Annotated in this window: 65 protein-coding genes (1 of these 65 only partly in view); 43 read left to right on the plus strand and 22 right to left on the minus strand. The window is 70.7% G+C overall.

Annotation, left to right across the window (positions count from 1 at the left end; translation table 11 throughout):
- The first annotated feature begins 57 nt into the window (after positions 1-57).
- From rpsJ to E0493_RS05655, 34 genes are all read left to right on the plus strand, one after another.
- On the plus strand, positions 58-366 hold the full coding sequence (gene rpsJ, locus E0493_RS05490) for a 30S ribosomal protein S10 (RefSeq protein WP_007004401.1): 309 nt from the start codon (positions 58-60) through the stop codon (positions 364-366).
- Positions 367-387: 21 nt separating this feature from the next.
- Positions 388-1,074: a 50S ribosomal protein L3 gene (gene rplC, locus E0493_RS05495; RefSeq protein ID WP_160935932.1), complete on the plus strand. Its 687-nt coding sequence runs from the start codon at positions 388-390 to the stop codon at positions 1,072-1,074.
- Between the two features lie 10 nt (positions 1,075-1,084).
- Positions 1,085-1,705, plus strand: coding sequence for a 50S ribosomal protein L4 (gene rplD / locus E0493_RS05500; RefSeq protein ID WP_160935933.1), 621 nt, complete (start codon positions 1,085-1,087; stop codon positions 1,703-1,705).
- Positions 1,706-1,737: 32 nt separating this feature from the next.
- Positions 1,738-2,034, plus strand: coding sequence for a 50S ribosomal protein L23 (locus tag E0493_RS05505; protein ID WP_456316344.1), 297 nt, complete (start codon positions 1,738-1,740; stop codon positions 2,032-2,034).
- 3 nt (positions 2,035-2,037) lie between these two features.
- Complete coding sequence (gene rplB, locus E0493_RS05510; RefSeq protein WP_160935935.1) at positions 2,038-2,871, plus strand: 50S ribosomal protein L2; 834 nt, start codon at positions 2,038-2,040, stop codon at positions 2,869-2,871.
- Positions 2,872-2,876: 5 nt separating this feature from the next.
- The gene (gene rpsS / locus E0493_RS05515) at positions 2,877-3,155 is read left to right on the plus strand and encodes a 30S ribosomal protein S19 (protein WP_160935936.1); all 279 of its coding nucleotides are present in this window, start codon (positions 2,877-2,879) and stop codon (positions 3,153-3,155) included.
- Between the two features lie 4 nt (positions 3,156-3,159).
- Positions 3,160-3,564, plus strand: a complete 405-nt coding sequence (rplV, locus tag E0493_RS05520) for a 50S ribosomal protein L22 (protein WP_160935937.1) — start codon at positions 3,160-3,162, stop codon at positions 3,562-3,564.
- 1 nt (position 3,565) lies between these two features.
- On the plus strand, positions 3,566-4,243 hold the full coding sequence (gene rpsC / locus E0493_RS05525; RefSeq protein WP_160935938.1) for a 30S ribosomal protein S3: 678 nt from the start codon (positions 3,566-3,568) through the stop codon (positions 4,241-4,243).
- A gap of 12 nt (positions 4,244-4,255) precedes the next feature.
- On the plus strand, positions 4,256-4,678 hold the full coding sequence (gene rplP / locus E0493_RS05530; RefSeq protein WP_160935939.1) for a 50S ribosomal protein L16: 423 nt from the start codon (positions 4,256-4,258) through the stop codon (positions 4,676-4,678).
- A gap of 4 nt (positions 4,679-4,682) precedes the next feature.
- On the plus strand, positions 4,683-4,889 hold the full coding sequence (gene rpmC / locus E0493_RS05535) for a 50S ribosomal protein L29 (protein WP_149813756.1): 207 nt from the start codon (positions 4,683-4,685) through the stop codon (positions 4,887-4,889).
- Positions 4,890-4,906: 17 nt separating this feature from the next.
- Positions 4,907-5,200 carry a 30S ribosomal protein S17 gene (gene rpsQ, locus E0493_RS05540; protein ID WP_160935940.1) on the plus strand — a complete coding sequence of 98 codons (294 nt, stop codon included), beginning with the start codon at positions 4,907-4,909 and terminating at the stop codon, positions 5,198-5,200.
- 13 nt (positions 5,201-5,213) lie between these two features.
- A complete protein-coding gene (rplN, locus tag E0493_RS05545) occupies positions 5,214-5,582 on the plus strand; it encodes a 50S ribosomal protein L14 (RefSeq protein ID WP_160935941.1) in 369 nt (122 codons plus the stop codon).
- Positions 5,583-5,584: 2 nt separating this feature from the next.
- A complete protein-coding gene (gene rplX, locus E0493_RS05550) occupies positions 5,585-5,905 on the plus strand; it encodes a 50S ribosomal protein L24 (protein ID WP_160935942.1) in 321 nt (106 codons plus the stop codon).
- On the plus strand, positions 5,902-6,462 hold the full coding sequence (gene rplE, locus E0493_RS05555) for a 50S ribosomal protein L5 (RefSeq protein WP_160935943.1): 561 nt from the start codon (positions 5,902-5,904) through the stop codon (positions 6,460-6,462). The genes rplX and rplE overlap by 4 nt, the downstream gene beginning before the upstream one ends.
- A 52-nt stretch (positions 6,463-6,514) precedes the next feature.
- On the plus strand, positions 6,515-6,820 hold the full coding sequence (rpsN, locus tag E0493_RS05560; protein ID WP_160935944.1) for a 30S ribosomal protein S14: 306 nt from the start codon (positions 6,515-6,517) through the stop codon (positions 6,818-6,820).
- A 9-nt stretch (positions 6,821-6,829) separates the two neighbouring features.
- The gene (gene rpsH / locus E0493_RS05565) at positions 6,830-7,228 is read left to right on the plus strand and encodes a 30S ribosomal protein S8 (protein ID WP_160935945.1); all 399 of its coding nucleotides are present in this window, start codon (positions 6,830-6,832) and stop codon (positions 7,226-7,228) included.
- A 13-nt stretch (positions 7,229-7,241) separates the two neighbouring features.
- Entirely contained in the window at positions 7,242-7,778 is a 537-nt protein-coding gene (gene rplF / locus E0493_RS05570; protein WP_160935946.1) for a 50S ribosomal protein L6, read from the plus strand.
- Position 7,779: 1 nt separating this feature from the next.
- Positions 7,780-8,142 (plus strand): 50S ribosomal protein L18, encoded by a 363-nt coding sequence (rplR, locus tag E0493_RS05575; RefSeq protein WP_160935947.1) that lies wholly within the window; start codon positions 7,780-7,782, stop codon positions 8,140-8,142.
- Between the two features lie 12 nt (positions 8,143-8,154).
- Positions 8,155-8,766 carry a 30S ribosomal protein S5 gene (rpsE, locus tag E0493_RS05580; RefSeq protein WP_160935948.1) on the plus strand — a complete coding sequence of 204 codons (612 nt, stop codon included), beginning with the start codon at positions 8,155-8,157 and terminating at the stop codon, positions 8,764-8,766.
- Positions 8,729-8,959, plus strand: coding sequence for a 50S ribosomal protein L30 (gene rpmD, locus E0493_RS05585; protein ID WP_160935949.1), 231 nt, complete (start codon positions 8,729-8,731; stop codon positions 8,957-8,959). The genes rpsE and rpmD overlap by 38 nt, the downstream gene beginning before the upstream one ends.
- Before the next feature lies 1 nt (position 8,960).
- Positions 8,961-9,452 carry a 50S ribosomal protein L15 gene (gene rplO, locus E0493_RS05590; protein ID WP_160935950.1) on the plus strand — a complete coding sequence of 164 codons (492 nt, stop codon included), beginning with the start codon at positions 8,961-8,963 and terminating at the stop codon, positions 9,450-9,452.
- Positions 9,453-9,572: 120 nt separating this feature from the next.
- Positions 9,573-10,931, plus strand: coding sequence for a preprotein translocase subunit SecY (gene secY, locus E0493_RS05595; protein ID WP_160935951.1), 1,359 nt, complete (start codon positions 9,573-9,575; stop codon positions 10,929-10,931).
- 40 nt (positions 10,932-10,971) lie between these two features.
- Complete coding sequence (locus E0493_RS05600; protein WP_160935952.1) at positions 10,972-11,619, plus strand: adenylate kinase; 648 nt, start codon at positions 10,972-10,974, stop codon at positions 11,617-11,619.
- A 236-nt stretch (positions 11,620-11,855) separates the two neighbouring features.
- On the plus strand, positions 11,856-12,233 hold the full coding sequence (gene rpsM, locus E0493_RS05605; RefSeq protein WP_160935953.1) for a 30S ribosomal protein S13: 378 nt from the start codon (positions 11,856-11,858) through the stop codon (positions 12,231-12,233).
- A gap of 1 nt (position 12,234) precedes the next feature.
- Positions 12,235-12,630 (plus strand): 30S ribosomal protein S11, encoded by a 396-nt coding sequence (gene rpsK, locus E0493_RS05610; protein ID WP_160935954.1) that lies wholly within the window; start codon positions 12,235-12,237, stop codon positions 12,628-12,630.
- Between the two features lie 22 nt (positions 12,631-12,652).
- Positions 12,653-13,672 carry a DNA-directed RNA polymerase subunit alpha gene (locus tag E0493_RS05615; protein ID WP_160936219.1) on the plus strand — a complete coding sequence of 340 codons (1,020 nt, stop codon included), beginning with the start codon at positions 12,653-12,655 and terminating at the stop codon, positions 13,670-13,672.
- Between the two features lie 27 nt (positions 13,673-13,699).
- Positions 13,700-14,128 (plus strand): 50S ribosomal protein L17, encoded by a 429-nt coding sequence (rplQ, locus tag E0493_RS05620; RefSeq protein ID WP_160935955.1) that lies wholly within the window; start codon positions 13,700-13,702, stop codon positions 14,126-14,128.
- Between the two features lie 197 nt (positions 14,129-14,325).
- On the plus strand, positions 14,326-15,150 hold the full coding sequence (locus tag E0493_RS05625) for an NAD kinase (protein WP_160935956.1): 825 nt from the start codon (positions 14,326-14,328) through the stop codon (positions 15,148-15,150).
- Between the two features lie 183 nt (positions 15,151-15,333).
- Positions 15,334-16,896, plus strand: coding sequence for an ABC transporter substrate-binding protein (locus tag E0493_RS05630; protein WP_235913615.1), 1,563 nt, complete (start codon positions 15,334-15,336; stop codon positions 16,894-16,896).
- 3 nt (positions 16,897-16,899) lie between these two features.
- On the plus strand, positions 16,900-17,871 hold the full coding sequence (locus E0493_RS05635; protein ID WP_160935958.1) for an ABC transporter permease: 972 nt from the start codon (positions 16,900-16,902) through the stop codon (positions 17,869-17,871).
- 1 nt (position 17,872) lies between these two features.
- Positions 17,873-18,805 (plus strand): ABC transporter permease, encoded by a 933-nt coding sequence (locus tag E0493_RS05640; RefSeq protein ID WP_160935959.1) that lies wholly within the window; start codon positions 17,873-17,875, stop codon positions 18,803-18,805.
- Positions 18,806-18,815: 10 nt separating this feature from the next.
- Complete coding sequence (locus tag E0493_RS05645) at positions 18,816-19,829, plus strand: ABC transporter ATP-binding protein (protein WP_160935960.1); 1,014 nt, start codon at positions 18,816-18,818, stop codon at positions 19,827-19,829.
- On the plus strand, positions 19,826-20,824 hold the full coding sequence (locus tag E0493_RS05650; RefSeq protein ID WP_160935961.1) for an ABC transporter ATP-binding protein: 999 nt from the start codon (positions 19,826-19,828) through the stop codon (positions 20,822-20,824). Before E0493_RS05645 ends, E0493_RS05650 begins: the two co-directional genes overlap by 4 nt.
- 216 nt (positions 20,825-21,040) lie before the next feature.
- Positions 21,041-22,048, plus strand: a complete 1,008-nt coding sequence (locus E0493_RS05655) for an asparaginase (RefSeq protein WP_160935962.1) — start codon at positions 21,041-21,043, stop codon at positions 22,046-22,048.
- A 201-nt stretch (positions 22,049-22,249) separates the two neighbouring features.
- Here the strand turns inward: E0493_RS05655 and E0493_RS05660 are convergent, their stop codons facing one another.
- Entirely contained in the window at positions 22,250-22,501 is a 252-nt protein-coding gene (locus E0493_RS05660; RefSeq protein WP_160935963.1) for a hypothetical protein, read from the minus strand.
- Between E0493_RS05660 and E0493_RS05665 the strand changes: the two genes are divergently transcribed.
- Entirely contained in the window at positions 22,493-23,002 is a 510-nt protein-coding gene (locus E0493_RS05665) for a YcbK family protein (protein ID WP_160935964.1), read from the plus strand. The two genes, E0493_RS05660 and E0493_RS05665, sit on opposite strands and share 9 nt — an antisense overlap.
- Before the next feature lie 7 nt (positions 23,003-23,009).
- Here E0493_RS05665 and E0493_RS05670 read toward each other — a convergent pair whose 3' ends face one another.
- From E0493_RS05670 to E0493_RS05710, 9 genes are all read right to left on the minus strand, one after another.
- A complete protein-coding gene (locus E0493_RS05670; protein WP_160935965.1) occupies positions 23,010-23,903 on the minus strand; it encodes a delta(1)-pyrroline-2-carboxylate reductase family protein in 894 nt (297 codons plus the stop codon).
- 72 nt (positions 23,904-23,975) lie between these two features.
- Positions 23,976-24,236, minus strand: a complete 261-nt coding sequence (locus E0493_RS23060; RefSeq protein WP_202396936.1) for a hypothetical protein — start codon at positions 24,234-24,236, stop codon at positions 23,976-23,978.
- 11 nt (positions 24,237-24,247) lie between these two features.
- Positions 24,248-25,363 (minus strand): NAD(P)/FAD-dependent oxidoreductase, encoded by a 1,116-nt coding sequence (locus E0493_RS05680; protein WP_160935966.1) that lies wholly within the window; start codon positions 25,361-25,363, stop codon positions 24,248-24,250.
- Positions 25,360-26,754 carry an FAD-dependent oxidoreductase gene (locus tag E0493_RS05685; protein ID WP_160935967.1) on the minus strand — a complete coding sequence of 465 codons (1,395 nt, stop codon included), beginning with the start codon at positions 26,752-26,754 and terminating at the stop codon, positions 25,360-25,362. Before E0493_RS05685 ends, E0493_RS05680 begins: the two co-directional genes overlap by 4 nt.
- Positions 26,751-27,026 (minus strand): (2Fe-2S)-binding protein, encoded by a 276-nt coding sequence (locus E0493_RS05690; RefSeq protein WP_160935968.1) that lies wholly within the window; start codon positions 27,024-27,026, stop codon positions 26,751-26,753. Before E0493_RS05690 ends, E0493_RS05685 begins: the two co-directional genes overlap by 4 nt.
- Positions 27,023-27,718 carry an SDR family NAD(P)-dependent oxidoreductase gene (locus E0493_RS05695; protein ID WP_160935969.1) on the minus strand — a complete coding sequence of 232 codons (696 nt, stop codon included), beginning with the start codon at positions 27,716-27,718 and terminating at the stop codon, positions 27,023-27,025. Before E0493_RS05695 ends, E0493_RS05690 begins: the two co-directional genes overlap by 4 nt.
- Before the next feature lie 64 nt (positions 27,719-27,782).
- Complete coding sequence (locus E0493_RS05700; protein ID WP_160935970.1) at positions 27,783-29,309, minus strand: ABC transporter substrate-binding protein; 1,527 nt, start codon at positions 29,307-29,309, stop codon at positions 27,783-27,785.
- Between the two features lie 34 nt (positions 29,310-29,343).
- Positions 29,344-30,996, minus strand: a complete 1,653-nt coding sequence (locus tag E0493_RS05705; protein WP_160935971.1) for a hydantoinase B/oxoprolinase family protein — start codon at positions 30,994-30,996, stop codon at positions 29,344-29,346.
- A complete protein-coding gene (locus E0493_RS05710; protein WP_160935972.1) occupies positions 30,993-33,065 on the minus strand; it encodes a hydantoinase/oxoprolinase family protein in 2,073 nt (690 codons plus the stop codon). The genes E0493_RS05705 and E0493_RS05710 overlap by 4 nt, the downstream gene beginning before the upstream one ends.
- Before the next feature lie 157 nt (positions 33,066-33,222).
- On the opposite strand from E0493_RS05710, the gene E0493_RS05715 reads away from it, so the two are divergent.
- Entirely contained in the window at positions 33,223-34,074 is an 852-nt protein-coding gene (locus E0493_RS05715) for an IclR family transcriptional regulator (protein ID WP_235913616.1), read from the plus strand.
- A gap of 145 nt (positions 34,075-34,219) precedes the next feature.
- Entirely contained in the window at positions 34,220-34,732 is a 513-nt protein-coding gene (locus E0493_RS05720) for a MucR family transcriptional regulator (RefSeq protein WP_160935973.1), read from the plus strand.
- A gap of 7 nt (positions 34,733-34,739) precedes the next feature.
- Here E0493_RS05720 and E0493_RS05725 read toward each other — a convergent pair whose 3' ends face one another.
- From E0493_RS05725 to E0493_RS05735, 3 genes are read right to left on the minus strand one after another with little or no spacing between them, the layout of a single operon-like run.
- Positions 34,740-35,768, minus strand: a complete 1,029-nt coding sequence (locus E0493_RS05725) for an Ldh family oxidoreductase (protein WP_160935974.1) — start codon at positions 35,766-35,768, stop codon at positions 34,740-34,742.
- A gap of 6 nt (positions 35,769-35,774) precedes the next feature.
- Positions 35,775-36,524, minus strand: a complete 750-nt coding sequence (locus tag E0493_RS05730; RefSeq protein WP_160935975.1) for an MBL fold metallo-hydrolase — start codon at positions 36,522-36,524, stop codon at positions 35,775-35,777.
- Positions 36,525-36,529: 5 nt separating this feature from the next.
- Positions 36,530-37,519, minus strand: coding sequence for a Bug family tripartite tricarboxylate transporter substrate binding protein (locus E0493_RS05735; protein WP_160935976.1), 990 nt, complete (start codon positions 37,517-37,519; stop codon positions 36,530-36,532).
- A gap of 162 nt (positions 37,520-37,681) precedes the next feature.
- Here E0493_RS05735 and E0493_RS05740 point away from each other — a divergent pair, with 162 nt between their 5' ends.
- Positions 37,682-38,608: a GntR family transcriptional regulator gene (locus tag E0493_RS05740; RefSeq protein WP_160935977.1), complete on the plus strand. Its 927-nt coding sequence runs from the start codon at positions 37,682-37,684 to the stop codon at positions 38,606-38,608.
- A 129-nt stretch (positions 38,609-38,737) separates the two neighbouring features.
- Here E0493_RS05740 and E0493_RS05745 read toward each other — a convergent pair whose 3' ends face one another.
- A complete protein-coding gene (locus E0493_RS05745; protein WP_160935978.1) occupies positions 38,738-39,514 on the minus strand; it encodes an SH3 domain-containing protein in 777 nt (258 codons plus the stop codon).
- Complete coding sequence (locus tag E0493_RS05750; protein ID WP_160935979.1) at positions 39,511-39,804, minus strand: SWIB/MDM2 domain-containing protein; 294 nt, start codon at positions 39,802-39,804, stop codon at positions 39,511-39,513. Before E0493_RS05750 ends, E0493_RS05745 begins: the two co-directional genes overlap by 4 nt.
- Before the next feature lie 142 nt (positions 39,805-39,946).
- Between E0493_RS05750 and E0493_RS05755 the strand changes: the two genes are divergently transcribed.
- Positions 39,947-40,372 (plus strand): hypothetical protein, encoded by a 426-nt coding sequence (locus tag E0493_RS05755; RefSeq protein WP_160935980.1) that lies wholly within the window; start codon positions 39,947-39,949, stop codon positions 40,370-40,372.
- A 134-nt stretch (positions 40,373-40,506) separates the two neighbouring features.
- On the opposite strand, the gene E0493_RS05760 is transcribed toward E0493_RS05755, so the two are convergent.
- Positions 40,507-41,310: an OBAP family protein gene (locus E0493_RS05760; RefSeq protein ID WP_160935981.1), complete on the minus strand. Its 804-nt coding sequence runs from the start codon at positions 41,308-41,310 to the stop codon at positions 40,507-40,509.
- Between the two features lie 142 nt (positions 41,311-41,452).
- Between E0493_RS05760 and fhuF the strand changes: the two genes are divergently transcribed.
- The 3 genes from fhuF (at position 41,453) to E0493_RS05775 (ending at position 46,030) form a co-directional block, all read left to right on the plus strand.
- Entirely contained in the window at positions 41,453-42,190 is a 738-nt protein-coding gene (fhuF, locus tag E0493_RS05765) for a siderophore-iron reductase FhuF (protein ID WP_160935982.1), read from the plus strand.
- Positions 42,191-42,279: 89 nt separating this feature from the next.
- The gene (locus E0493_RS05770; protein WP_160935983.1) at positions 42,280-44,103 is read left to right on the plus strand and encodes a CocE/NonD family hydrolase; all 1,824 of its coding nucleotides are present in this window, start codon (positions 42,280-42,282) and stop codon (positions 44,101-44,103) included.
- A 202-nt stretch (positions 44,104-44,305) separates the two neighbouring features.
- Complete coding sequence (locus tag E0493_RS05775) at positions 44,306-46,030, plus strand: hypothetical protein (RefSeq protein ID WP_160935984.1); 1,725 nt, start codon at positions 44,306-44,308, stop codon at positions 46,028-46,030.
- 25 nt (positions 46,031-46,055) lie between these two features.
- On the opposite strand, the gene E0493_RS05780 is transcribed toward E0493_RS05775, so the two are convergent.
- The 4 genes from E0493_RS05780 to E0493_RS05795 form a co-directional block, all read right to left on the minus strand.
- Entirely contained in the window at positions 46,056-46,568 is a 513-nt protein-coding gene (locus E0493_RS05780) for a flavin reductase (protein WP_202396937.1), read from the minus strand.
- A 90-nt stretch (positions 46,569-46,658) separates the two neighbouring features.
- A complete protein-coding gene (locus E0493_RS05785) occupies positions 46,659-47,603 on the minus strand; it encodes an MYG1 family protein (RefSeq protein WP_160935986.1) in 945 nt (314 codons plus the stop codon).
- 22 nt (positions 47,604-47,625) lie between these two features.
- Positions 47,626-48,276: a flavin reductase family protein gene (locus tag E0493_RS05790; protein ID WP_160935987.1), complete on the minus strand. Its 651-nt coding sequence runs from the start codon at positions 48,274-48,276 to the stop codon at positions 47,626-47,628.
- Between the two features lie 165 nt (positions 48,277-48,441).
- Positions 48,442-49,551 (minus strand): NAD(P)/FAD-dependent oxidoreductase, encoded by a 1,110-nt coding sequence (locus E0493_RS05795; protein WP_160935988.1) that lies wholly within the window; start codon positions 49,549-49,551, stop codon positions 48,442-48,444.
- Between the two features lie 155 nt (positions 49,552-49,706).
- Between E0493_RS05795 and E0493_RS05800 the strand changes: the two genes are divergently transcribed.
- On the plus strand, positions 49,707-50,705 hold the full coding sequence (locus tag E0493_RS05800) for an SDR family oxidoreductase (protein ID WP_202396938.1): 999 nt from the start codon (positions 49,707-49,709) through the stop codon (positions 50,703-50,705).
- A gap of 159 nt (positions 50,706-50,864) precedes the next feature.
- On the opposite strand, the gene E0493_RS05805 is transcribed toward E0493_RS05800, so the two are convergent.
- Together E0493_RS05805 and E0493_RS05810 are read right to left on the minus strand one after the other, a co-directional pair.
- Entirely contained in the window at positions 50,865-52,235 is a 1,371-nt protein-coding gene (locus E0493_RS05805; RefSeq protein ID WP_160935989.1) for a hypothetical protein, read from the minus strand.
- Positions 52,236-52,335: 100 nt separating this feature from the next.
- Positions 52,336-53,013 carry the 3' portion of a GntR family transcriptional regulator gene (locus E0493_RS05810; RefSeq protein WP_160935990.1) on the minus strand. The gene runs 18 nt beyond the window's last position, so 678 of the gene's 696 nt are visible here — the last part of the coding sequence; its start codon lies off the right edge, out of view; its stop codon occupies positions 52,336-52,338.

A 53,013-nucleotide genomic window follows, 5' to 3' on the forward strand; every position in this document is an offset into this window, starting at 1 on the left:
GCGTCGTCGCCTCCATCAGCGCGTAATCGGACGCGGAAAGAGAACAGGCGCCAGACCATGGACAGCCAGAACATCCGCATCCGCCTCAAGGCGTTCGATCACCGCGTGCTGGATGGCAGCACGCGGGAGATCGTGAACACCGCGAAGCGGACCGGCGCGCGCGTGCGGGGCCCGATCCCGCTGCCGACCGAGATCGAGCGGTTCACCGTGAACCGCTCCCCGCATGTTGACAAGAAGAGCCGTGAGCAGTTCGAGATCCGGACGCACCGGCGCTTGCTTGATATCGTCGATCCCACCCCGCAGACCGTGGACGCGCTGATGAAGCTCGACCTGGCCGCCGGTGTGGACGTCGAGATCAAGCTCTAAGGCCCGGGGGAGCAATCTGCCATGGCCGCGAAGAATGGTCGCACCGGCCTGATCGCGAAGAAGCTGGGCATGACCCGGCTGTTCAACGACGACGGCTCGACCGTGCCCGTCACCGTGCTGCACCTCGACCAGGTGCGCGTGGTGGCTGCCCGCACGGACGAGAAGGACGGTTATAATGCGGTGCAGCTGGGCATTGGCCTGGCCAAGCCGAAGAACGTCTCGAAGCCCAACAAGGGTCATTTCGCCAAGGCGGGCGTCGAGGCTCCGAAGAAGGTCGTGGAGTTCCGGGTGGCGGCTGATGCCGCGCTGGAGCCGGGCGCCAAGCTGACCGCGAATCACTTCGTGAAGGGTCAGCTGGTCGACGTGACCGGGCAGTCGAAGGGCAAGGGCTTCGCGGGTGCGATGAAGCGCTGGAACTTCAGCGGCCTGGAGGCGACGCACGGCGTTTCCATCAGCCACCGTAGCCACGGCTCGACGGGCAACCGTCAGGATCCGGGCAAGACCTTCAAGAACAAGAAGATGGCTGGCCATCTGGGTGTTGAGCGCGTGACCACGCAGAACCTGGAGGTCGCCGGTTTCGACCTCGAAAAGGGGCTGCTGATGGTCAAGGGCGCGGTGCCTGGTGCGAAGGGCGGGTATGTGCTGGTGCGCGACGCGGTGAAGTCCGCGCGCCATGCCGATGCGCCGTTCCCCGCGGCCGTGGCCTGAGGGTATCGACATGCAGGTTCCTGTCATCACCCTGGACAACGGCCAGGCCGGCGAGATCGATCTCCCGGACGCGCTGTTCGCCGCTTCTCCTCGCGCCGACATCATGGCGCGCGTGGTGCACTGGCAGCTCGCCAAGCGCCGCGCCGGCACCCACAAGGTGAAGGGGATGGCCGAGGTTTCCGGGACGACCAAGAAGCCGTATCGGCAGAAGGGCACCGGCAACGCGCGCCAGGGCTCGCTCCGCGCGCCGCAGTACCGCACCGGTGGCATCGTCCACGGGCCGGTCGTGCGCGACCATGGCTACTCGCTGAACAAGAAGGTCCGCCGCCTGGGCCTGATCAGCGCGCTGAGCCAGAAGGCCGCCGAGGGCAAGCTGATCGTCCTCGACACCACGGCCCTCGGCGACGCCGCCAAGACCTCCGCCGTGGCTTCCAAGGTCAAGGCGCTGGGCTGGAAGAGCGCGCTGGTGGTGGACGCCACGGTGGAGGACGGCTTCGGCCGCGCCGTGCGCAACCTCCCGCACGTGAACGTTCTGCCGACGCTCGGCGCGAACGTCTACGACATCCTGAACCATGACGTGCTGGCGGTGACCCGCCAGGCCGTCGAGGCTCTGAAGGAGCGGCTGGCATGAGCGAGACCGCGACCAAGAAGCCCGCGATCGTGATCTCGCGCGAGAAGATGTACCAGACCATCCTCGCGCCGGTCATCACCGAGAAGGCCACCGGCCTCGCCGAGCAGAACCAGGTCACCTTCAAGGTGCCGCTGACTGCCACGAAGCCGGAGATCAAGGCCTCGGTGGAGGGTCTGTTCGGCGTGCAGGTGCTCGCCGTCAACACGATCCTGACCAAGGGCAAGACCAAGCGGGTGCGCGGCCGCGAGGGCCGCCGCTCCGACTTCAAGAAGGCGATCGTGCGCCTGGCCGAAGGCCAGAGCATCGATCTGACGACGGGGCTCGCCTAAGCCATGGCGCTGAAGCACTTTAACCCGGTCACCCCGAGCCTGCGCGGGACGATCCTCATTGATCGTTCTGAGCTGTACAAGGGCAAGCCGGTCAAGCAGCTGACGGAGGGCAAGAGCCACTCCGGCGGCCGCAACAATCATGGCCGCATCACCGTCCGGTTCCGGGGCGGCGGGCACAAGCAGAGCTACCGCGTCGTTGACTTCAAGCGGCGGAAGTTCGATGTGCCGGCCACCGTGGAGCGGCTGGAATACGACCCGAACCGCACCGCCTTCATCGCGCTGCTGAAGTATGAGGACGGCGAGCTCGCCTACATCCTCGCGCCGCAGCGCCTGAAGGTGGGTGACACGGTCGTGGCCGGCGAGCGCGTGGACATCAAGCCCGGCAACGCGATGCCGCTCGGCTCCATCCCGGTGGGCACGATCGTCCACAACATCGAGATGAAGCCCGGCGCCGGCGGCAAGATCGCCCGCTCGGCCGGCACCTACGCGCAGCTCGTCGGCAAGGACGCCGGCTACGCGCAGGTGAAGCTGATGTCCGGCGAGCTGCGCCTGGTGCGTGGCGAGTGCATGGCCTCCATCGGTGCGGTGTCCAACCCGGACAACCAGAACCAGGAGATCGGCAAGGCTGGCCGCAGCCGCTGGCTGGGCCGTCGCCCGCACAACCGCGGCGTCGTGATGAACCCGGTCGATCACCCGCACGGTGGTGGTGAGGGCCGCACCTCCGGTGGCCGCCATCCGGTGACGCCGTGGGGCAAGCCGACCAAGGGCTACAAGACCCGCACCAACAAGCGCACGGACAACCTGATTGTTCGTCGCCGCAACGTGACGAAGGGCTGACCGCGATGGCGCGCAGTGTCTGGAAGGGCCCGTTCGTCGACGGTTACCTGCTGAACAAGGCGGAAGCGGCGCGTGCCTCCACCCGCAACGAGATCATCAAGATCTGGTCGCGGCGGAGCACGATCCTGCCGCAGTTCGTGGGGCTGACCTTCGGCGTGTACAACGGGAAGAAGTTCATCCCCGTGCAGGTGTCGGAGAACATGGTGGGGCACAAGTTCGGCGAGTTCTCGCCGACCCGGACCTTCACCGGCCACTCGTCCGACAAGAAGGCGAAGCGAGGCTGATGCGATGAGCAAGCCGAAGCACGAGCGCACGCTCGCCGAGACCGCGGCGCAGGCGGTCACCCGCAACATCCGGGTGTCGCCGTACAAGCTGAACCTGGCTGCTGGCCTGATCCGCGGCAAGAAGGCGCAGGACGCGGTCGCGATCCTGACCTTCTCCAAGCGCCGGATCGCCCAGACGGTGAAGGCGACGCTGGAGAGCGCCATTGCGAACGCGGAGAACAACCACCAGCTCGACGTGGACCGCCTGGTCGTGTCGCGCGTGGAGGTGGGCCGCGCCGTGGTGATGAAGCGCTTCCATGCGCGCGGCCGCGGCAAGGCGGCGCGGGTCGAGAAATGGTTCAGCCACCTGTCGATCACGGTTGCCGAGCAGCAGGCGGAAGCCGAGCCGGCGCAGCAGGAGGCCGCGTAACATGGGCCACAAAGTCAATCCGATCGGGCTGCGGCTCGGCATCAACCGCACCTGGGACTCCCGCTGGTTCGCCGGCGACGACTATGCCCGGCTGCTGCATGATGACATCAAGCTCCGCAAGACCCTGAAGGATCGCCTGAAGGGCGCCGGCGTCTCGAAGGTGATCATCGAGCGCCCGGCGAAGAAGCCGCGCGTGACGATCCATGCCGCCCGCCCGGGCGTCGTGATCGGCAAGAAGGGTGCCGACATCGAGGTGCTGCGCAAGGACCTGGCGAAGCTCGCCGGGGCCGAGGTGGCGCTGAACATCGTCGAGATCCGCAAGCCGGAGATCGAGGCGCAGCTGGTGGCCGAGAGCATCGCCCAGCAGCTGGAGCGCCGCGTTGCCTTCCGCCGCGCGATGAAGCGCGCGGTGCAGTCCGCCATGCGCCTTGGCGCCGGCGGCATCCGGATCAATTGCGGCGGCCGCCTCGGCGGCGCCGAGATCGCCCGGATGGAGTGGTATCGCGAGGGGCGGGTGCCGCTGCACACGCTGCGCGCCGATATCGACTACGGCACGGCGACCGCGAAGACGACCTATGGCACCTGCGGTGTGAAGGTCTGGATCTTCAAGGGCGAGATTTTGGCGCACGATCCGCTGGCGCAGGACAAGCGCGCCGCGGAGCAGGCGCCGCAGCGCTGAGGATAACAGACGATGCTTTCCCCGAAGCGCACGAAGTTCCGTAAGGCGCACAAGGGCCGGATCAAGGGCGTGGCGAAGGGCGGCTTCTCGCTGTCCTTCGGCGGCTTCGGCCTGAAGGCGCTGGAGCCGGAGCGGGTTACCGCCCGGCAGATCGAGGCGGCGCGCCGCGCCATCACCCGCGCCATGAAGCGTCAGGGCCGGGTGTGGATCCGCATCTTCCCGGACGTCCCGGTCTCAACCAAGCCGGCGGAAGTCCGCATGGGTTCCGGCAAGGGCGCGCCCGAATACTGGGTGGCCCGCGTGAAGCCGGGCCGCATGATGTTCGAGATCGACGGCGTGACGCCCGAGACGGCGCGTGAGGCGCTGACCCTCGGCGCGGCCAAGCTGCCGATCAAGACCAAGTTCGTGACCCGCCTGGGCGCGGCGGAGGCTTGAGCCGATGACGAAGATCGTGGATGTCCGGACCAAGTCCCCGGACGAACTGAAGGCGATGCTGCTGGACCTCCGCAAGGAGCAGTTCAACCTGCGTTTCCAGCGCGCGACCGGCCAGCTTGAGGCGGTTTCCCGCATCAAGGTGGTGCGCCGCGACATCGCCCGTGTTAAGACGGTTCTGGCCGAGCAGTCCCGCTCGGCCGCCAAGGCCTGATTGAGGAGACCCCGGCTATGCCGAAGCGCGTCCTCACCGGGCGGGTCGTCAGCGACAAGATGGACAAGACCGTAACGGTTCTTGTCGAGCGTCGCGTGATGCATCCGCTCTACAAGAAGTTCATCCGGCGCTCGAAGAAGTACGCCGCGCATGATGACGCCAACCTGTGCAAGGAAGGCGACGTCGTGTCGATCGAGGAGTGCCGTCCGCTCAGCAAGCGGAAGACCTGGCTGGTGATCGAGCGCAATGGCGCGCCGGTCGTCACGTCGGGCTTCAGCGCGGGCGCTGCCGCGACTGCCGCGCAGGCCTGAGGACGACTGACCGATGATTATCGTTGAGTCCAACCTTGACGTCGCCGACAACTCGGGCGCGCGCCGTGTCCAGTGCATCAAGGTGCTGGGCGGCTCCAAGCGCCGCACCGCCTCGGTGGGCGACATCATCGTGGTGTCCGTGAAGGAAGCGATTCCCCGCGGCAAGGTGAAGAAGGGCGACGTGCAGCGCGCCGTGATCGTGCGCACCGCCTATTCCGTGCGCCGGCCGGACGGCACCGCCATCCGCTTCGACCGCAACGCGGCCGTTCTGATCAACAAGCAGAACGAGCCGATCGGCACCCGCATCTTCGGTCCGGTCGTGCGCGAGCTGCGCGCGCGGAAGTTCATGAAGATCATCTCGCTGGCGCCGGAGGTCCTGTAACCATGGCCGCGAAGATCAAGAAGGGCGACCGCGTCCAGATCCTGACGGGCAAGGACAAGGGCAAGCGCGGCGAGGTGCTGCGCGTGCTGCCCGAGGACGGACGTGCGGTGGTGCAGGGCGCCAATGTGGTCAAGCGCCACATGAAGCCCCGCGGCATGGGTCAGCAGGGCGGCATCGTGGAGAAGGAGGCGCCGATCCACCTCTCCAACCTGGCGCTGATCGACCCGAAGTCCGACAAGCCGACCCGTGTCGGCTTCAAGGTGCTTGAGGACGGCAAGAAGGTCCGGGTCGCCAAGGCCTCGGGCGAGGTGATCGACGCATGAGCGAGGCGAAGGAACTGCCGCGCCTGCAGCAGCACTATGCTGAGGCGGTGCGCAAGGCACTGGTCGAGGAGTTCGGCTACGGCAACCCGATGCAGGTGCCGAAGCTCTCCAAGATCGTCATCAACATGGGCGTGGGCGAGGCCGCGGGCGACCAGAAGAAGCTGGACGCCGCGCTGGCCGACCTCACCGTCATCGCCGGCCAGAAGCCGGTGAAGACCCTGGCCAAGAAGGCGATCGCCGGCTTCAAGATCCGCGAGGGTCAGGCGATCGGCTGCAAGGTGACGCTGCGCCGGGCCCGCATGTACGAGTTTCTCGATCGTCTGGTGACGATCGCGCTGCCGCGCATGCGTGACTTCCGTGGCCTGCCGGGCAATAAGGGCTTCGACGGCCGGGGGAACTTCTCCCTGGGCCTGAAGGAGCAGATCGTGTTCCCCGAGATCAGCTATGACAAGGTGGACACGGTTCGCGGCATGGACATCGTGTTCGTCACGACGGCGAAGACGGACAAGGAAGCCAAGGCCCTGTTGAAGGGCTTCGACCTCCCCTTCGCCACCTGATGTTTGGAAAACCGCCCGTTGGATCGGGCAGGTTCCGGAGGATTTAGACCGCATGGCCAAGACCTCGGCTGTCGAGAAGAACCAGCGCCGCGCGCGCCTCTCGAAGCTGCATGCCGCCAAGCGCGCCGCCCTGAAGGACGTGGTGATGAACCGCGAGCTCCCCGTTGAGGAGCGCTTCGAGGCGACGCTTAAGCTGGCTGAGCTGCCGCGCAATGGTGCCAGGGTGCGGGTTCGCCTGCGCTGCGAGCTGACCGGCCGCCCGCGCGGCAACTACCGCAAGTTCAAGCTGAGCCGTAACGCGCTCCGTGACCTGGCCTCGAACGGCCAGATCCCGGGTCTCGTTAAGGCGAGCTGGTAAGGGGGCCGCATGTCGCTGTCCGATCCGCTGGGCGATATGCTGACGCGCATCCGTAATGCGCATCGCGCCCGTCAGTCCCGCTGCACCTCGCCCGCCAGCCGCCTGCGCGCTGACGTGCTCGAAGTGCTGAAGCGCGAGGGCTACATCCGCGCCTGGCGCTCCGAGCAGGTCCGCCCGGGCGTCAGCATGCTCGACATCGAGCTGAAGTATTCCGAGGGCGAGCCGGCCATCAAGGAGATCATGCGCGTCTCCAAGCCGGGCCGCCGGGTCTACTCGAAGATCCGCGAGCTGCCGAAGTTCTACAACGGGCTCGGCATTTCCATCCTCTCCACGCCGCGTGGCGTGATGAGCGACAACGAGGCCCGCGTCGCCAATGTCGGCGGCGAGGTCCTCTGCCGCGTGTTCTGAGGGAGGGAGAGGCATGTCGCGCGTCGGCAAGTATCCCGTCTCCGTCCCCGCGGGCGTGACGGTCGCGATGAAGGATGGCGTGGTCTCCGCCAAGGGCAAGCTCGGCGAGCTGTCCATGCCGGTGGTCACCGACGCCGTCTCGGTGTCGGTCGAGGACAACCAGGTCACGGTGCAGCCGCTCGGCTCCGACCGTCGTTCGCGCACGCTGTGGGGCACCACCCGCAGCCTGATCAACGGCATGGTCACCGGCGTCTCCACCGGCTTCTCCAAGTCCATGGAGATCACCGGCACGGGTTACCGTGCCGCGGTCCAGGGCAAGGAGCTGGTGCTGAACCTCGGCTACAGCCACGAGATCCGCTACCCGATCCCGGAAGGCATCAAGATCACCACCGAGCGCCCGACCGCCATCAAGGTCGAGGGCGTGAGCAAGCAGGTGGTTGGTCAGGTGGCCGCCGAGATCCGCGGTTTCCGCGGCCCCGAGCCCTACAAGGGCAAGGGCGTGCGCTACGCGGACGAGGTGATCCTCCGGAAGGAGGGGAAGAAGAAGTAAGATGGCGAACAAGCTCAATCTGCAGGAGCGACGGCGCGCCCGTCTGCGCTACCAGCTCCGGCTCAAGAGCGGTGGTCGGCCCCGTCTTTCGGTCTTCCGCTCGGGCAAGCACATCTACGCCCAGGTCATCGACGACAAGGCCGGGCGTACCCTGGCGGCGGCGTCCACGCTGGAGAAGGTGCAGCGCGAGAGCCTGCGCACCGGCGCGGACAAGGACGCCGCGACCGTGGTCGGCAAGCTGCTGGCCGAGCGGGCCAAGGCGGCGGGCGTGACCGAGGTCGTGTTCGACCGTGGGCCCTACCTGTATCACGGCCGGGTGAAAGCCCTGGCGGACGGCGCCCGCGAGGGCGGGCTGTCGTTCTAAGGAGCACAGAATATGGCACGTGAACCGAGGAGCGGCGGCGGCGGTGACCGCGAGCGTCGCGGCCGCGGCCCCGATCGCAACGCCGATCGCGAGCAGGGCGACGAGCTGAAGGACAAGCTGGTCACCATCAACCGCGTGGCCAAGGTGGTGAAGGGTGGCCGTCGCTTCTCCTTCGCCGCCCTGGTGGTGGTCGGTGACGAGAAGGGCCGCGTGGGTTGGGGCGCCGGCAAGGCGCGCGAGGTGCCGGAGGCGATCCGCAAGGCGACCGAGCGCGCCAAGCGGACCATGATCCGGGTGCCGATGCGCGAGGGCCGGACGCTGCACCACGACGTCATCGGCGAGTTCGGCGCCGGCCGGGTGCTTTTGCGCGCCGCGCCGGCCGGCACCGGCATCATCGCCGGTGGCCCGATGCGCGCGGTGTTCGAGACGCTGGGCATTGGCGACGTGGTCGCCAAGTGCACCGGCACGACGAACCCGCACAACATGGTCAAGGCGACCTTCGCGGCGCTGACGCGCTGCACCAGCCCGCGCGCCGTGGCGTCTCGCCGTGGCAAGAAGGTCTCGGACCTGCTCGGCCCCCGCAAGGATGCCGAGCCGGCGCAGGAGGCGGTGGCCAGTGTCTGAGCAGAAGAAGACGGTGCGGGTGACGCAGATCGCGTCCCCCATCGGCCGCAAGCCCGGTCAGCGCGAGACGCTGATCGGCCTGGGGCTCAACAAGATCCGCCGTACGCGCGAGCTGGAGGATACTCCGGCCGTGCGCGGCATGATCCGCAAGGTCGCACACCTGATCCAGGTGGGCGAGACCACGGAGAAGTGACATGAAGCTGAACGAGCTTCGCGACAACGAGGGTGCGCGCCCGAAGTTCAAGCGCATCGGCCGCGGCATCGGCTCCGGCAAGGGCAAGACCGGTGGCCGCGGCGTGAAGGGCCAGAAGGCGCGTACGGGCGTGTCGCTGAACGGGTTCGAGGGCGGCCAGCTCCCGATCTACCGGCGCCTGCCGAAGCGCGGCTTCGTCAACCCGTTCCGCAAGGAATACGCGCCGCTCAACCTGCACGTCCTCGACGCGGCCATCGAGTCGGGCCGCCTGCCGGAAGGCCAGGCGATCGACGAGGCGGCGCTTGAGGCAGCCGGGCTGGTCCGCACGGGTGCCAAGATCGCCGGCGTCCGCCTGCTGGCGCGCGGCGAGATCAAGCGGGCGGTGAACATCACCGTCTCCGGCGCCTCGGCGGCGGCGATTGCCGCGGTCCAGGCGGCGGGCGGCACCGTCACGGTGCTGGTCCCGGCGAAGGAAGAAGCGCCCGCGGCGTAAGCCTTGCGCCCCCCGCCTCCGGGGGGCTAGGTGGTGCAAATCAGGGCAAGGCAGCGGCGCCGCGGGAGAGCCCCCCGGCGCCGCAGTCATGTTGCCCATCGGATATCGAGGGGCGAAATCATGGCGTCCGCCGCCGAACAGCTCGCGGCCAACCTCAATCTCGGCGTGCTGTCCAAGGCCACCGAGCTCAAGAAGCGCATCTGGTTCACGCTGGCCGCGCTGATCGTCTACCGAATCGGCACCTACATCCCCGTCCCCGGCGTGGACGCGGGCGTGATGGCCGAGATCCTGCGCCAGCACGGCAGCGGCATCCTGGGCATGTTCGACATGTTCACGGGCGGTGCGCTGGGCCGCATGACGGTCTTCGCGCTCAACATCATGCCCTACATCTCGGCCAGCATCATCGTCCAGCTGATGTCCTCGGCCCTGCCCAGCCTGGAGACCCTCAAGAAGGAGGGTGAAGCCGGCCGCAAGAAGCTCAACCAGTACACCCGCTACCTGACGGTGCTCATCGCCATCTTCCAGGCCTATGGCATTGCGGTCGGGCTGGAGGGCATGCAGGGCAGCTTCGGCCCGGCGGTCTACAACGCCGGCCTGTTCTTCCGCATCTCCTGCGTCGCCACCCTGGTCGGCGGCACGCTGTTCCTGATGTGGCTGGGCGAGCAGATCACGGCCCGCGGCGTCGGCAATGGCATCAGCCTGATCATCTTCGCCGGCATCGTGGCCAACGTGCCCTCCGCCCTGGTCGCCACGCTGGAACTGGGCCGCACCGGCGCGCTCTCGACCGTCTTCATCATCGCCTTCCTGCTGATCGCGCTGGCGGTGATCGCCTTCGTGGTGTTCATGGAGCGGGCGCAGCGGCGGATTCCCATCCAGTACCCGAAGCGCCAGGTGGGCAACCGGATGTTCGGCGGGGAGAGCACCCATCTGCCGCTCAAGCTGAACACCGCCGGCGTCATCCCTCCCATCTTCGCCTCGTCCCTGCTGCTGCTGCCGGCCACCTTCGCCGGATTTGCGGGCAACCAGCTCGGCGACGGCTGGGTCAGCCGCATCGCCGCGGCCTTGGCGCATGGCCAGCCGCTCTACATGGCACTCTACGTCGCGCTGATCATCTTCTTCGCCTTCTTCTACACCGCGGTGGTGTTCAACCCGGCGGAGACGGCGGACAACCTGAAGAAGCATGGCGGCTTCGTGCCGGGCATCCGCCCCGGCCAGGCGACCGCGGACTACCTGGACCGCGTGCTGACCCGCCTGACGGGCGTGGGGGCGGTCTATCTCTGCATCGTCTGCCTGCTGCCCGAGATCCTGATCAGCCAGTACGGGGTGCCCTTCTATTTCGGTGGCACTTCCCTTCTGATCATTGTTTCGGTCACGATGGACACGGTGGCCCAGGTGCAGTCGCATCTGTTCGCGCATCAGTACGAGGGACTGATCCGCAAGGCCCGCCTGGGTGGCCGCGGCGCGCCGCGGCTGCGGTGAGAGACGACGTAACGACGTGCAGGAAGGTGGGAATGTCGCGATGAACCTGATTCTGCTGGGACCGCCGGGGGCCGGCAAGGGCACCCAGGCCAAGCGCCTGGAGGAGCGGCATGGGATCGCGCAGATTTCCACCGGCGACATGCTGCGCGCCGAGGTGAAGAGCGGCAGCGAGATCGGCCGGCAGGCCAAGGCGATCATGGAGCAGGGGGCGCTGGTCCCCGACGACATCATCACCGCCATGCTGGCCAAGCGCGTGTCGCAGCCCGACTGCGCCAAGGGCTTCATCCTGGACGGCTTCCCCCGCACCACCCCGCAGGCGGAAGCGCTGGACCGCATGTTGCGGGAGAAGGGGCTGCAGCTCGACCACGTCATCGAGCTCAAGGTGGATGACAGCGCTCTGGTGGAGCGCATCGCCGGCCGCTTCACCTGCGCGAAATGCGGCGCGGGCTACCACGACAGCTTCAAGCCGACCGCCCGCCCGGGCGTCTGCGACGCGTGCGGCAGCACCGAGTTCGTGCGCCGGGCCGACGACAAGGCCGAGACGGTGGCGGCGCGCCTGGAGGCCTATCACCGCCAGACCGCGCCGTTGCTCCCCTACTACCAGGCCCAGGGCAAGCTCAGCGCAGTGGACGGCATGGCCAGCATGGACGAGGTGGCCAGCCAGATCGAGGCGGTCCTGGCGAAGTGAGATTCCGCGGCTCCGGCCGCGGCTTTCCCGCTTCGGGGCAGGGAGCGGCCAGGCCGCCCTGCCCCTTGACTCTTCCCGCCCGAACTCGTTAAACCCGCGCCTCTCGCGCGGTGGGGGCTCGCCCCGGCCGTGACGATGGTTGCGCCTGGCTGACTTGGGCCGGGTGGCGCCGATCACCTTCGCCGGCACCTCTGCCGGTACGAACGGGAGCCGGATGGCTCCGGGAGCAGGAATCAATGGCACGCATTGCAGGCGTGAACATTCCAACCAACAAGCGCGTTCTGATCTCGCTTCGCTACATCTACGGCATCGGTCCGTCGAACGCGAAGGACATCTGCGAGCAGCTCGGCATCCCCGAGGATCGCCGCGTCAACCAGCTGACGGATGAGGAAGTCCTCAAGATCCGCGAGCTGATCGACCGCGAGTACCGGGTCGAGGGCGACCTGCGCCGCGAGAATGCGATGAACATCAAGCGCCTGATGGACATGGCCTGCTACCGCGGCTTGCGTCACCGGAAGGGCCTGCCCGTTCGTGGCCAGCGCACCCACACCAATGCCCGCACCCGCAAGGGCAAGGCCGTGGCGATCGCCGGCAAGAAGAAGGTGACGAAGTAAGATGGCCCGTCAGCCCACCTCCCGCGCGCCGCGCAAGAAGGAGCGCAAGAACATCGCCACCGGCGTGGCGCATGTGCTGGCCTCCTTCAACAACACCATCGTCACCATCACGGACAGCCAGGGCAACGCCATCGCGTGGTCCTCGGCCGGCAGCCAGGGTTTCAAGGGCAGCCGCAAGTCCACGCCGTACGCCGCTCAGGTCGCCGCCGAGGACGCGGGCCGCAAGGCCCGCGAGCACGGCATGGAGACGCTGGAGATCATGGTCTCCGGTCCGGGCTCCGGGCGTGAATCCGCGCTGCGCGCATTGCAGGCCGTGGGTTTCTACGTCACCGCGATCAAGGACGTGACCCCCATCCCGCACAACGGCTGCCGTCCGCGCAAGCGGCGTCGGGTCTGAGGCGAGGCCGCAGGAGACAGCGATAGTGCTCGAGCGCAACTGGCGTTCCCTGATCCGCCCCGAGAAGCTCGATGTCGAGCCGGGGGGCGACCCCTCGCGCGTTGCGACGGTCGTGGCGGAGCCGCTCGAGCGCGGCTTCGGCATGACCCTGGGCAATGCGCTGCGGCGCGTGCTGCTGTCCTCGCTGCAGGGCGCGGCCGTGACCGCCATCCGCATTGACGGCGCGCTGCACGAGTTCAGCAGCCTGCAGGGTGTGCGGGAGGATGTCACCGACATCGTCCTGAACATCAAGCGGCTGGCCATCCGGATGCCGGGCGAGGGCGCGAAGCGCCTGCAGCTCATCGCCACCGGTCCTGGCGAGGTCACCGCGGGGCAGATCCAGACCACCGGCGACATCGAGATCGCCAACCCGGAACTGGTCATCTGCACCCTCGATGATGGCGCCAAGCTGGCCATGGAGCTGACGGTGGACGTCGGCAAGGGCTACGTGCCCGCCAGCGAGAACCGGCCGGAAGACGCCCCGATCGGGCTGATCCCGGTGGATGCCATCTATTCCCCCGTCCGCCGCGTGGCGTACCAGGTGCAGCCGACCCGCGTCGGCCAGCGCACCGACTACGACAAGCTGGTGATGACGGTGGAGACGGACGGCACCGTGGCCCCGGACGACGCGGTCGCCCTGGCGGCGCGCATCCTGCAGGACCAGCTTCAGCTCTTCATCAACTTCGATGAGCCGCGCGAGCGCAAGGTGGAGGAAGTGCAGGAGGACCTGCCCTTCAACCGCAACCTGCTGCGCAAGGTGGACGAGCTGGAACTGTCGGTCCGCAGCGCGAACTGCCTGAAGAACGACAACATCGTCTATATCGGCGACCTCGTGCAGAAGACCGAGCAGGAAATGCTCCGGACGCCGAACTTCGGCCGCAAGTCGCTGAACGAGATCAAGGAGGTCCTCGCCTCCATGGGGCTGAGCCTCGGCATGACCGTGTCGGGCTGGCCGCCGGAGAATATCGAGGACCTCGCCAAGAAGATCGAAGAGCCGTTCTGATTTCGGCGGCGTGAAGGAATAGGACCAATGCGTCACGGAGTTGCCGGCCGGAAGCTCGGCGTCACATCCGCCCATCGCAGCGCCATGCTCCGCAACATGGCGACGAGCCTGCTCAAGCACGAGCAGATCACCACGACCCTGCCCAAGGCCAAGGAGCTGCGCCCCTACGTGGAGCGCATCATCACCCTGGGCAAGCGCGGTGACCTGCACGCGCGCCGCCAGGCTTACGCGCAGATCATGGACAAGAAGGTGGTGGACAAGCTCTTCACCACCATCGCGGAGCGCTACAAGGCGCGCCAGGGTGGCTACACCCGCGTGCTGAAGGCGGGCATCCGCTACGGCGATGCCGCCGACATGGCGGTGATCGAGCTGGTCGAGCGCGACGTCGCGGCCAAGGGGCTGGATTCCGGCCCGAAGCCGGAGGTCGCCGAGGCCGAGGACCAGGAGGCGGCGTAAGCCGCTTCCGGCACAACGGATCGTCGGGCGGGGCGGGTGGGCGACCACCCGCCCCGCTTGCGTTCCGGTGCCGGCAGGCGAGGCCCCTTGCGAAGGGGCGTGGCAGGGCGCTTGATGCCAGCCTATGCGGAAGGAGGTCCCGCCATGCCTGTCCCGACCCCGCCGGCCGGCCCTGTCCGGGGCCGGGGGCGCCGCGCATGACCGCTGCCCTGCTGGGGTCGGCTCCGTCCTGTGACACGCCGGAGCTTCCGGCCGAGCTGCAGGGGCGGATCGCCTTCTTCTCCGCGCCCACCGACGTGGCGGAAGCGGCTCGTGCCCGTTTTGTCGCCCTCTACGGCGATGCCGCGCCGGAGGAAGCGGTGGTGTTGGTGGCGCTCGGCGGCGACGGCTTCATGCTGGAGATGCAGCACCGCTTCCTCGGCCGCAACCTGCCGATCTACGGCATGAACTGCGGCAGTGTCGGCTTCCTGATGAACGCCTTCCATGAGGATGACCTGCTGCCGCGGCTGCGTGCCGCCCAGGCCGCCATGCTGCACCCGCTGCGGATGCGGGCGCTGGATGCCGCGGGGCAGATGCAGGAGGCGCTGGCGATCAACGAGGTCTCGCTGCTGCGCGAGACGCGCCAGGCCGCCAAGATCCGCATCCTGGTGGACGGCAAGGAGCGGCTGGCGGAGCTGATCTGCGACGGCATCCTGGTCTCCACGCCGGCGGGCAGCACGGCCTACAACCTTTCGGCGCATGGGCCGATCGTGCCGCTGGGCGCGAACCTGCTGCCGATGACGCCGATCTCCGCCTTCCGCCCGCGGCGCTGGCGCGGCGCCCTGTTGCCGGGCGAGGCGGTTGTGATGTTCCAGGTGCTGGAGCCTGGCAAGCGGCCGGTCGCCGCCGTGGCCGACTATGTCGAGGTGCGCGACGTCCGGTCGGTGGAGGTCCGCGAAGACCGCACGGTGCGGCTGACGCTGTTGTTTGACCCGGATCACAGCCTGTCCGAGCGGATCATCGCCGAGCAGTTCACCGTTTGAGCCGGGAGCGGGGCGGGGCCCCGCCCTCTTCGGCGGGGCTGCAAGGCCTGGCTTCGTTGCCGCGGCGTTTGAAAAACTCCTGAAACCTAGCGGCCTCGCCTGCATTCTGCTAAACCGGCCCGATTGAGAGGCGTTAGCTTCCGGGGGGCAAGAATCATGATGAACCGCAAGAAGGCGGCCGCTATGGCCGCCGTTTCGGCGTTGGTGCTGGGCATGACGGGCGCCGCCCGCGCGCAGAACCTCACCATGGCCGTGGGCGCGCAGGTGACTGCGCTCGATCCGCACTACCACGCGCTGTCGCCGAACTTCGCCGTGGCGACCATGCTGTTCGACACGCTGACGCAGTTCGATGCCGATGCCCGGCTGGAGCCGGGGCTGGCGGAATCCTGGAAGGTGGTCGAGCCGACCGTCTGGGAGTTCAAGCTGCGGCCGGGCGTTCGCTTCCACAACGGCAACCCGCTGACGGCCGAGGACGTGGCCTTCACCATCGCCCGCGTGCCGACGGTCCCGAACAGCCCGTCCTCCTACGCCATCTACACCCGCGCCATCGAGCGCGTGGAGGTGGTGGACCCGACCACGGTCCGCTTCCATACCCGCACGACCTATCCGCTGCTGCCGAACGACCTCTCGCAGGTCGCGATCCTGGACAAGGAGACGCATGAGGGCGCCAGCACGGACGACTTCAACTCCGGCAAGGTCGCCATCGGCACCGGGCCCTTCCGCTACGTGAACTTCCGCAGCGGCGACCGGCTGGAGCTGGAGCGCAACGACGCCTACTGGGGCCCGAAGCCGGACTGGGCGAAGGTGAACTACCGCATCGTCGTCAACGATTCCGCCCGCACCGCCGGGCTGCTGGCGGGCGACGTGGACTTCATCGATCAGGTGCCGACCAGCGACCTCGCCACGCTGCGCCGCGACAACCGCGTCCGCGTGGCGGAAAAGGACGGACTGCGGATCATCTTCCTGGCGCTGGACCACATGCGCAAGGACGGCTCGCCCTTCATCACCGGCAATGACGGCAAGCCGCTCGACAAGAACCCGCTGCAGGACCTCCGCGTGCGGCGCGCCCTTTCCATGGCGATCGACCGCAACGCCATCGCCGCGCGAGTGATGGAAGGCGCCGCCCAGCCTTCCGGCCAGTTCCTCTCGGAGGGCGCCTTCGGCTACGTGCCGGGGCTGGAGCCGCCAAAGGGCGATGCGGACGCGGCGAAGAAGCTGCTGGCCGAGGCGGGCTACCCGAACGGCTTCCACATCACCCTGCACGGGCCGAACGACCGCTACATCAACGACGGCCGGATCATCCAGGCGATCGGCCAGTTCTGGACCCGCGCCGGCCTGCGTACCACGGTCGACGCCCAGCCCTGGACCACCTACATCTCCCGCGCCGGCAAGCAGGAGTTCAGCGCCTTCCTGGTGGGATGGGGCACGTCGTCGGGCGAGGCTTCCTCGCCATTGCGCGCGCTGGTCGCCAGCTACAACCGCGACAAGGGCTACGGCACCTCCAACCGCGGCCGCTACTCCAACCCGGAGGTGGATGCCAAGCTGGAGGCGGCGCTGCGCGAGATGGACGACGAGAAGCGCGAGAAGCTGCTGCAGGAGGCGACCCAGATCGCCATGGACGATGTGGGCATCATTCCGATCCACATCCAGAAGAACGTCTGGGCGATGCGGCCGACCCTGCGGCATGACTCCCGGGCCGACGAGCTGACCCGCGCGCAGGACGTGCATCCGGCGGCGGCCAACTGATCGATGGCGGTCTACCTCCTCCGCCGGCTGCTGCAGTCGGCCCTGGTGATGCTGGCGATGTCGGTGATCGTCTTCATCGGCATCTACGCGATCGGCAACCCGGTCGAGATCCTCATCAGCCCGGAGGCGGACCAGATGGAGCGTGAGCGCGCGATCCGCGCGCTCGGGCTCGATCTGCCGCTCTGGATGCAGTACCTCTCCTTTCTGAAGAACGCGCTGCAGGGCGATCTCGGCCGCAGCTTCGTGTTCAACGAGCCGGCGCTGCAGCTGATCCTGCAGCGCATGCCCGCGACGCTGGAGCTGGCCTTCGGCGCCACCTTCATCGCGCTGCTGGTGGGCCTGCCGCTCGGCCTCTATGCCGGGCTGAAGCCGAACTCCTTTGGCGCCAAGACCGTGATGGCCGGCTCCATCCTCGGCTTCTCGCTGCCGACTTTCTGGGTCGGCCTGATGATGATCATGGTCTTCGCGGTGCAGCTCGGCTGGCTGCCCTCCACCGGCCGCGGCCAGACTGTCGAGGTGCTGGGCCTGCGCTGGTCCTTCCTGACCTGGGACGGGCTGCAGCACCTGATCATGCCGGCGATGAACCTCGCGCTCTTCAAGATCAGCCTGGTGATCCGCCTCACGCGTGCCGGCGTGCGCGAGACCATGCTGATGGACTACGTGAAGTTCGCGCGCGCCAAGGGGCTTTCCCCGGCGCGCGTGACCTATGTGCACGTGTTCAAGAACATCCTCATCCCGGTCGTCACCGTGGTCGGGCTGGAGCTGGGCTCCACCATCGCCTTCTCGGTGGTGACGGAAAGCGTCTTCGCCTGGCCGGGCATGGGCAAGCTGATCATCGACAGCATCAACGTCCTCGATCGCCCGGTGATCGTGGCCTACCTGATGATGATCGTGCTGATGTTCATCACCATCAACCTGCTGGTCGATCTCGCCTATTCGGCGCTCGATCCGCGCGTGCGGCTGGAAGGCAAGTGAGATGAGCACGACGACCGCCAACTCCGCCGCGCCGGCGCCGGCCACCCCGGCGCCCAAGGTCGAGACGCCGTTCCGCCGCTTCGTCTCCGAGTTCGCCGAGAGCAAGCTGGCGCTGTTCGGCCTGGCCGTGATCACGCTGATCGCGCTGATCGCCCTCTTCGCCCCCTGGCTGACGCCGCAGAACCCCTACGACCTGGCGCAGCTCGACATTCTGGACGGCCGGCTGGAGCCGGGCACCCGCAACGGGCTCGACACTTTCACCTACTGGCTGGGCACCGATGACCAGGGGCGCGACATGCTCTCCGGCATCATGTACGGCCTGCGCATCTCGCTCACCGTGGGCGGCGGCTCGGCGATCATCGCCTGCACCATCGGCGCCACGCTCGGCCTGCTCGCCGCCTATGCCGGGGGCAAGACCGACACGGTGATCATGCGCCTCGTCGACCTGCAGCTCTCCTTCCCCTCGATCCTGGCCGCGCTGATGATCCTGGCCTTCCTGGGCAAGGGCGTGATGAACGTCGTGCTGGCCCTGGTGATCGTCGAATGGGCCTACTATGCCCGCACCGTGCGCGGCACCGCGCTGGTCGAGCGCGGGCGCGAGTACATCGAGGCGGCGCAGTGCCTGGCGCTGCCGACGCGCCGCATCATCTTCCGCCACCTGCTGCCGAATTGCCTGCCGCCGCTGATCGTGGTGGCCACCATGCAGGTGGCGCGCGCCATCGCGCTGGAGGCGACGCTCTCCTTCCTCGGCCTCGGCGTGCCGATCACCGAGCCATCCCTCGGCCTGCTGATCTCGAACGGCTATGAGTACATGCTGTCCGGCAAGTACTGGATCAGCTTCTACCCGGGCATTGCGCTGCTCGTGACAATCGTCTCCATCAACCTTGTGGGCGACCAGCTGCGCGACGTGCTCAACCCGCGACTCAAGAAGTAAAGGGGAGGGCATGGCACAGACCCCGACCGCGAACGACGCCTCACCCGTTCTGGAGGTGCGCGACCTCCAGACCCACTTCTTCACCCGCGCCGGCGTGGTCAAGGCGGTGGACGGCGTCTCCTTCACCGTCCGGCGCGGCAAGGTGCTGGGCCTGGTCGGCGAGTCCGGCTCCGGCAAGACCGTCACCGGTTTCTCGATCCTCGGCCTGGTGGACGCGCCGGGCCGCATCGCCGGCGGCTCCATCCTGTTCCATGGGCAGGACCTGGCGAAGCTCTCCGAGGAGGAGATGCGGCAGCTGCGCGGCAACCGCATCGCCATGATCTTCCAGGACCCGATGATGACGCTCAATCCGGTGCTCCGGATTGACACGCAGATGATCGAGACGGTCCAGGCGCATGCCAAGGTCAGCCGCGAGGAGGCCCGCCAGCGCGCCCGCGACACGCTGGGCATGGTCGGCATCCCCTCCCCGGAGGAGCGGCTGAAGGCCTATCCCCACCAGTTCTCCGGCGGCATGCGCCAGCGCGTCGCCATCGCCATCGCGCTGCTGCACCGCCCCGAGCTGATCGTGGCCGACGAGCCGACCACCGCGCTCGACGTCACCATCCAGGCGCAGATCCTGGCCGAGGTGCAGAAGCTCTGCGCCCAGACCGGCACGGCGATGATCTGGATCACGCACGACCTCTCCGTCGTCGCCGGCCTCGCCGACGACCTGGCGGTGATGTATGCCGGCCGCGTGGTCGAGCGCGGGCCGGTGAGCGAGACGCTGGACGCGCCGCTGCACCCCTACACCGCCGGCCTGATCGGCAGCGTGCCCTCGCGCAACAAGCGCGGCGAGCCGCTGCGGCAGATCCCGGGCATGACGCCCTCGCTGCTGAACCTGCCGGGCGGCTGCGCCTTCCGCACCCGCTGCCCGAAGGCGCAGGAGAAGTGCAGGCAGGACCCGCCGTTCGGCGAGCTGCTGCCGGGCCGCGAGGCGCGCTGCTTCTTCCCCTACAACGTGCCCGCCGGAGAGGCCGCCGCATGAGCACGCCGATCATCGAACTGAAGGGCGTCTCCAAGCGCTTCTCCAAGAAGCTCGATTTCGCCGGCAAGCTGGCCCAGAAGCTGGGCGTTCCGGTGAAGGAGGAGACGGTCCATGCGGTGGACGAGGTCAGCCTCACCGTCAACAAGGGCGAGGTGGTCGGCCTGGTGGGCGAGTCCGGCTGCGGCAAGTCCACCCTCGGCCGCATGGTGGCGGGCATCATGCCGGCCACCTCGGGCGAGATCCGCTGGCATGGGCGCGAGCTGGGTTCGCTTTCCGGCGCCGACGCGCGCCAGGCCCAGCTGCAGACGCAGATGATCTTCCAGAACCCCTATGCCAGCCTGAACCCGCGCATGCGGGTGGCCGACATCGTGGGCGAGGCGCCGCTGGTGCACGGCCTGACCAGGCGCGGCGAGTACGACACCTACGTGGACGACCAGCTCCGCCGCGCCGGGCTGGACCCCTCGCTGAAGCGGCGCTACCCGCACCAGTTCTCCGGCGGCCAGCGGCAGCGCATCGGCATTGCCCGGGCGCTGGCGGTGCAGCCCGAGTTCATTGTCTGCGACGAGGCGGTGGCGGCGCTCGACGTCTCGATCCAGGCGCAGATCCTGAACCTCTTCCTGGACCTGCGGCGCGAGCTGAACCTCACCTACCTGTTCATCAGCCATGACCTCGGCGTGGTGGAGCACCTCTCCGACCGCGTGGTGATCATGTATCTGGGGCGCGTGGTGGAGGAGGCGGCGGCGGAGGAGGTCTTCCGCAACGCCAACCACCCCTATACCCAGGCGCTGCTGGACGAGGTGCCGCGCATCGAGGTGCGCAAGAAGCATTTCGCGGGCATCAAGGGTGAAATCCCTTCGCCGCTCAACCCACCCTCGGGTTGCCACTTCCATCCGCGCTGCCCGCATGCCTTCGATCGCTGCAAGATCGAGCGGCCGGCGCTGAGGGAGATCGCGCCGGGCCACCGCTCGGCCTGCCACCTCAACGACAGGTCCTGAGCCAAGGCGGCCACTTCCGCCCCCGCTTTTCGGAAGAAGTCGAGCCGGGGGAAGGCGCTTCCCCCGGCTTTTCCTTTGCGCGGCCGGCCTGCCGCCCCGGAAGGGGGGCTGTCCCAGGCTGCTGCGGGCAAGCCTGAGAGCCGCGATGATCCACTCCGGTGAACTTGCGTTCCGGCCCGCCAGCAGGGATGAAAGCCTCGCGACAGGAGGTCAGAGATGCAGGATCCGGTTCTGGTCGAGGTGATGCGCGGCGGGCGGGTGGAATCCTGCCATGCCGGCGCCTTCGCCGTTACCGACACGGAGGGCGCGGTGCTGCTCTCGGGCGGGGATATCGACCATCCCGTCTATCCGCGCTCCGCCGTGAAGGTCATCCAGGCCCTGCCGCTGGTGGAAAGTGGCGCCGCCGACCGTTTCGGGCTGGACGACGAGGCCCTGGCGCTGGCCTGCGCGTCGCATGGTGGCGAAGCACGTCATGTGGCGGTTGCCGCGCGCATGCTGGCCGCCGCCGGGCAGGATGCCGGCCGGCTGGAATGCGGTGCCCACTGGCCCAGCTTCCCCGCGGCAGCGCGAAGCCTGGCCTGCGAAGGCGCCGAACCGGGACCGCTGCACAACAACTGCTCGGGCAAGCATGCCGGCTTCATCTGCCTGGCCTGTGGCCTGGGGGAGAACCCGCGCGGCTATGTGACGCCGTCCCACCGCGTGCAACGCGAGGTGCGGGCGGCGCTGCAGGCGGTGACCGGCACGCCGTTGCACGAAGGGGATCACGGCATCGATGGCTGTTCCATCCCCACCTATGCCATCCCCCTGCGCGCTCTGGCCCAGGGCTTCGCGCGTATTGGCACCGGCATCGGCCTCGCCCCGGGCCATGCCGCGGCAGCCCGGCGGCTGCGACGGGCGGTGGCCGCGCATCCCTTCCTCGTCGCGGGCACGGGCCGCTTCGACACTGCTGTGATGGAAGCGCTCGGCGAACGGGCCTTCGTTAAGGTGGGCGCCGAGGGCGTGTTTTGCGCGGCCCTGCCGGAACGCGGCCTGGGCATTGCCATCAAATGCGACGATGGCGCGGTGCGTGCGGCGGAGGTGATCATGGCCACGCTGCTGCGCCGGCTGCTGCCGTTGGGCGGGGCGGAGGAAGCGGTGCTCGCGCCTCTCGCCGCACCGGAACTGACGAACTGGAACGGCATCGCCGTCGGCGCACTGCGTCCGGCGGGCGCGCTGGCGACCTGAGAACGGCCGGGGAAAGAAACTCCCCGGGCTCCCCCCTCCTTCGGGTTCCTCCCGCACCTGGCTTGGGCAGCCTGGTCTCGTCAGGAAGCGCGGCGCTTCGGCCTCTCCGCTTCCGCCTCCGGGGGAAAGCATGAGCACGGGCGATTCGAAGAAGGGCACGCGCTGGCGAGACACGTATTGCGCGTAAAACACGGACGACATTTACGCTGCTGATTTCAAAATCTTTCGCGATACCGTGAATCCTCCCGAATGCGGCCCGTCGGGTGTTCGCAATCGCGCGAGGGCGGGTTCCGGCACGCTGCGTTCACGCTTACGAAGGATGGCATGCGCCGTCGAATTTTCTTTCTTGCCGCCGCTGCGGCTGGAACGCTCGCCTCGCCAGGGGCCGTTCATGCCGCAAACCGCCGCCGCTTCTCCGAACTTCCTGCCGCCCGCCGGTTGCAGTTGCGCCATGTCGCATCCGGGGCGAAGTTCTCGGGCATCTATCGCGCCGGGCAGGATGTGGACCCGGGCGCGATGGCGGAACTCTCGGAGGTATTGGCCGATTCCCGCACCGGCGCCGTGCGTCCTTTCGACGCTGAGGCCATCGACATCCTCTGGGAACTCGGCCAGCAGCAGAAGTTCGGCGAGTTCAGCATTCTTTCCGGCTACCGCACCCCTTCCACCAACCGGGCGGTGCATGGCGCGGGAGACAGCCAGCATCTGCGCGCCGCCGCGCTCGACGTGGAGATGCCGGCAGCGAAATTCGACACTTTCGGAGAGGCGGCGCTGCGCCTCGCGCGCGGTGGCGTCGGCCTTTATCCGCAGCACGGCTTCATCCATGTCGACTCCGGCCCGGTGCGGCAATGGGGCGGCGGAAGCGCGCGCAGCGGCGCTGCCCACGCGCGGAAGCTTTCTCCCGCGGAGGAGCGCATGAACCGCATGGCCGAGGCCTGGGCGACGATGCGGCGCTAGGCGCCGCTCAGCCCAACGCTTCCCGCGCCGCCCGGCAGGCCGCGAGGTCCCAGGCGGCGCAGCCGACGCTTTTCAGGAAAACCGGCCGGCTGAAATCCGGCCTCGTTTCCAGCGCGGTGGCAAGTGGCCGCACGCCGGCCCAGTCCGTTCCCGCGGCCACGACATCGCCGGCCTCGACCGGCGCGCCCACCGGATCGTCCACATAGACCTGGCTGCCGGTGATGGTCGGTGCGCCGATCTCCACCATGTCCAGCCGGTAGGCGCCGACGCCGATCACCAGGCATTCCGGCCGTGCCGGCCTGTCATAGACCGGCTGCTTGCTGCTGGTGGCGGCGATCACCACCTCGGCGGCTTCCGCATCTCCCGCTTCAGCCGGCCGCACCGTCGCGTTGAGCGCCGCGCAGAAGGCGCGCACTGCCTCGGGGCGGCGGGCCCGCACGGCGATGCGGATGCCGGGGAAGAGTTGCAGCAGCGCCTCGGCATGCGCGCGTCCCTGCGCGCCGACGCCGATCAGCAGGGCGGTCCGTGGCGGCGTGGCGCGCAGGCGCTGGATGCCCAGCATGGAGATGGCCGCGGTGCGACGGGCGGTGACGGTCGGACCATCCAGCACGAAGAGCGCCCGGCCATTGGTGGCGTCGAGGCACGTGACCTGCCCCTGCAGTGCCGGAAGCCCCGCGGACGGGTTGCCGTTGTAGATGGTGACGAGCTTATGGGCGATCAGGTCCGGCGCGCTGCAAGGCATGGAAAGCAGCATGCCCGTCCCGCCGCCGACCGGCACCACCAGCCGCTCCGGGCTGTTGATCTCACCGCGTTGATAGGCGGGCAGGACCTTTTCCAGCGCCGCGATCAGGCGCGGATAGGCGAGCAGGCGGGCGGTTTCCGTGGCGTCGTGGATCTGCATGGGGGCCAGCGCATCAGGAAATCGGGACGGTGGCAAGAAGGCCTGGGGGAATGAAGTTCCCCGAACTCTTCCTCACGCGCCCAGCCCGAGATCCGGCCGCGGGAAGGGCGCCACCCGCTCCTCCACGAGATCCACACCCGGCCCCGGCCGCTCGGGAATGGCCGGCCGGCCGCTCTTCACCTCCGGCTCCGGCGGCGCATCCACCAGGCCGAAGTGCTCCGGCACGCGGAACCCGCCGGGGCCGCGGATGCCTTCATCCGTCCAGAACCGCAGGATCAGCGGCGTGCGGCCGCCGATCTTCGTGAAGCGGATCTGCGCACGGGTGATCGGCATGCCGGGCCTTTTCAGGCGGCAGGCGGGAAACGGTCGATGCGGAAGGCGTCGAGCGGGATGTCGGTGCGGCCATCCAGCACCAGCTCGCTCATGATGGCGCCGATGGCGGGGCCCAGCTGGAAGCCGTGCCCGGAGAAGCCGAAAGCATGGAACAGGCCCGGCGTGGTGCGGCTCGGCCCGATGACGGGGATGCCGTCCGGCATCTTGCCGTCGATGCCGCTCCAGGAGCGGATCACCTGCGTCCCCGCGAGTTCCGGCACCAGTTGCACGGCCAGTTCCAGCACCTCCAGCGTGACCTCCGGCAGCGGCCGCGCCCAGGGCGCCGCGGGGTCGGATTCGCCATGCCCGCCGCCGATGATGACGTTGCCGCGCGGGATCTGCCGCAGATAGACGTTGCCGCCGACCACGCCGAGATTGGGCTCGATGAAGTAGGGGATCGGCTCGGTCACCGCCATGTTGGGGCTGAGCGGCCGCACCGGCACCGGCTCGCCGAAGGCCTCCGCCACCGCGCCGCCCCAGAAGCCGGCCATGTTCAGCAGCACCGGCGCGCGGAAGGTCTGGCCGGCCTCGCTCACCAGCTCGAACTGGCCGGCGGCGTGGTGCTGCGCGACGACCTTGGTGTGCTCGCGGATCTCCGCGCCCGCCGCGCGGGCGGCCTGCGCCAGCGCGGGCGCGAGCAGGCGCGGATTGGCCGAGCCGTCATCCGGCGCGAAGGAGCCGGCCACCACCGCCGGCCCGAGCCAGGGGTACTCGCGGTGGATGGCGTTGCGCCCGACCAGCCGCAGCGGCAGGCCATGCCGCTTCGCCACGTCGAGATAGGCGATCAGCTCGGCCTCCTCAGCGTCGCCGCGCGCGAGCTTGAGGTGGCCGGTGACGGTGAACTCCGCCTCGGTGCCGGTGATGTCCTTCAGCCGGCCCCAGAGCTCGCGCGAGCGGCGGGCGATCGGCAGCTCCGCCGGGTTGCGGCCCTGCTGCCGCACGCCGCCATAGTTCACGCCCGAGGCCTGCGAGCCGACCAGCCCGCGCTCCAGCAGCACCACCCGCACGCCGCGCTGCGCCAGGTGCAGCGCCGCCGAGCAGCCGGCGCCACCGCCGCCCAGCACCAGCACCTCGCATTCTGTGGTCATGGCACGGGCTCCGAGGCAGGGCGGGGGGCGGCGATCGGCATCGGCTTCACCGGCGGCTGGCCGCGCAGGCGCCCGATGGCCTCCACGGGCTGGCCCAGCTCGGCGGCCAGGATCTCGGCGGCGGCGGCACCGCAGACACGGCCCTGGCAACGGCCCATGCCGGTGCGGCTGAAGGCCTTGGCGCGGTTCATCTCCGGCGCCGGGCCGGCGGCGTTGCCGGCGCGCGCGGCGGCGCGCAGGTCCCCCGCGCGCAGGCCCTCGCAGCGGCAGAGGATGGCGTCGTCTGGCAAGCCAGCCGCGAGATGCGCGGGAAAGGGGAAGGCGCGGTCCAGCGCCGCGCGGAATCGCTGCTGGCGCGCCAGCGCCGCGTCCAGCCGCGCGACGGTGGCGGCCTCCACCGCCTGCCCGGCATCCTGCAGCAGCGCCAGGGCGGCGCGGGCGCCGGCCAGTTCCGCCACCTCGGCCCCGCCGATGCCGGCACCATCGCCCGCGAGATAGTGGCCGGCGACCGGCGTGCGCCCGGCGGCGTCCCGCACCGGCACCCAGTTGTGCTGGAGCGCGTCGAAGCGGAAGGGGATGCCGGCGAGGTCGGCCAGCTGCGCCTCGGGCCGCAACCCCCAGCCCAGGCCGACGGCGTCGCACGCCACCGCATGCTCGCGGCCCCCGGCGTCGCGCCAGCGCAGGCCGGTGACACCCTCCGCGCCGCCCTCGATCGCCAGTGGCGTGACCCCCTCCGCCACGCGCACGCGGCGCGCCCGCAGCCAGCCGATGTAGTAGAGCCCCTTGGCGAAGGTGGCGCCGCCGCGCAGCAGCCCGGGCGCGGCGGCCGCCTTGGTGGCGAAGGGCGTGGTGTCCAGCACCGCCGCCACCTCGGCCTCCGCTTTGGCATACTGGTAGGCCACCAGCCAGAGCAGCGGCCCGCTGCCGAGGAACACGACGCGCCGGCCGATGCCGCAGCCCTGCGCCTTCAGCGCGATCTGCGCGCCGCCCAGCGTGGTGACCCCCGGCAGCGTCCAGCCCGGCACCGGCACGACGCGGTCCATGGCGCCGGTGCAGAGCAGCGCGGCATCGTACTCGACCACGTCCTGCGCCCCGCGGTGCAGCGTGTGCAGCCGCTTCGCGCCCGGGCGGATGTGCCAGGCCAGGGTTTCCGGGCGCCAGTCCGCGCGGGCTTTCAGCGCGTCGAAGGCGGCGTGCAGGGCGGTGGCGCGCTTGGCCTCGAAGCCGTAGAGCGCGCGGGCGTCGCGCCGCAGCGGGGCGGGGGGGCGCTGGTAGACGCGGCCGCCGCCCTCCGGCGCCTCGTCGATCCAGATCGGGCGATGGCCCGCCGCCGCCAGCACCTCCACCGCGCGCACCCCGGCGGGGCCGGCGCCGACAACCGCGATCCTCATCCGCGTTTCACCGCCATGCCCGCCTCGGCCAGGGTGGCGCAGGCGCGCACCCGGCCCAGGCCCTCCACCGCCACCCAGCAATCCTGGCAGGCGCCCATCAGGCAGAAGCCGGCCCGCTCGCCATCGCCGAACTCGCTGCGGCGCAGGTGCCCGGCGCCACCGGCGAGCAGGGCGGTCAGCAGCGTGTCGCCCTGCTGGGCCTCGATGGCCTGCCCGTCCAGGGTGAGCGCGATGCGCGGCCGGTCGGCGTCGCGCAGGCGGTGCAGCCTCACAGCATGTCCTCGTGGCGGCAGTTGACCAGCAGCTCGGCGACGGTGGCGGTGTTGGGCAAGTGCAGCAGCACCTCGGCCAGCACCGCGATGTCCTCGGGGCGGGACATCCGCTCGCGCGGCCATTTCGTCACATGCGCCGTCATGTCGGTGTCCACGAAGCCGGGGCAGAGGGCGCTGGCGCGGATGCCATGCTCGAAGCCGAGCCGCCGCACCTCCTGCGTCAGTGCCATGACGGCGAACTTGCTCATGGCATAGGCGAGGTTGTCGTTGCGTACGCGCTTGCCGGAAAGCGAGGCGATGTTCACCACCCGCCCCGTGCCGCCCGCCACGAGGTGCGGCCAGGCGGCGCGGATGACGCGCATCGGCCCCTTGGCGTTGATGCCCCAGAGCTTGTCGAAGGGCGCCTCGTCGCCGTCGAGCAGGGTGCCGCGCGTGTTGCTGCCGGCGGCGTTCACCAGCGCGTCGAGCCGGCCGTGGCGTTCCACCGTGGCGGCGACCCAGGCCTCGGCGCTGCCCGGCTCGGTGGCCTCGTAGCGGTGGTGGGTGAGGTTCGGATGCGCGGGGAGCCGGCCGGCATCCCGCACGCCGGCGCTGACGGTGCAGCCGGCGGCCAGCAACCGCTCCAGCACGGCGCGCCCGATGCCGCGGCTGGCGCCGGAGATCATCACCACGCGCCCCTGCGGCGTCAGCATGGCGTTTCCTTCCTGGGTCGAGGGGAGCGGGCGGCGCGCGGTGCGCCACCCGAGGCCGTGGCGCTCAGGCCAGCGCGGTGCTTTCGAAGGTGAGCCCGGAATAGAAGGTCAGCGCGCCCGGCAGGTTCTTGAAGCCGGTGACGCCCTTCTGCATGGCATAGCCCTGGTTGCGCCAGTTCAGCCCCACCATCGGCACCTGCTCGATCGAGACCTGCTCCATCTCGCGGTAGATCGCCTTGCGCTTGGCGGTGTCGAACTCGGCGCGGCCGGCGGCGAGCAGCTCCGTGATGCGGTCGATCTTCAGACCGTAGCTGCGGACATAGGAGGGCGAGAGGCTGCCGTCGAGGAAGTTGGCCAAGCCGTTCGGGTCGTTGCTGTCGGCCGCCGTGCCCATCACCGCCATGTCGTACTGGCCACGGTTGCCGAGCGCGACGCGCGTGCCCCAGTCCGGCAGGTTCAGCTGCGCCTGGATGCCGACGGCGGCGAGGTGCTGCTGCACCACCTCCGCCGTGTCCTTGTGCATGCCATACTGCGCCGTCGAGAGCAGGTTGCAGCTGATGCTCGGCTGCCCCGCCTCGGCCAGCAGCTTCTTCGCAAGCTCCGGGTCGTAGTTCCAGGCGTTCTTGAACTCGGGATTGTAGAACTCGCTGGATTCGTCGATCGGCAGGTGCTCCAGCGGCGAGCCGCGGCCGAAGAAGGCGGCCTTCACCAGGTCCGTGCGGCGGATGGCATGCGCCACGGCGCGGCGCACCCGCGCGTCGTTGAAGGGCGGGCGGGCGCCGTTGAACACCAGGAACATGAAGGGACCGTCCACGGCGTCCAGCTTCAGCGAGGGGTTCTCGTCGATGCTGGTCATGGATTGCCAGGGCACGTATTCGATCAGGTCCACGTCGCCGGCCTGCAGCGCGGCGGTGCGCAGGTTCTCATCCGGGTAGGCGACGGCGCGGATGCCCTTCAGCTTCGGCAGGCCCGGCTTGTAGTAGCCCTCGAAGGCCTCCAGCTCCAGCGAGGCGCCGCGCTCCTGCGACTTCAGCACGAAGGGGCCGGCGCCGATGAAGTCGTTACCCGAGGATTTCCGCGAGCAGATCGGCATGTGGTAGCTGGCCATCCATTGCGGCAGCGTCACCACCGGCTCCTTGGTGGTCAGCCGCACGGTGCGCGCATCCGGCGTCTCGACCTTGGCGATGTTGCGCATCTCGGTGCGGAAATAGGCGGTGGAGCGCTCGCCGGCGACCTGCTCGACCGTCCACTTCACGTCCTCGGCGGTGACCGGGTCGCCGTTCTGGAACTTCGCGTCGCGCAGCTTGAAGGTCCAGGTCGTCTCGCCCTCGCGCGACCAGGATTCGGCCAGGCCCGGCTGCAGCGAGCCGTCCTCGCCATAGGCCACCAGCCCGCGATGGATCATCAGCTTCACCGTCGCCGCGGCGGTGCCGCTGTTCGCCCAGGGCTGGATGGTGGGCGGGAAGCTGGAGAGGCCGAAGCGCAGCACGCCGGAAGTGGCGGCGCGCGCCCCGGGAATGCGCAGCAAAGGCAGCAGCCCGGCGGCGGCGGTACCGGCCAGGACGGCCCGTCGGGTGGCGGTGATGGCCATGCGGAACTCTCCTCTTCCAGGGGGTCGGTGTCGCTTACGGCGTGCGGGCGTAGGCCTCGCGCGCGGTCGCGGCGGTGATCGCGCCTTCGGCCAGGTCGCGCGCCACCGCCTCGGGGGCGCGCCGCTCTGGCGGCCCGTAGCCGCCGCCGCCGGGGCTGACGATGGCGAACCACTGCCCGGCCTGCAAGGCCGCCGTGTTGCCGGTGAAGGTCACGCCGGGGCCGCATTCCACCGCGCCATGTCCGCCGCCGCCGCCGCCGAACAGGCCCCAGCTCCGCGAATGCAGGCGGGAGGTGTCGATGCGGACGCGGCAATCCTCGTCGGCGCGGTAGACGCGGCGCAGCCCCATGCCGCCGCGGAAGCGGCCGGTGCCGCCGGAATCCTGCACCAGCTCGTAGCGCAGCAGGGTCAGCGGATACTCGATCTCCAGCGCCTCGACCGGCAGGTTGGAGGTGTTGGTGGTGTGCACGTGCACGCCGTCCAGCCCGTCCTTGCTGGCGCGGGCGCCGTTGCCGCCGCCCATGGTCTCCAGGTAGACCCAGAGCGCGCCATCCGCCTTGCGGCTGCCGATGAAGCTGGCGACGGTGCAGGTGGAGTTGGTGCAGGCGGTGACGCGCTCCGGCACCGCCTGGGCGAGCGCGCCGAGGATCATGTCGGACACCCGCTGGCAGGCCTGCAGGCGGCCGTTCACGGCGGCGGGGTGCCGGCAGTTCAGCATGCTGCCCTCGCGCGCCGTCACGGTGAGCGGCCGCGCGAGGCCGGCGTTGGGCAGGATGGTCGGGTCCACCACCGACTTCACCGCGTAGTACACGGTGGCCAGCAGCGCCGTGTAGGTCATGTTGAGGCCGGCGCGCATCTGGTCCGGCCCGTCGAAGTCCAGCGCCATGCCGTCGCCCCGCACGGTGACGCGCAGCGAGAAGGGCAGCGTGCCGTCGATCTCCGGGCTGTCGAACGCGTCCTCGAAGGCGTAGGTGCCGTCGGGGATGGCGGCGATGCCGGCGCGCATCTTGCGCTCGGCGTAGTCGAGCAGCGCGCTGCCGGCGGCCAGCACCGTCTCGGTTCCATATTTCCCGCAGAGCGCCTGGAAGCGCTGCACGCCGACGCGGTTGGCCGCCATCTGCGCCCGCAGGTCCGAGAGCCGCTCATGCGGCACCTGGCAGTTCAGCAGGATGAGGTCCTGGATGTCCTTCTGCAATTCCCCGGCGCGGTAGAGCCGCACGGGCGGGATGCGCAGCCCCTCCTGGTAGATATGGGCGTGTCCGCGGTCGGCGAAGTCCGAGTGGTGCGCCAGGTTCACCGTCCAGGCGGCGATGCGGCCCTCCACGAAGATCGGCTCGGCGAGGACGATATCGGGCAGGTGGGTGCCGCCGCCTTCATAGGCGTCGTTGCCGACGAAGACGTCGCCCGGCCGCATCTCTTCCACCGCATGGCGGCGCATGATGTGCGGGATGATGCCGATGAAGCTGCCGAGATGGATCGGGATGTGCTCGGCCTGGCAGAGCGTCTCGCCGGCGGCGTTGAACAGCGCGGTGGAGCAGTCGCGCCGCTCCTTGATGTTGGTGGAGTAGGAGGCGCGGATCAGCGCCTCGCCGGTCTCCTCGACGATGGAGGAGAGCGCGGCGCCGATCACCTCGACGGTGATCGGGTCCAGCGCCGGGGCGGTGCCGGCCTGCAACGCTTGGCTCATGCCGTCACCTCCAGGATCAGGTTGAGATAGGCGTCCACGCGGGCGTTCATGCCCGGCGGCACCACGGTGGTGGTGTCCATCTGCTCGACGATGGCGGGGCCGGCGAAGCGGTTGCCGGGCTGGAGCGCGTCGCGGCTGTAGATCGGCGTCGGCACGAAGTCGCCGGCCTCGGGGAACCAGACCGGGCGCTGGCCGGTGATGGCGCCGGCGGCGTCCGGCCCGGCCTCGGGATAGGCCTTCAGCTCGGCCTTGCGCACCAGGCCCGTGGCCTCCAGCCGCAGGGTGACGATCTGCACCGTCTCGCCCTCGGCGACGAAGCCGTAGCGCTGCCGGTGCGCCTCGGCGAAGCCTTCCGTCAGGGTGCGCAGGGTTTCGCCGGTGATCTCGCCTTCCGGCAGCGGCACGGCCAGCTCGTAGTTCTGGCCCTGGTAGCGCATGTCGGCGGTGCGGGTCAGGCGGCGGGCCTTGGGGGCGATGCCCTCGTGGCCGAACCACTCGGCGGCGCGCTGGCCGAGCTGCGCAAAGCCCGCCGCCACCTCGGGCACCGCCGCCGCGTCGGCCGTGAGCAGCTTCGTCGCGGCGAAGTCGGCGCGCAGGTCGGTCAGCAGCAGGCCCATGGCGCAGAGGATGCCGGGGTTGCGCGGCACCAGCACGCGCTTCATCTCCAGCTCCTTGGCCAGCCGCGCCGCGTGCAGCGGGCCCGCGCCGCCGAAGGCCATCAGCGTGTAGTCGCGCGGGTCGTGCCCGCGCTGCACGGAGATGACGCGGATGGCGCGCGCCATGTTGGCGGTGACGACGGACAGGATGCCCTGCGCCGTCTCCATCACGCCGAGGCCGAGTTTTTCGGCCAGTTGCCCGATGGCGGTTTTCGCCAGGTCCTGCCGCACGGCCATGCGGCCGCCCAGCAGGTGCGTCGGGTTCAGCGTCTGCAGCACCACGTTGGCGTCGGTGGTGGCGGGCTCGGTGTTGCCGCGGTCGTAGCAGACCGGGCCGGGATCGGCGCCGCAGGAGCGCGGCCCGACCTTCAGCAGCCCGCCGGCATCCACATGGGCGATGGAGCCGCCGCCGGCGCCCACCGTGTGGATGTCGAGCATCGGCGCCTTGATCGGATAGCCGTGCACCACGGCCTCCGAGGTCAGCTTGCACTGGCCGCCCTGCAGCAGCGCCACGTCGGTGGAGGTGCCGCCCATGTCGAAGGTGATCAGGTCCTCGAAGCCGGCCAGGGCGCCGATCGCCTGGGCGCCGACCACGCCGGTCGAGGGGCCGGAGAGCACGGTGCGCACCGGCATGTCGGCGGCGGTGGAGAAGCCGATGACGCCGCCGTTGGACTGCGTCAGGTGCGGCGCCACCGTCATGCCGAGGGATTGCAGCCGCGGCGTCAGGCGCTCGATGTAGCGGCGCATGACCGGGCCGAGATAGGCGTTCAGCACGACGGTCGAGAGCCGCTCGAACTCGCGGAACTCGGGCGCGATCTTGTGGCCGGCGCTGATGAAGGCTTCCGGCATCTCCTCGCGCAGGATGGCGACGGCGCGCTGCTCGTGCTCGGGCCGGACGAAGCCGTAGAGGAAGGAAACCGCCACCGCCTTCACCCCCGCCTCGCGCAGGGCGCGCGCGGCGGCGCGCATCCGGTCTTCATCGAGCGGCGTGTCGATCTCGCCGGTGTGGCGCACCCGCTCCGGCACTTCCAGGCGCAGGTCGCGCGGCACCAGGGTGGGCGGCTTGTCGGCCTGCATGTCGTAGAGGTCGGGGCGCTTCTGCCGGCCGATCTCCAGCAGGTCGCGGAAGCCGTCGGTGGTGACGAGGCCGGTGCGCACCCCGCGGTGCTGGATCAGCGCGTTGGTGGCGACCGTGGTGCCATGGCCGAAATAGGCGACCGGCGCGCCGGGCTGCTCGCCCGCCTCGGGGGCCACGCGGCGCATGCCCTCCTCGACGCCCTGGGCGATGCCGCGGGACGGATCGTCCGGCGTGGAGGAGACTTTCCACACCTCGACCCGGCCTTCCTCCTCGTCGAAGAGGCAGACGTCGGTGAAGGTTCCGCCCGAGTCAACGCCCACACGCCAGCGCGCCATGCTGCAGCTTCCTCCGGGGATGGATGCAGGGAACAGGGGAACTACTATTTCGTTGCGGGGTCGGAGGCGGCAAGCAGCTTTTTCTTTGAGCGGGAAAAACGAAGCAAAACTTTCACCAAGCGAAAATATATGCCCCAATCAGGCGCCAGGATACCACTTGCTGGAATGTGCCGTGCTCGATCCCACCAGCAGCCTGCACCGGGCCTTTGCGCTGCTCCGCCTGCTGGGCGAAGGCGGGCCGGCCGGGCTGCGCCTCACCGCGCTGGCCGAAGCCGCGGCCCTGCCACGCCCGACGACGCACCGGCTGCTGCGCAGCATGGTCGCGGAAGGCTTCGTGCGCTTCGATCCCCAGGGCAAGCGCTACGCGCTGGGGCTCGACCTGTTCCTGCTCGCCGCCCGCGCCGGCAGCCCGCAAGGATTGCGCGAGATCGCCCGGCCGGCGCTGCTGCGGCTCACCGCCTCGCTCGGCGAGACGCTCTTCCTGCTGGTGCACAACGGCTACGATGCCGTCTGCATCGACCGCTCGGCCGGGCCGCTGCCGATCCGCTCCTTCACCGGCGACATCGGCGGCCGCGTGCCGCTCGGCGTGGGGCAGGGCTCGGTCGCCATCCTCGCCTTCCTGCCGCCGGAGGAGCAGGACGAGGTGATCCGCCACAACCTGCCGCGCATGCAGCAGATCGGCCTCTTCGACGAGGCTTCGGTGCGCGCCGAGTTGGCGCGGGTGCGTGCCGAGGGCCATGCGGGCGGCGCCACCGGGCTGATCCCCGGCATGGCCGGGCTCGGCGTGCCGATCCTCGACCGCGAGGGGCGGGCGGTGGCGGCGCTCAGCGTCGGCAGCATCGCGGACCGGCTGACGCCGGCACGGCGCGCGGTGATCGCGCAGATGCTGAAGCGGGAAGCCGCGGCGATTACCGCGCGGCTCAACCCGTTCGACCCCGCGTTGCGGCGGGCCGGCGCGGCGATGGAGGCCGGTCCGCAGCCGGATGGCGGCGAAATGCGGCGGCGCTGAAGAAGCCGTCAAGGCATCCCGCGCTGCGAGAACTGGCCTCCCCTGCGGCGCCGGAGTGCGTATAATCGAGCGCGAAGACGCCGCTGCGCCGCGCGCCCCACCTGGTGGCGCCCGATCTCCCTTCTTCCGCGATCAGGAAACGCCTTTGGCTGAATTGACACCCGAACAGCGCCAGGCCGCGCAGGCGCGCGGCCGCCACTTCGTGGCGGCGACCGACGAGCAGGTCGCGACCTTGTCCATGCAGAGGCGGGTCTTCTGGATGAAGGGCCGGGCGTATCTGGTGGTGCGGTCGGACGGCTTCCTGGAAACCGTCGCCACATTGCAGGCCGTCCTGCGGCAGCCGCAGCCCGCCGTGGAGCGGCCACACCCCGCCGCGCCGCCTGAGCCGGCGCCTTCGGACCCTTTCCCCGCCAGGCCGCCATCCCCGGCGCCGGCCGAGGACGGGGCCGTGGCGCAGAAGCCGGCCGAGGCCGGAGAGCCGGAGCGCCCGGCGGCCTCCGCGCCAGCGGGGCGCCCGGCGCCGGCCGCCCTGGCCATGACGGCGCGGCTGGTGGCCTCCTATGTGGCGACCAATTCCGTCACGATCGGCGAGCTGGACGGGCTCATCCGCAGCATCCACCGCACCGTGACCGGGCTGCGCCAGCCGCGCAGGCCTTGATGGGCGCTCAGGCCGCGGCCAGCGCTTCCACCGCGCGCAGATCGGCCGCGGCCACCGCCACGCCCTCGCGCCGGCTGCGGGCATAGGTGGCCATCTCGCGGTCGCCCGGCGCCATCACCGGCGCGGACGGGTCGGCCGGCGGCGTGCCGCGCAGGATGCCGCCGAAATCCGCCATGCGCTCCTGCAGCCAGTCCTGCGCCTGCATCCGCTTGGTGTCGATCAGGATGAAGACGTGCCCGAGGTTCTGCGCCACGCCCGGGTTCTTGTCCCAGGCCTGCACATGGGTCAGGTAGGCGGCGCCGGAGAGCAGGCCCGCCAGCAGGTCGATCATCACCGCCAGCCCGTAGCCCTTGTGGCCGCCGACCGGCAGCAGGAAGCCCTTCAGCGCCTTCACCGGGTCGGTGGTCGGCTGGCCCCCGGCGTCGGTCGCCCAGCCCTCCGGCATCGGCGCGCCCTGCTCGGCCAGCTTGCGGATCTTGGCGCGCGCCGCGACGCTCAGCGCCATGTCCAGGATGATCGGGTCGCCGCCCGGATTGGGCATGCCGATGCCCATGGGGTTGTTGCCGACCCGCGTGTCCTTGCCGCCCCATGGCGCGATGGTGGTGGTGGCGTTGCTGGCGATGAAGGAGGCGAAGCCCTCCCGCGCCGCCAGCCAGGCATAGGGCAGCACCGGGCCGAAATGGTTGCTGCCGCGGGCGAAGGCGGCGCCGATGCCGACCTCCCGCGCCGACTCCGTCGCTGCCCGCAGCGCCCGCATGCCGACCAGCGTGCCGACGCCGTTCCGCCCGTCCACCATGCTGAGGCCGGGCGCCACGCGGCTGACCGCCACCTCGGCGCCCGCGTCGATGCCGCCCAGCCTCACCCGCTCCAGGTACTGCGCGACGCGGCTGATGCCGTGGGTGCGCAGGCCGAACATGTCGGCCAGCACCAGCACCCGCGCCGCCTCGGCCGCCGCATCCTCGGGCATGCCGCCGCGCGCCAGCGCGCGGGTGGCGAGGGCGAGGAGCTCGGCCTCGGGAATCTTGGTCTCGGTCATGGGGCCTCAGTCGCAGCGGAGTTCGAAGCGGGTGGTGTGCTCGATGTCCTCGCCGAACCAGGCGGCGATGGCGGCATCGCGGGTGCCGACATAGTCGGCGCGCCCGTTCTCATCGAGGCGCAGGGTCAGGTCGTGGCCGGGGATCACCAGCGTGCCCGGCACCTGGCGCCACAGCTCCCAGATGGCGGCGATGGAGCGGGCGGTCGCCGCCTCGTCCTCGCTCATGTCGGCCCGGCCGCAGAGCAGCTCGGCACGGTTCTTGGCGGCGTCGCCGGTGAAGATCACCGGCGTCTCATTGGCCGTCAGGTGGAAGACCAGGCAGCCGGGCGTGTGGCCGGGCGCCAGCATGGCATGCAGCCCGGGCAGGAACTCCTCGCCGTCCCTGATGCGGCGCACCTCCGGGTTCTGGTTCAGCGCGGCGACGTAGAGCTCGGGCAGCGGGTCGAAGCCCGGCGGCTGCGCGGCGGCCCAGCGCAGCTCCTCCTCGCCGATCCAGACCGTGGCGCGCGGGAACAGCGTGAAGTTCACGGCATGGTCGTAGTGCGCGTGGGTCAGCACCACATCGGTGATGTCCTCCGGCTTCACGCCCCGGGCGGCGAGCTGCCGCGCCAGCGGCTTGCGCACGCCGAAGGCGCCGACATCAATGAGAATGCAGCGGCCCTCGCCGCGCAGCAGGGCGATGGTGCTCCAGCCCAGCCCGCCATGGCAGACGGCCTTGCCGGGAAAACCCTGCACCAGAACGTCGATGCGATACATTCGGCTCAACCCTCGACGGTGATGTTGGCGTCCTCGATGATCTTCGCGAACTTGGTCGCGTCCTCCTCGACGAAGCGGCGGAAGGCGGCGGGGTCGAGGCGGCGCGGGATGATGCCCTGTTCCATCAGCTTGCGCTGCAGCGCTTCGTCCTGCAGGGCGGCGTCGGCGGCGCCGGCGAGCTTGTCCATCACCGGCGCCGGCAGCCCGGCGGGGGCGAAGAGGCCGAACCAGTTGATCAGCTCGTAGCCCTGCATCCCCGGCGCGCTGCCCAGCGGGGCGACGTCCGGCAGCTGCGGCATCGGCTTGCCCGAGGTGACGGCGACGGCGCGCAGCTTGCCGTCCTGGATCAGCGGCAGGGCGGCGCCGAGGCTGCTGAAGCTCATCGTCACCCGTCCGGCGGCCACGTCCGTCACCGCGGGCGCGGAGCCGCGATAGGGCACGTGCAGCACGTCGGTGCCGGCCATGTGGTTCATCAGCTCGCCCGCCAGGTGCTGCGGGTTGCCGATGCCGGAGGAGGAGAAGGAAAGCTTGCCCTTGTTCGCCCGGGCATAGGCGATCAGCTCGGCCGGGTTGCGCACGGGCAGGCTGGCCGGCACGACGACAAGGCAGGGCACGGTGCCGCAGAGCGCGACCGGCGCCAGCTCCTTCGCCGGGTCGTAGGTCATGCGCTCCTTGTAGAGCGCCGGGTTGACCGCCACCTCGCCGGCCGCCGCGAAGAGCAGGGTGTAGCCGTCCGCCGCCGCCTTCGCGACCGCCTGGGCGGCGATCATGGCGCTGGCGCCGGGGCGGTTGTCCACGATCACCGGCTGGCCCAGCCGCTTTTCCATCGGCGCGCCGACCAGGCGGGCCACGATGTCCACGCCGCCGCCGGGCGGATAGCCGACCAGCGCATGGACCGGGCGGTCCGGGAAGGCCGGTTGCGCCCGCGCCGGGCGAAGGCCGGCGGCCAGCAGGGCGGAGCCGGTGGAGACGGCGAAATGGCGTCGGGTGAGCATGGGCGGGTCTTCCTTGGTCCGACGGGCAGGGTGCGGTCCGCTGCTCCGGGGTTCATTTCAGGGGAATGAATTGCATAATGAGCATTGTAAATGCAATTATGCAATCACGGCTTCGCAAGCCCGCGCAATCTGGCAAGATCGGTGGAGATGGAATCAGAGCGCATGCCCAAGGCGGACCCGCGCGCCTCGGCCGGCGTGGCGGCGGAACTGGCGACCGCCATCGCGGGTGAGATCGGCGCCGGAATGATGCCGCCAGGGACGCATCTTCCCGCCCAGCTGTTGGCCGACCGCTTCGGCGTCTCGCGCTTCCCGGTGAACCAGGCGCTGCGCCTGCTGGCCGAGCAGGGGGTGGTGACGGCCGAGCCGCGGCGCGGCTTCTTCGTCGCCGAGCAGGGGCGACACACCGCCGAGGCGCTGGCCGGGCGCGGCGCACGGGACCCGCTCTCGCGCATCTACTTCGCCATGGCCGAGGACCGCGTGGCCGGCCGGCTGCCGGATTCGATCTCCGAGGCGGCGCTGCGCGAGCGCTACGGGCTGAGCAAGGGCCAGCTCGCGCAACTGCTCGACCGCATCGCCGCGGAGGGTTGGGCGGAGCGGCGGCCGGGCTATGGCTGGCGCTTCTCCTCCGTGCTGACCACGCCGGACGCGCTGGAGCAGACCTACCGCCTGCGCCTCGCCATCGAGCCGGCGGCGCTGCTGGAGCCGGGCTACCGGCTCAGCCCGGAACTGGCCGCCCAGTGCCGGGCGGTGGAGGAGCACATGCTGGCCGGCGGCATCGAGGCCGCCTCGGCTGACGCCCTCTACGAGCGGGGGGTGCGCTACCACGAGGCCATCATCGGCGCCTCGGGCAACCCTTTCATGCTGGACACGCTGCGGCGGGTGAACCGGATCCGGCGGCTGCTGGTCTATCGCTCCCTGACCGACCGGCAGCGCTTCCACCGCCAGGCGCGCGAGCACCTCGCCATCCTCGATCTCCTGGAGGCCGGGCGGAACGCCGATGCGGCGGAGGCGCTGCGGGCGCATCTGCGCACCGTGGTCGCCAGCCTGCGCGGCATGCGTGGCCTGCTGGAAGCCCGGCCCGGCCACTAGAGCATTTCCCGTTCGCCCTGGTTCACGGGAAATGCTCTAGCGGTTTGTTTTGACGAGCATCTTCACCCGTTCCGATGATGCCATCGGAACGGGATCTGCTCTAGGAGGCGAGGCCCGGCGGTGCCGGCCTTAGCGAGCCACCAGGCTGTCGTGGAGCCAGCCCCAGGGCGCCGCATCGCCGACCTGCAGCCATCCGCCCGGCGCCTCGGCGAAGACGCGCAGCGTGGTGCCCTGCTCGACCACCCGCAGCACCGTGCCGCCACCATTGGGATGGGCGCGCAGGTTGCCGTTCTGGCGCAGCGTGACGCGGCGGCCGCCGGGTGCCGGGGCGGGGGGTGCCGTCCCACGCGCCGCCCCGGGCGCCGGCGCAGGCACCGTTTGCGGGCGGAGGGGCGGGGTGGGCGGTGGCGTGGTTGGCGGTGGCGCGGCCTGGGGAATGCGATCCGGCACCGGCGGCATCAGCGGCGGCGCGCCGGGGCGTTGTCCGGGCTGCGGACCGCCTCCGGTGTAGCAGCGGTTCACCATCTCGACGAAGACGCGCGAGGCGGTGGTGCTCGACGTGGCGACATGCTGCTCGACGGCCGGGCGGCCTTCGCCTTCCGGCGTGACCACGGCGACAAACAAGGTGAAGAGGCTTTCGCCCCCGCCCGGCTGGAGGTTCACCTGGCCGCAGACGGCGCTGCTCTGCCCGACCGCCTGCCGGTAGACCTGCACGCCGCGCAGCGCGACAGGGCCGCCGGCGGTGGACCGCAGCGCCTCTTCCGCCGCGCGGCGCGCAGGGGCGGCCGTGGGAGCCTCGGGCGTGTCCTTCGCCGGCGGATCGTCGCAGGCGGCCAGCGCGGCGAGCAGCGCCAGCCCCGCCCCGACTCGCCGGATCCGGCCTTCCGCCCGCGGCGTCCGACTCACTTCAGGTGGTTGGAAAGGTGCTTGTTCATCTCGAACATGGTGACACGGTCCTTGCCGAACACCTTGCGCAACTTGTCGTCGGCGACGATCTCGCGCCGGTTCTCCGGGTTCTGCAGGTTGTTGGCCTTGATGTAGTCCCAGACCTTGCTGACCACGTCGCCGCGCGAGAGCGGTTCGGCCCCCACGATGCCGGCCAGTTCCGGCGAAGGCTTCAGCGGCTGCTGGAGCGCGTTGGGCTTGTTGCCTGGCTTGGGCTTCTCAACAGCCCCTTGGTCCTTTTTGGCGGGCATCTTCCAACCTCCGTTAAGGTGACGGCAGGGGAGGAACGCCGGGAAGGCGGCTCGGATGCAGCTTTCCTTGCAGTCCTTCGCCGGACAGGTGGAGCGCGGCCTTTCTCGCCTTGCCCGGGCGGCCGTGATAGGCTTGCCCTCCATGCCCATCCGCCCCGAGTTGCGCTGGCTCTACCCCATTGATTGGGCCCAGCTCAGCCACGCGATCCGCTTCGGCCGTGCCGGAGGGCGCTGCGAGCGCTGCCGCCGCCCGCATGGCGCCGTTGTCCGGTGCCTGCCGGATGGCCGCTGGCGCGAGGCGGAGGACGGCCGCTGGCGCGATGGCGACGGCCGCCGCTGCGCCGCCGTGAAGGTGGAGGAGCTGGCGGCCGCGCGCAGCAGCCGGGTGGTTCTGGCCGCCGCCCATCTGGACCATGACCCGACCAACAATCATCCGCGCAACCTGCGCAGCCTCTGCCAGCGCTGCCACATGTTGCACGACCGGCCCCACCATCTGGCACAGCGCCGCCTCACCTATCGCCGCCGATGGGCACTCGGCGATCTTTTCACCGGGCCCTACTGGCGCTGAAGAAGGTCCGGAAAATGGCTTCCCCGGGGCGTGTTTGAGTCGCCCGCGCCGGCGGCCAGCGCGGCCCCGGAGCTGACAAAAGGAAGATGGCGGTTCGGGGGAATTCCTTGCCCCCGACCTTTCACCCGGCCGCCTCAGCGACGGGGTGCCTGGTTCTTGAGGTCCATCTCCTCCAGCCGTGTCTGCACGGTCCGGCCGCTTTCCCAGGCATTGGCGCCCGGAACGGGGCCGGGCATCGGGATGTCCTCCCGCTGCCGGCGCCGCTGCTCCGAGGAAACGCCGAGCCGGCCGTCGCGCGCCGCGACCATCGCGGGGTCGACCTGTCCGTCCCCGGTGAAGCCCATCATCAGCTGCGGAATGCCGTAGGGGAAGTCGTCCCGGTCGACCTGCCAGGTGTGGAAGGTCTTGCCATAGGTGGTGACGAGGTCCTTGAAATAGGCGTGCTCGGCCAGCTCGGGGATCCCGGGGGCCATCAGGGTGCCGGACCTCACCTCGTAATGGTGGCTGTGCCAGAGGCGCTTCTCCGCCGCAGGCAACGAGCGGAAGCGTTCCTCGCTGATGATGTACTCGATGCCAATCAGCCGCGCGTCGGGGCGGTTGGAGTCGAAGATCACGCATTGATGCAGGTCGTGCTGGAGATGGATGCAGAAATGCGTCGCCTCCACCTGGCGGCCCATGTCGTCGGCATAGAAGTGGAAGCCGTTGAGGTAGGTGCTCATGGCCTCCAGCGGGTATTTCCGCTGCATCGCGCCTGCCGCGGCGTCGAGCAGGCGGTGCTTGAGCGGGTGGCCCCGGCCGACCTGCGCGGTGCTGACCGCCTTGCGGCCAAGCATCACGCCCGCCGCCGCCGCCACCCCGGCGGCCACGCCCAGGCCGATCGAGCCGAGCAGGCCCATGCCAGAGCAATGCGGGCAGGAAGCGCCGTGCAGACGAGTCATGGTCCGTCCCCCTCTCCTCGTGCGGCGGTAACGTGCGGTTGGGGGGAAGTTTGCCGGCCGGCGCTCCCAGGACTGGACGCGATTGAGAATTAGTGTCAACAAAACCCGTGACCCCGCCGCTGCGACTGGAGTCCCGCCGCCGATGATCCCGGACTTCGCCCCTGCTCTTGCCGGGCCGCTGGCCTTCGCCCGGGACTGCCTCGTGCCGCCCGATGACGCGCGCCCGGCGATTCCCTGCGCCATGCTCTGCGAGGCCGGGACCCTGGCGGACATCGCCGCGCCCCTCGCCGGCCGCTTCCCGCGGCAGGAGCGGCAGGCCAGCTTCTCCATGTGGAGCCAGTACTACTTCGCCCGGCTGATCTATCCCGTGCTCGGCGCCAGCCTGCTGCTCGGGCGCGACCTGCCGTCGCGGGCGGAGGACATGGCGCTGATCCTGGGGCCGGACGGCGCGCCGGCGGCCTTCCGCATCGCCGATGCCGGGCGACCCTGCGCGCAGCCGCAGGGCTGCCGCCGCTTCGCCGGGCTGCTGCGCGGCCATCTGGAACCGATCGTCCAGGCGCTGAGCGAAGCCAGCGGCGCCTCGCCGCGGCTGTTCTGGTGCAATGCCGGCATCCGCTGCGACCATGTGCTGCGCCTGCTGCAAGGCCAGGTGGACACCGCCCCCGCGCAGCGCCTGCTGTTCGGCCTGCCGCACTGGGCGGAGGAGGGAAGCGAGGCGGCCCGGACCAATCCCCTGCCGCAGACCGTGCGGCAGGTGGATGAGGATGGCACCCCCGCCGTCCGCCGCCGCGTCTGCTGCCTGCGCTACCGCCTGGCGGAGTTCGAGACGGGCTGTCCTTCCTGTCCCCTGCCGGCGGTGCGCAAGCGGCACCTGCACTGAGCCCGGCGGAAATCTCCGGCCGCAGTGGCGCGCCGTGCGGGGCGGTGGCCTAAGCTGCCCCGCCGCCCAGGCCGGAGGATGAGTCGCCGATGCGCCGAGACGAGTTCATGGTTTCCTGCCGCGATGGCGTGCGGCTGGCCACCGACGTCTACCTGCCGGAAGGGGCGGGACCCTTTCCCGTGATCCTGGAGCGCACGCCCTACGGCAGGCGCGAGACCTCCCGCGCCGAGCGGACCGCCGCCGAGCCGGAGCCCGCGACGCGCGAGGCCGTCGCCGCCTTCTTCGCCGAGGCCGGTTATGCCGTGATCTACCAGGACTGTCGGGGACGCTGGGGCAGCGAGGGAAGCTTCGAGAAGTATCTGGCCGATGGCGAGGACGGCTACGACTGCTGCGCCTGGATCGTCGCGCAGCCCTGGTGCAACGGGCGCATCGGCACCATGGGCCTGTCCTACGCGGCGCATGCCCAGGCCTCGCTGGGCTGCCTCGATCCGCCGGGGCTGGCGGCGCAGGTGCTCGACTCCGGCGGCTTCTCCGATGCCTGGCAGGGCGGCATCCGGCGCGGCGGCGCCTTCGAGCTGAAGCAGGCGAGCTGGGCCTTCAACCAGGCCCGCCTAGCCCCGGAGACGCAGGCCGACCCGGTGCGCGCCGCCGCCTTCGCGGCCGAGGACCTGCGCGCCTGGTTCACCCGCTTCCCCTGGAAGCCCGGCCACTCGCCGGTGCGCCACGCGCCGGACTACGAGGCCTATCTCCTCGAGCAGTGGCGCCAGGGCGCCTTCGGCGACTACTGGAAGAAGCTCGGCCTCTACGCCAAGGGCTGGCACGACCGCTATGCCGCGGTGCCGAGCGTGCACATGTCCTCCTGGTACGACCCCTATCCGCGCACGGCCACCGAGAACTATTGCGGCCTGCGCGATGCCGGGCGCGGGCGGCCCTCGCTGATTCTCGGCCCCTGGACGCATGGCAACCGCTCGCAGACCGCCTTCGGGGAGGTCGAGTTCGGCCCCGCCGCCACGGTGGATGCCTGGGCGGGCGACTGGCTCCGCTTCCGCCGCCGCTACTTCGACCGCTGGCTGAAGGATGAGCGCAACGGCGTGGAGGACGACCCGCCGGTGCGCGTCTTCGTCATGGGCGGCGGCTCCGGGCGGAAGAACGCCGAGGGCCGGCTGGAGCATGGCGGCCAGTGGCGCAGCGCCGCCGACTGGCCGCTGCCCGGCACCCGCTTCACGCCCTTCCACCTGCACCGCGACGGCGGGTTGCGCGCGGCGAAGCCGGCCTCCGGGGCCACGCCGCTTTCCTGGCGCTCCGACCCGGCCGACCCTGTCCCGACGGTGGGCGGCGCCATCACCTCGATGGAGCCGGTGATCGCCGGCGGCCCCTATGACCAGCGCGAGCGGCCCGGCATGTTCGGCCATCGCGCGCCCTACCTGCCGCTCGCCTCCCGCCCGGACGTGCTGGTCTTCCAGACCGAGCCGCTGGCCGAGGACGTGACGGTGATCGGCCCGGTGGCGGCGCATCTCTGGGTGGCGACCGACGGGCCGGATGCCGACGTCACCGCCAAGCTGATCGACGTGCATCCGGCCTCGGCGGACTACCCGCAGGGCTTCGCCATGAACCTCTGCGAGGGCATCCTGCGCCTGCGCTACCGCGCGGACCCGGCCGATCCGAAGCCGATGGTGCCGGGGCGGGTGGAGCGCGTGACCGTCGCGCTGTTCCCCACCGCCAACCTGTTCAGGGCGGGGCACCGCATCCGGCTGGACATCGCCGCCAGCGAGTTCCCGCACTACGACATCAATCCCCAGACCGGCGAGCCGGAAGGCGAGGGGCTGCGGACGCGGGTGGCGGTGAACACGCTCTGCCTGGATGCGGAGCGGCCCTCGCAGGTGGTGTTGCCGCTGCTGCCCGCCGGCGCTTGAACCGGCCGCGCGGCCGGCGGGCTGCGCCGCCGTCGAGCCATCGTGTAGTGCCGATGCCGCCTGGGCCAGACTACCCAGGAATGTTGCGACCGCACAGCGGCCAGGCCTCCATCCCGGCCGCCGGCGGCATTGTGGCTTGGCTGCGGGGCGATGGCGCGAGGCGCCGGCGCGGCACCGCGCCGGAGAGGAGGGGCGGAGCTGCGTGGCCAATCGTCTTGAACCTGCGGGCAGCGCCGGAGCATCCGCCGACGCGTCCAGGACGGCGCGGCTGCGCGCCGGCGCCGCATCGGACTGGCTGCCGGTGATCCTCCTGGCGCTGGGCGTCGTCGCGCTGGCGCTGCCGGTCCTCACCACCCCGATTCCGCCGCTGCTCGATTACCCCAACCACCTGGCGCGGCTCTGGCTGGAAGCCGGCGGCGCGGCGGAGCCGCCCTTCGACCGGATCTACGCCGTCGACCTTGCCAGCGTGCGGACCAACATCGGCATCGACCTGCTGGCGGCCTGGGTCGGGCCGCTGCTGCCGATCGAGCGCTTCGGCCAGCTGCTGGTGCTGGCGGCGGTGGTGCTGCCGCCGCTCGGCGCCGCGCTGCTCAACCGCGCCGTCTTCCGGGGCAGCCACTGGTGGCAGGTCGGGTTTCCCTTGCTGGCCTGGAACTGGACGCTGATCGCCGGTTTCCTGAACTTCCAGATCGGGCTTGGGCTGGCGCTGCTGGCCGCCGCCGCCGACGCGGCCCTGAGCCGCCGCGCCGGACCGGCCGGGATGTTCCTGCTGCGTGCCGCCTTCGCCGTGCTGCTGCTGCTGACGCATGCCTTCGCCGCCTTGTTCTATGCGGGCCTGCTCGCGGCCCTCGCCCTGGGCGGCGGCTGGGACTTCCTCCTCTCCCGCGCCCGGCTGGTCCAGGGCGCCTGGCGCGTGGCCCTGGCGGTGCTGCCGGTCGCGCTGCTGGTCGTCCTGGCGGGGCTCTCGGCGCCCGCGCTGCCCGGCGCGCAGGAGGACCCCTCGACCCAGACCTCCTGGGAAGGCGGCTTCAGCCTGTACCACAAGCTGGTGACGTTGTTTTCCGCGATCGGCGCCCACAAGGCCGTCTACGACGTGCTCTGCGTCGGGCCGTTCGCCGTGCTGGCGCTCTGGGCGCTGGCGCGGCGGCGGCTGCGCGTCCATGCCGGGCTGCTGCTGGCCGCGGTGGCCTTTCTGGTGCTCACCTTCGCCGTGCCGCCCAAGGTCGCCGGGACCTATTTCGTCGATGCGCGCTTTCCCCTGATGATGGTGCTGACCGGCGCGGCGGCGCTGCGGCCGGACCTGGTGGCGCCTGCCTGGCCCCGGCGCCGCGCCGCCGAGGCCCTGCTCGCCGGCATGCTGCTGGTGCTGGTCGGGGCGCGGGCCGCCTGGGTCGGCAGCGTCTGGCACGAGCGGCAGGCGGATGTCGCCGCGCTCCGCCGTGCACTGGCCCCGGTCGAGCCGGGGCGGGCGGTGCTGCAGGTGACCCATGCCATGAGCGGGCCGGCGCGCCGGACGGCGCCGCGCGGCCGCTACTACGGCGGCAGCGGCCCCATGCTCTACGAGCACCTGCCGGCCCTGGCGGTGCCCTGGCAGCATGCCTTCGTGCCGATCCTCTTCGCCTCGCGCGGCAAGCAGCCGCTCCGCGTGCTGCCGCCCTGGGACGAGATCGCCGGGCCGGACAACACCACCGCCGTCTCTGTCCACCGCCTCGCCGATGCCGAGCACGCGGCGCTGCCGCCGAACACGGATTATGTGCGGGCCTGGCGCACGCGGTTCGACTATGTCCTGGTGCTGAACGCCGACCAGCCGGACAGCGAAGGGCCGGTGGCGATTCCGGCCGGCCTGGAGCTTGTGGCCGATGAGGGCTTTGCCCGGCTCTACCGGGTCCACCCGCCTGCCGGAGCCGCGCCCGGCACCACGCGGTGAGCTGCGGGCGGGCCGCGCGGGGGGGCTACTTCCCGGCCGGCGCGGCGCGCGGCGTGACGAGCTGGTGGTAGGCGCGGCGGAAATAGACCAGCCCGTCCGGCTCGCCCTCGGTCACGCGCAACCCGACCACCTCGCCGAGAAAGACCGTGTGCGTGCCGGCCTCCACCGCCTGGGTCACGCGGCAGTCGCAACAGACCGGAGCCTCCTCCAGCACCGGCGCGCCGGTGACGAGCCGCCCCCAGTGGCCCATGGCGAAGCGCGCCTCCATCTCCTCCTTGCTGTTGGCGAAGAGGCCGGAAAGCTCCTGGTGCGCGGCGGCCAGGATGTTCACGCAGAACACGCCATTGGCCTTCACCAGCGCGTTCAGCCGGGCGGACTGGTTGATGCAGGTCAGCAGCGTCGGCGGGCTGTCGGTCACGCTGCACACGGCGCTCGCCGTCATGCCCGCGCGGCCGCCGGGACCGTCGGTGGTGATCAGGTTCACCGCCGCCGCCAGGTGGGACATCGCCGCCCGGAACGACTGCTGGGTCACGCTCATGCTGCTGCCTTCCATTGCCTGCCGCCGCGGGGGCGGCGCATCCATGTCAAATGCTGGGGCGGGCAGGCCGGGCTGCCAAGCCGCGCCGCATCAGCCATGCCGCGCCGCCATGGCCGCGCGTGCCATGGCCAGCGCGGCCTCCCGCGTGCGGGCGCTGCCGATGAAGCGGCGGGCATGCACAAACACCGCGCCGGGAATGCCGCAGGCGGCCTCCAGCGTCTCGCCCTGCAGCCCGGCCCAGGGCTCGGGCAGCGGCAGGCGCTGGGCGAAGCTGCCGCGCTCGGGCGGCATGGCCTCCACCATCCAGTTGCCGTTCGGCACGGGGTAGATGGCGTAGAGCACCGGCCAGCCATGGCGGAAGACCGGCTCCTGCCAGGGCAGCTTGGCGTCCAGCACCAGCAGGCGCGGGTCCTCCGCCATGGCCTGCGCCGCCACCACCACCGCCTCGGCCGCCAGCCTGGCGCGGATGGCGGCGGCGCGGCGGCGCAGCACGCCTTCCGCCAACGCCGAGGCCTCCAGGAAGGCGGCGTCCTCCGCGGCGGCGTCGCCCAGCGCCGGGGAATCCCAGGAAGGGTTGAAGTCGGCTACCAGCCCGGCCAGACCGAGCACGCCCTCGCGCGGGCCGATGCCGTTGTCGATGGCGTCCACCTTGCGGATCACCGTGGCGTCGATCTCGGCCGCCACGGCGGCGGCCATGCCGGCGGCGCCGAGCGGCGCCAGCAGGGCGCGGGCGGCGGCCTCGCCATGCTGCTGCCAGACCAGCCCGGCGGCGCTGAAGGGCAGCCCGTCCGGCCGCTGCGGCGCGCCGCGCTGGTGGTGGTCGAAGCGCCCCGTGGCGGGGTCGTGGATGCCGCCCACGTCGAAGGCGATGGCGGCCGCGGCGATCACCGCGGGGTCCCGCGTGCGGACCAGGCGATGGTCCTCCCCCGCGCGGCCGAGGCCGAGCGCCAGGCGCAGCACTGCGTAGGCCAGCGCGTCGTCGCAATGGAAGCTGCCGCTGTGCGTCGCCAGCACGGGCGCGGGGGCAGGGGTCATCGTCTCGCTTTCACGGGAAACATCAGGCATCGGAAGCATCGGTGCGGGCGGTGAATTCGGCCAGGCTCATGGTCGGCAGGTCGAAGCGGTCGCGCGTGCGGGCATAGCCGTGGCCGCCCATGCGGCCCACCGCGTCCAGCACCGCCGGGTCCACGTGCAGGCGGTCATCCACCGCGTCGGCGCGCAGATGCGCGTGCACCACCTCCCCCAGCACGATCTCGCGCGAGTTGCCGATCTCCAGAAAGGAGTGCAGCCGGCATTCCAGCGCAGCCGGCGCGGCGGCGATGCGCGGGCTGGCCACCGCCACACCGGGCACAAGGGCGAGGCCCGCCCGCTCCAGCTCGTCCACCTCCGGCGGGAAGGGCACGGCGCAGACGTTCATCGCCTCCACCAGCGCGTCGGAAACGATGTTGACGGTGAAGCAGCCGCTGGCGCGGATATTGCGGCCGGTGTCCTTCGGCGCCCCGTCCGGGCGGAACTCGATGCCGAGCGCGACAATGGCCGGATCGGCCGAGAGGCAGTTGAAGAAGCTGTAGGGCGCCGCGTTCGGCCGGCCCTCCGGGTCCACCGTGGTGACCCAGGCGATCGGGCGCGGCACCACCGTGCCGATCAGCAGCTTGTAGCGGTCCCGCGGCGAAAGCCGGGCGAAGTCGAAGCCGACACTGTCCGTCATATGCTGCCTTTGCCTTCCCGCGCGCAGCCCTGTCCAGAAGGCCGGGGAAAGGAATTCCCCCGGACCCCCATCTTCTTTTTGTTGGCCTGGGGCTGTGCTGGCTGCCCGTGCGGAAACGCGAAGAAAAAAGAAGGGAGCCTGGGGGAATTCATTCCCCCAGCCTTCTCAGCGCCGCAGCGGATCATAGGGTGCGAGGGAGATCTCGGCCTCGCCCTTCAGCAGGCGTTGCGCCAGCAGTCGCCCGGCATAGGGGCCGATGGTTAGGCCGCTGGCGCCCAGGCCATTGCCGATCACCAGCCCATCGACGCCTGCCACGGGGCCGAGCAACGGCTTCAGGTCGGGCGACATCGGCCGCATGCCGATGCGCATCTCGTGCAGCGTCGCGGAAGCCAGTCCGGGGGCGATGCCAAGCGCCTGCTGCAGCACCTGCAGCACGCCCCCGGCGGTGAGGCGGTGGTCGAAGCCCGAGCCGGCCTCGCGCGTCGCGCCCACCACCACGCGCGAGTCGTCGAAGGCCAGCAGGTAGTGGCTGCTCATCGGCAGCAGCACCGGCCAGTCGCGCGTCTGCATTCCCGGCAGCAGGAGGTGCAGGATCTGCCCGCGCTGCGGCACCACGGCGAGGTCCAGGCCCAGCGGCGCCAGCAGCGGCGGCGCCCAGGCGCCGGCCGCCAGCAGCACCGCATCGGCGTGGAACTCGCGCCGCCCGGCGCGCACTCCCTGCACCCGCGACACGGTGCCGACGAGCCCGGTCACGGCGTCGCGGTGCAGCTCCGCGCCGCGCCGGATGGCGGCGCGCAGCAGGGCGGCGGCCAGCAGCCGGCCATCCACCCGCGCCGCGCCGCTCAGATGCAGCGCCGGCTCATCCGGCCGCAGCGGTGGAAAGAGGCGACGCGCCTCATCGGGCGAGAGGCGGTGCAGCGTGCCGGCCTCGGGCGCGGCTTCCATGCGGGCGCGGGTGCGGGCTTCGGCCTCCGGCAGCCCGCCATCCTCGCCGGCGACGATCAGCGCGCCGACGCGACGGTAGCCCAGCTCCGCCTCGCCATCCTCGGCAAGCTGCGCCGCCAGGGCGGGGTAGTCGCGCGCGCCACCACTGGCGAGCCGGTACCAGTCCGCATCGCTCACGGCCGAGCGCCAGGGGCAGACGATGCCGGCCCCGGCGGCGGTGGCGCGGCCTTCCAGCATGGGGTCGAGGATGGTCACCTCGGCGCCGCCCGCCGTGAGATGATAGGCGGCGCTGGCGCCCAGCACGCCCGCGCCGACAACGATCACCCGCATTCCATCCGCTCCTGCCTGTTTCCATCCGCTCCGGCCCGATCCTGCGCCGCGTCGCGCCTGCTGCAAACCCGCTCGGCCAGGCTCCTGCAAGGGGCGGGCCAGCAACCCGCGCCGCCCCCTTGCGGTTCACTCACCACCCCAGCCCCGGAGCGAGCATGATCCAGCGGAACCTGAACGGCGCGACCGTCGTCATCACCGGCGCTTCCAGCGGCATCGGCCAGGCCACCGCGGAAGCCTTCGCCCGCCGCCATGCCCGCCTCGTCCTGGCGGCGCGGGATGGCGCGGCCCTGGAGGAGGTGGCGGCGGGCTGCCGCGCGCTGGGCGCCGAGGCCATCGCCGTGCCGACCGACGTGACCGATGCCGGGGCCGTGCAGCGGCTCGCCGAGCGGGCGCGGGCCTTCGGCGGCCAAGTGGACGTCTGGGTCAGCAACGTCGGCGTAGGTGCCGTCGGCCGCTTCCACGAGACGCCGATGGCGGCGCATGAGCAGGTGATCCGCGCCAACCTGATCGGCCACATGAACGACGCCCATGCGGTGGTGCCGATCTTCCTGCGGCAGGGGCATGGCACCTTCATCAACACCATCTCGCTCGGCGGCTTCGCGGCGGCACCCTTCGCGGCGGCCTACAGCGCCAGCAAGTTCGGGCTCAGGGGCTTTTCCGAAGCGCTCCGGGCCGAGCTGGCGGCCGAGCCGGGAATCCGGGTCTGCGACGTCTATCCCGCCTTCATCGACACGCCGGGCCTGCTGCACGGCGCCAACTACACCGGCCGCGCCCTTTCGGCGCCGCCGCCGGTCTATGACGCCCGCCGTGTGGCCGAGACGATCGTCGGGCTTGCGCGCCACCCGCGCGACATGGCGGTTGTCGGCCAGGTGGTGCACCTGGTGCGGCTCGGGCATGCCCTGGCGCCCAGCTGGATCGCCCGCGCCATGGCGCGCTTCATGGCGGCCTATTTCCGGCGCGCCCGGCCGGCGCCGGTGACGGACGGCAACCTTTTCGCGCCGCCCCGGGTGGCGGGCGGCATCGATGGCGGGCTGCGCGCGCCGCGCCAAAGGGCCGCGGGGCGCTTCCTGGCCGGCGCGGCGCTGGTGGCGGGCGTGGCGGTCGCCATCGCGCTGCTCGACCGGCGCGGCGCAAGGGGGTTGCGGCTGCGGTAAGCGCGGGGGGAGCAGGGTTTCCCGCTCCCCCTTGCATTCCTGCGCCCTCGGATGCCGCTGGCGCCCTCGGCGGCGCGTGCGGATGCCGTCGCGTGACCAAGAGCCGGCAGAAAAAAGGAAGAGGGGGATCCGGGGAGAGTTCCTTTTCCCCCGGCCTTCTCAGCGCATGGCGTCCTGCTCATCGCGCAGGCGCCAGAGCAGGCTGTCGGCCGGCGCCTCCACCATGTCGCGCGTCAGCACCGTGCCGGCGGGAACGGCCCGCCGCAGGCGCCGGCCGACGGCCATGTAGTAGGGCAGCGGCGCTTCCGGCCCGGGCGCGGCGGTCGGACGCAGCAGCGGATCGATGCCCGGCACGGCGTGGCGGTTGCCCTCGATGCGGAGCTCGTGCCCGGCGGGCAGGTCCTGCGTGGCGCGGCCCAGCAGGTCCACGCGCTGGGCATAGTCCGGCCCGAGGACGGAGTGCTTCAGCCGCCCGGCGGCCAGGATGGAGACGGGCGCCTCGACGCCGAGCAGGTGGGAGGGGTTGTAGATCAGCGCCCGCCGCCGGTCGGCCGAGACGGGGATGCCCTTGCCGGCGAAGAGCGCGCCGGTGCGCGTGTCGGCCAGCTCCACCACGACATAGACGCCGCCGGCGAAGCTGGTCTCGTCCGGCCGGCGCAGCACGTTGAAGACGTCCAGCTTGCCGGGGGCGGAGAGCACGCCGCCGGCCTCGCGCGGGCCGTAGATGTCCGGCAGTTCCACGGTGCGGGCGAGAGGCGCGTGGAAGTCCTCCCGGTCGGGCAGGATGCCGGTGGCGTTGGCGACCAGCGTCATCTCGCAGAAATCCGGCACGGTGCGCAGCGGCAGGCTGGCCAGCAGCTCCGCCCGCGCGGCGACGGTGGCGGCCACCTCCCGGCCGAGCTGCCAGTGGCGCATCATGCCCTTGGCCGGGGCGCGGCGCTCCAGCCAGGAGACCTCCTCGGTCGCCGGGTCGATGACGAAGTCGTACTCGCTGCTCTTGCCGGCGGCGACGATCGGCAGGCCCAGCAGGCGTGCCCAGGAGACCAGGCCGACCAGCAGCGCCGGCTGGTCGCCATCCACCAGGGTGTAGGGCACGCCGGCGGCGGCGGCACGGCGCGCGAGGGCGGGGCCGACCACGCATTCGGCCTCCTTGCTCACCATGGCGACGCCGATGCCGGCCTTGATGGCGGCTGTGGCATGGGCGGCGGCGGCCTCGGCATGGCCGGTGGCCTCCACCACCATGTCCAGCGGCAGGGCCAGCAGGTCCTCCATCCTTTCGCAGAGGGCGACGGCGCCGGCGGTGCGGGCTGCCTCGGCCTCGGCGCGGCTGGCGCAGCGGCGATGCGGCACGCCCATCTCGGTCAGCGCCGCCGAGACGCGCGCCGGGTCGAGGTCGAAGGCGGCGGTGATGTCGAGGCCGCGCATCCGCCGGGCCTGGGCGATCAGCGACAGGCCGAACTCGCCGGCGCCGAGCAGCGCGGCAACCACGGGACGCTCAAGCGCGGGTTGGAACAGGGTCTGGAACTGCATGGCGTTTCTCCCCGGCGCCGTGATGCCGGCGCGCCGTATTCTGCATACAGGATGCAGTATTGCCAGGGCCGCCGCGGCAGTCCAGAGCGGGAAAAAAGGGTCAGTAGGCCTCGCGGATACGCTCCAGCCCGAGGTCGTGATGGCGCCCGATCACCTCCGCCAGGGCTTCGCCGTCCCGCCGCGCCATGGCGGCGGCCATCTCCTCATGCTCCGCCATGGCGGCGGCCCACTTGTTGGCGCCCTCATGGCCGATGAAGCGGATGCGCTTCATCTGGGCCTGCAGGATCTCGTGCATCCGCAGCAGGGTCGGGTTGTCGGCCAGGGTGACGATGGCGGAATGGATGGCCTGGTTGACCTTGAAGTAGGGCAGGCGGTCGCCCGCCGCGTAGCGCTCGCGCAACTGGTCGTGCAGCGCCAGCACATGGGCGATTTCCGCGTCGGTGGCGACGGCGCAGGCGCGCCGGCCGGCGAGTTGCTCCAGCGCCTTCAGCACCTCCATGCTGTCGGCGATGTCCTTCAGGGAGAAGCGGCGGACCACGGCACCGCGGGTGGGCACCAGCTCCACAAGGCCCTCGCCGGCCAGGGTCTTCAGCGCCTCGCGCAGCGGCGTGCGGGAAACGCCCAGCGCGGCGCCGAGCGCCACCTCGTTGATGCGCTGCCCGGGCGCCAGATGGCCTTCCGTCACCATGTCGCGCAGCCGTGTCACCACCTGCCCGTGCAGGCTCTGGCGGGGAATGGCGAAGTCCTCCAGGGGCGCGGCGCCGGCCTGAGGTTCGGT

The sequence above is a fragment of the Teichococcus coralli genome (assembly GCF_009829925.1).
GTDB classification, from domain to species: domain Bacteria; phylum Pseudomonadota; class Alphaproteobacteria; order Acetobacterales; family Acetobacteraceae; genus Pseudoroseomonas; species Pseudoroseomonas coralli.

Excerpts from the sequence above, each read along its gene's own strand:
- rpsJ (WP_007004401.1), top strand. The coding sequence starts at position 58 with ATGGACAGCCAGAACATCCGCATCCGCCTCAAGGCGTTCGATCACCGC.
- rplC (WP_160935932.1), top strand. The coding sequence starts at position 388 with ATGGCCGCGAAGAATGGTCGCACCGGCCTGATCGCGAAGAAGCTGGGC.
- rplD (WP_160935933.1), top strand. The coding sequence starts at position 1,085 with ATGCAGGTTCCTGTCATCACCCTGGACAACGGCCAGGCCGGCGAGATC.
- rplB (WP_160935935.1), top strand. The coding sequence starts at position 2,038 with ATGGCGCTGAAGCACTTTAACCCGGTCACCCCGAGCCTGCGCGGGACG.
- rpsS (WP_160935936.1), top strand. The coding sequence starts at position 2,877 with ATGGCGCGCAGTGTCTGGAAGGGCCCGTTCGTCGACGGTTACCTGCTG.
- rplV (WP_160935937.1), top strand. The coding sequence starts at position 3,160 with ATGAGCAAGCCGAAGCACGAGCGCACGCTCGCCGAGACCGCGGCGCAG.
- rpsC (WP_160935938.1), top strand. The coding sequence starts at position 3,566 with ATGGGCCACAAAGTCAATCCGATCGGGCTGCGGCTCGGCATCAACCGC.
- rplP (WP_160935939.1), top strand. The coding sequence starts at position 4,256 with ATGCTTTCCCCGAAGCGCACGAAGTTCCGTAAGGCGCACAAGGGCCGG.
- rpmC (WP_149813756.1), top strand. The coding sequence starts at position 4,683 with ATGACGAAGATCGTGGATGTCCGGACCAAGTCCCCGGACGAACTGAAG.
- rpsQ (WP_160935940.1), top strand. The coding sequence starts at position 4,907 with ATGCCGAAGCGCGTCCTCACCGGGCGGGTCGTCAGCGACAAGATGGAC.
- rplN (WP_160935941.1), top strand. The coding sequence starts at position 5,214 with ATGATTATCGTTGAGTCCAACCTTGACGTCGCCGACAACTCGGGCGCG.
- rplX (WP_160935942.1), top strand. The coding sequence starts at position 5,585 with ATGGCCGCGAAGATCAAGAAGGGCGACCGCGTCCAGATCCTGACGGGC.
- rplE (WP_160935943.1), top strand. The coding sequence starts at position 5,902 with ATGAGCGAGGCGAAGGAACTGCCGCGCCTGCAGCAGCACTATGCTGAG.
- rpsN (WP_160935944.1), top strand. The coding sequence starts at position 6,515 with ATGGCCAAGACCTCGGCTGTCGAGAAGAACCAGCGCCGCGCGCGCCTC.
- rpsH (WP_160935945.1), top strand. The coding sequence starts at position 6,830 with ATGTCGCTGTCCGATCCGCTGGGCGATATGCTGACGCGCATCCGTAAT.
- rplF (WP_160935946.1), top strand. The coding sequence starts at position 7,242 with ATGTCGCGCGTCGGCAAGTATCCCGTCTCCGTCCCCGCGGGCGTGACG.
- rplR (WP_160935947.1), top strand. The coding sequence starts at position 7,780 with ATGGCGAACAAGCTCAATCTGCAGGAGCGACGGCGCGCCCGTCTGCGC.
- rpsE (WP_160935948.1), top strand. The coding sequence starts at position 8,155 with ATGGCACGTGAACCGAGGAGCGGCGGCGGCGGTGACCGCGAGCGTCGC.
- rpmD (WP_160935949.1), top strand. The coding sequence starts at position 8,729 with ATGCCGAGCCGGCGCAGGAGGCGGTGGCCAGTGTCTGAGCAGAAGAAG.
- rplO (WP_160935950.1), top strand. The coding sequence starts at position 8,961 with ATGAAGCTGAACGAGCTTCGCGACAACGAGGGTGCGCGCCCGAAGTTC.
- secY (WP_160935951.1), top strand. The coding sequence starts at position 9,573 with ATGGCGTCCGCCGCCGAACAGCTCGCGGCCAACCTCAATCTCGGCGTG.
- E0493_RS05600 (WP_160935952.1), top strand. The coding sequence starts at position 10,972 with ATGAACCTGATTCTGCTGGGACCGCCGGGGGCCGGCAAGGGCACCCAG.
- rpsM (WP_160935953.1), top strand. The coding sequence starts at position 11,856 with ATGGCACGCATTGCAGGCGTGAACATTCCAACCAACAAGCGCGTTCTG.
- rpsK (WP_160935954.1), top strand. The coding sequence starts at position 12,235 with ATGGCCCGTCAGCCCACCTCCCGCGCGCCGCGCAAGAAGGAGCGCAAG.
- rplQ (WP_160935955.1), top strand. The coding sequence starts at position 13,700 with ATGCGTCACGGAGTTGCCGGCCGGAAGCTCGGCGTCACATCCGCCCAT.
- E0493_RS05625 (WP_160935956.1), top strand. The coding sequence starts at position 14,326 with ATGACCGCTGCCCTGCTGGGGTCGGCTCCGTCCTGTGACACGCCGGAG.
- E0493_RS05630 (WP_235913615.1), top strand. The coding sequence starts at position 15,334 with ATGGCCGCCGTTTCGGCGTTGGTGCTGGGCATGACGGGCGCCGCCCGC.
- E0493_RS05635 (WP_160935958.1), top strand. The coding sequence starts at position 16,900 with ATGGCGGTCTACCTCCTCCGCCGGCTGCTGCAGTCGGCCCTGGTGATG.
- E0493_RS05640 (WP_160935959.1), top strand. The coding sequence starts at position 17,873 with ATGAGCACGACGACCGCCAACTCCGCCGCGCCGGCGCCGGCCACCCCG.
- E0493_RS05645 (WP_160935960.1), top strand. The coding sequence starts at position 18,816 with ATGGCACAGACCCCGACCGCGAACGACGCCTCACCCGTTCTGGAGGTG.
- E0493_RS05650 (WP_160935961.1), top strand. The coding sequence starts at position 19,826 with ATGAGCACGCCGATCATCGAACTGAAGGGCGTCTCCAAGCGCTTCTCC.
- E0493_RS05655 (WP_160935962.1), top strand. The coding sequence starts at position 21,041 with ATGCAGGATCCGGTTCTGGTCGAGGTGATGCGCGGCGGGCGGGTGGAA.
- E0493_RS05660 (WP_160935963.1), bottom strand. The coding sequence starts at position 22,501 with ATGGCGCAACTGCAACCGGCGGGCGGCAGGAAGTTCGGAGAAGCGGCG.
- E0493_RS05670 (WP_160935965.1), bottom strand. The coding sequence starts at position 23,903 with ATGCAGATCCACGACGCCACGGAAACCGCCCGCCTGCTCGCCTATCCG.
- E0493_RS23060 (WP_202396936.1), bottom strand. The coding sequence starts at position 24,236 with ATGCCGATCACCCGTGCGCAGATCCGCTTCACGAAGATCGGCGGCCGC.
- E0493_RS05680 (WP_160935966.1), bottom strand. The coding sequence starts at position 25,363 with ATGACCACAGAATGCGAGGTGCTGGTGCTGGGCGGCGGTGGCGCCGGC.
- E0493_RS05685 (WP_160935967.1), bottom strand. The coding sequence starts at position 26,754 with ATGAGGATCGCGGTTGTCGGCGCCGGCCCCGCCGGGGTGCGCGCGGTG.
- E0493_RS05695 (WP_160935969.1), bottom strand. The coding sequence starts at position 27,718 with ATGCTGACGCCGCAGGGGCGCGTGGTGATGATCTCCGGCGCCAGCCGC.
- E0493_RS05700 (WP_160935970.1), bottom strand. The coding sequence starts at position 29,309 with ATGGCCATCACCGCCACCCGACGGGCCGTCCTGGCCGGTACCGCCGCC.
- E0493_RS05705 (WP_160935971.1), bottom strand. The coding sequence starts at position 30,996 with ATGAGCCAAGCGTTGCAGGCCGGCACCGCCCCGGCGCTGGACCCGATC.
- E0493_RS05710 (WP_160935972.1), bottom strand. The coding sequence starts at position 33,065 with ATGGCGCGCTGGCGTGTGGGCGTTGACTCGGGCGGAACCTTCACCGAC.
- E0493_RS05725 (WP_160935974.1), bottom strand. The coding sequence starts at position 35,768 with ATGACCGAGACCAAGATTCCCGAGGCCGAGCTCCTCGCCCTCGCCACC.
- E0493_RS05730 (WP_160935975.1), bottom strand. The coding sequence starts at position 36,524 with ATGTATCGCATCGACGTTCTGGTGCAGGGTTTTCCCGGCAAGGCCGTC.
- E0493_RS05735 (WP_160935976.1), bottom strand. The coding sequence starts at position 37,519 with ATGCTCACCCGACGCCATTTCGCCGTCTCCACCGGCTCCGCCCTGCTG.
- E0493_RS05740 (WP_160935977.1), top strand. The coding sequence starts at position 37,682 with ATGCCCAAGGCGGACCCGCGCGCCTCGGCCGGCGTGGCGGCGGAACTG.
- E0493_RS05750 (WP_160935979.1), bottom strand. The coding sequence starts at position 39,804 with ATGCCCGCCAAAAAGGACCAAGGGGCTGTTGAGAAGCCCAAGCCAGGC.
- E0493_RS05755 (WP_160935980.1), top strand. The coding sequence starts at position 39,947 with ATGCCCATCCGCCCCGAGTTGCGCTGGCTCTACCCCATTGATTGGGCC.
- E0493_RS05760 (WP_160935981.1), bottom strand. The coding sequence starts at position 41,310 with ATGACTCGTCTGCACGGCGCTTCCTGCCCGCATTGCTCTGGCATGGGC.
- fhuF (WP_160935982.1), top strand. The coding sequence starts at position 41,453 with ATGATCCCGGACTTCGCCCCTGCTCTTGCCGGGCCGCTGGCCTTCGCC.
- E0493_RS05770 (WP_160935983.1), top strand. The coding sequence starts at position 42,280 with ATGCGCCGAGACGAGTTCATGGTTTCCTGCCGCGATGGCGTGCGGCTG.
- E0493_RS05780 (WP_202396937.1), bottom strand. The coding sequence starts at position 46,568 with ATGAGCGTGACCCAGCAGTCGTTCCGGGCGGCGATGTCCCACCTGGCG.
- E0493_RS05785 (WP_160935986.1), bottom strand. The coding sequence starts at position 47,603 with ATGACCCCTGCCCCCGCGCCCGTGCTGGCGACGCACAGCGGCAGCTTC.
- E0493_RS05790 (WP_160935987.1), bottom strand. The coding sequence starts at position 48,276 with ATGACGGACAGTGTCGGCTTCGACTTCGCCCGGCTTTCGCCGCGGGAC.
- E0493_RS05795 (WP_160935988.1), bottom strand. The coding sequence starts at position 49,551 with ATGCGGGTGATCGTTGTCGGCGCGGGCGTGCTGGGCGCCAGCGCCGCC.
- E0493_RS05800 (WP_202396938.1), top strand. The coding sequence starts at position 49,707 with ATGATCCAGCGGAACCTGAACGGCGCGACCGTCGTCATCACCGGCGCT.
- E0493_RS05805 (WP_160935989.1), bottom strand. The coding sequence starts at position 52,235 with ATGCAGTTCCAGACCCTGTTCCAACCCGCGCTTGAGCGTCCCGTGGTT.